55 protein-coding genes and 1 pseudogene (1 of these 56 only partly in view) are annotated in these 56404 nt (G+C 61.4%); 23 read left to right on the top strand and 33 right to left on the bottom strand.

Annotation, left to right across the window (positions count from 1 at the left end; genetic code table 11):
• Together NUH87_RS17490 and NUH87_RS17485 are read left to right on the top strand one after the other, a co-directional pair.
• On the top strand, window positions 1-1525 hold the 3' portion of the coding sequence (locus NUH87_RS17490; RefSeq protein ID WP_338522030.1) for an RHS repeat-associated core domain-containing protein. It extends 1223 nt beyond the left edge of the window; 1525 of the gene's 2748 nt are visible here — the last part of the coding sequence; the start codon falls outside the window, past its left edge; the stop codon is at window positions 1523-1525.
• Between the two features lie 18 nt (window positions 1526-1543).
• Window positions 1544-1990: a hypothetical protein gene (locus tag NUH87_RS17485; RefSeq protein ID WP_338522029.1), complete on the top strand. Its 447-nt coding sequence runs from the start codon at window positions 1544-1546 to the stop codon at window positions 1988-1990.
• Between the two features lie 61 nt (window positions 1991-2051).
• On the opposite strand, the gene NUH87_RS17480 is transcribed toward NUH87_RS17485, so the two are convergent.
• Window positions 2052-4919: a putative bifunctional diguanylate cyclase/phosphodiesterase gene (locus tag NUH87_RS17480; RefSeq protein WP_338522028.1), complete on the bottom strand. Its 2868-nt coding sequence runs from the start codon at window positions 4917-4919 to the stop codon at window positions 2052-2054.
• A gap of 262 nt (window positions 4920-5181) precedes the next feature.
• Here NUH87_RS17480 and uvrD point away from each other — a divergent pair, with 262 nt between their 5' ends.
• The 4 genes from uvrD to NUH87_RS17460 all read left to right on the top strand — a co-directional run bounded on the left by uvrD (window position 5182) and on the right by NUH87_RS17460 (window position 9520).
• A complete protein-coding gene (uvrD, locus tag NUH87_RS17475) occupies window positions 5182-7365 on the top strand; it encodes a DNA helicase II (RefSeq protein ID WP_338522027.1) in 2184 nt (727 codons plus the stop codon).
• 100 nt (window positions 7366-7465) lie between these two features.
• Window positions 7466-7906, top strand: coding sequence for an EamA family transporter (locus tag NUH87_RS17470; RefSeq protein ID WP_040071812.1), 441 nt, complete (start codon window positions 7466-7468; stop codon window positions 7904-7906).
• Between the two features lie 191 nt (window positions 7907-8097).
• Window positions 8098-8976, top strand: a complete 879-nt coding sequence (locus NUH87_RS17465; protein WP_338522026.1) for a Tim44 domain-containing protein — start codon at window positions 8098-8100, stop codon at window positions 8974-8976.
• Window positions 8977-9112: 136 nt separating this feature from the next.
• On the top strand, window positions 9113-9520 hold the full coding sequence (locus tag NUH87_RS17460; RefSeq protein WP_040071814.1) for an SMI1/KNR4 family protein: 408 nt from the start codon (window positions 9113-9115) through the stop codon (window positions 9518-9520).
• 50 nt (window positions 9521-9570) lie between these two features.
• On the opposite strand, the gene NUH87_RS17455 is transcribed toward NUH87_RS17460, so the two are convergent.
• Entirely contained in the window at window positions 9571-11334 is a 1764-nt protein-coding gene (locus NUH87_RS17455) for a cation:proton antiporter (RefSeq protein WP_338522025.1), read from the bottom strand.
• A 278-nt stretch (window positions 11335-11612) separates the two neighbouring features.
• Between NUH87_RS17455 and NUH87_RS17450 the strand changes: the two genes are divergently transcribed.
• Entirely contained in the window at window positions 11613-12098 is a 486-nt protein-coding gene (locus tag NUH87_RS17450) for an acyl-CoA thioesterase (protein ID WP_040071816.1), read from the top strand.
• 36 nt (window positions 12099-12134) lie between these two features.
• Here NUH87_RS17450 and pdxY read toward each other — a convergent pair whose 3' ends face one another.
• A complete protein-coding gene (gene pdxY, locus NUH87_RS17445; protein WP_338522024.1) occupies window positions 12135-13007 on the bottom strand; it encodes a pyridoxal kinase PdxY in 873 nt (290 codons plus the stop codon).
• A 114-nt stretch (window positions 13008-13121) separates the two neighbouring features.
• Between pdxY and NUH87_RS17440 the strand changes: the two genes are divergently transcribed.
• The gene (locus NUH87_RS17440) at window positions 13122-13526 is read left to right on the top strand and encodes a DUF3301 domain-containing protein (RefSeq protein WP_338522022.1); all 405 of its coding nucleotides are present in this window, start codon (window positions 13122-13124) and stop codon (window positions 13524-13526) included.
• 26 nt (window positions 13527-13552) lie between these two features.
• Here the strand turns inward: NUH87_RS17440 and NUH87_RS17435 are convergent, their stop codons facing one another.
• Window positions 13553-14533: a CobW-like GTP-binding protein gene (locus tag NUH87_RS17435; RefSeq protein ID WP_338522020.1), complete on the bottom strand. Its 981-nt coding sequence runs from the start codon at window positions 14531-14533 to the stop codon at window positions 13553-13555.
• Window positions 14534-14567: 34 nt separating this feature from the next.
• On the opposite strand from NUH87_RS17435, the gene NUH87_RS17430 reads away from it, so the two are divergent.
• The gene (locus tag NUH87_RS17430) at window positions 14568-14918 is read left to right on the top strand and encodes an NADH:ubiquinone oxidoreductase (RefSeq protein ID WP_338526846.1); all 351 of its coding nucleotides are present in this window, start codon (window positions 14568-14570) and stop codon (window positions 14916-14918) included.
• Here the strand turns inward: NUH87_RS17430 and NUH87_RS17425 are convergent, their stop codons facing one another.
• Together NUH87_RS17425 and zigA are read right to left on the bottom strand one after the other, a co-directional pair.
• Window positions 14919-15569, bottom strand: coding sequence for a DUF1826 domain-containing protein (locus NUH87_RS17425; protein ID WP_338522018.1), 651 nt, complete (start codon window positions 15567-15569; stop codon window positions 14919-14921).
• Window positions 15569-16777 carry a zinc metallochaperone GTPase ZigA gene (gene zigA / locus NUH87_RS17420; RefSeq protein WP_338522016.1) on the bottom strand — a complete coding sequence of 403 codons (1209 nt, stop codon included), beginning with the start codon at window positions 16775-16777 and terminating at the stop codon, window positions 15569-15571. The genes NUH87_RS17425 and zigA overlap by 1 nt, the downstream gene beginning before the upstream one ends.
• 168 nt (window positions 16778-16945) lie before the next feature.
• Here zigA and NUH87_RS17415 point away from each other — a divergent pair, with 168 nt between their 5' ends.
• The gene (locus tag NUH87_RS17415) at window positions 16946-17326 is read left to right on the top strand and encodes a glutamine synthetase (protein ID WP_338522014.1); all 381 of its coding nucleotides are present in this window, start codon (window positions 16946-16948) and stop codon (window positions 17324-17326) included.
• On the opposite strand, the gene NUH87_RS17410 is transcribed toward NUH87_RS17415, so the two are convergent.
• On the bottom strand, window positions 17323-18561 hold the full coding sequence (locus tag NUH87_RS17410) for an N-acetylmuramoyl-L-alanine amidase (RefSeq protein ID WP_338522012.1): 1239 nt from the start codon (window positions 18559-18561) through the stop codon (window positions 17323-17325). The two genes, NUH87_RS17415 and NUH87_RS17410, sit on opposite strands and share 4 nt — an antisense overlap.
• 125 nt (window positions 18562-18686) lie before the next feature.
• Between NUH87_RS17410 and folE2 the strand changes: the two genes are divergently transcribed.
• From folE2 to NUH87_RS17375, 7 genes and pseudogenes are all read left to right on the top strand, one after another.
• A complete protein-coding gene (gene folE2 / locus NUH87_RS17405; RefSeq protein ID WP_338522010.1) occupies window positions 18687-19580 on the top strand; it encodes a GTP cyclohydrolase FolE2 in 894 nt (297 codons plus the stop codon).
• Window positions 19577-20245, top strand: coding sequence for a metal ABC transporter ATP-binding protein (locus NUH87_RS17400; protein ID WP_338522008.1), 669 nt, complete (start codon window positions 19577-19579; stop codon window positions 20243-20245). Before folE2 ends, NUH87_RS17400 begins: the two co-directional genes overlap by 4 nt.
• Window positions 20246-20247: 2 nt before the next feature.
• Window positions 20248-21114, top strand: a complete 867-nt coding sequence (locus NUH87_RS17395) for a metal ABC transporter permease (RefSeq protein ID WP_338526844.1) — start codon at window positions 20248-20250, stop codon at window positions 21112-21114.
• An 11-nt stretch (window positions 21115-21125) separates the two neighbouring features.
• A complete protein-coding gene (locus tag NUH87_RS17390) occupies window positions 21126-22013 on the top strand; it encodes a metal ABC transporter substrate-binding protein (protein WP_040071825.1) in 888 nt (295 codons plus the stop codon).
• Between the two features lie 20 nt (window positions 22014-22033).
• A pseudogene (locus tag NUH87_RS17385) lies at window positions 22034-22171 on the top strand (phosphoribosyl-AMP cyclohydrolase); the annotation flags it as partial.
• A 20-nt stretch (window positions 22172-22191) separates the two neighbouring features.
• Window positions 22192-22752: a carbonate dehydratase gene (locus NUH87_RS17380; RefSeq protein WP_338522005.1), complete on the top strand. Its 561-nt coding sequence runs from the start codon at window positions 22192-22194 to the stop codon at window positions 22750-22752.
• A 2-nt stretch (window positions 22753-22754) separates the two neighbouring features.
• Window positions 22755-24092: a dihydroorotase gene (locus tag NUH87_RS17375; RefSeq protein ID WP_338522003.1), complete on the top strand. Its 1338-nt coding sequence runs from the start codon at window positions 22755-22757 to the stop codon at window positions 24090-24092.
• Window positions 24093-24151: 59 nt separating this feature from the next.
• Here NUH87_RS17375 and NUH87_RS17370 read toward each other — a convergent pair whose 3' ends face one another.
• On the bottom strand, window positions 24152-24667 hold the full coding sequence (locus NUH87_RS17370) for a DUF3617 domain-containing protein (protein WP_338522001.1): 516 nt from the start codon (window positions 24665-24667) through the stop codon (window positions 24152-24154).
• Window positions 24668-24798: 131 nt separating this feature from the next.
• Here NUH87_RS17370 and cls point away from each other — a divergent pair, with 131 nt between their 5' ends.
• Together cls and NUH87_RS17360 are read left to right on the top strand one after the other, a co-directional pair.
• On the top strand, window positions 24799-26238 hold the full coding sequence (gene cls / locus NUH87_RS17365) for a cardiolipin synthase (RefSeq protein ID WP_338521999.1): 1440 nt from the start codon (window positions 24799-24801) through the stop codon (window positions 26236-26238).
• Window positions 26239-26358: 120 nt separating this feature from the next.
• Window positions 26359-26820, top strand: coding sequence for a hypothetical protein (locus NUH87_RS17360; RefSeq protein ID WP_338521997.1), 462 nt, complete (start codon window positions 26359-26361; stop codon window positions 26818-26820).
• Here the strand turns inward: NUH87_RS17360 and cfaB are convergent.
• The 4 genes from cfaB to NUH87_RS17340 all read right to left on the bottom strand — a co-directional run bounded on the left by cfaB (window position 26811) and on the right by NUH87_RS17340 (window position 30071).
• Window positions 26811-27995 carry a C17 cyclopropane fatty acid synthase CfaB gene (cfaB, locus tag NUH87_RS17355; RefSeq protein ID WP_338521995.1) on the bottom strand — a complete coding sequence of 395 codons (1185 nt, stop codon included), beginning with the start codon at window positions 27993-27995 and terminating at the stop codon, window positions 26811-26813. The genes NUH87_RS17360 and cfaB overlap by 10 nt on opposite strands.
• A gap of 126 nt (window positions 27996-28121) precedes the next feature.
• On the bottom strand, window positions 28122-28913 hold the full coding sequence (locus NUH87_RS17350) for a DNA-binding domain-containing protein (RefSeq protein WP_338521993.1): 792 nt from the start codon (window positions 28911-28913) through the stop codon (window positions 28122-28124).
• Window positions 28904-29749, bottom strand: coding sequence for a DUF692 domain-containing protein (locus tag NUH87_RS17345; protein ID WP_338521991.1), 846 nt, complete (start codon window positions 29747-29749; stop codon window positions 28904-28906). Before NUH87_RS17345 ends, NUH87_RS17350 begins: the two co-directional genes overlap by 10 nt.
• A gap of 70 nt (window positions 29750-29819) precedes the next feature.
• Complete coding sequence (locus NUH87_RS17340) at window positions 29820-30071, bottom strand: membrane protein (protein ID WP_040071832.1); 252 nt, start codon at window positions 30069-30071, stop codon at window positions 29820-29822.
• 703 nt (window positions 30072-30774) lie between these two features.
• On the opposite strand from NUH87_RS17340, the gene NUH87_RS17335 reads away from it, so the two are divergent.
• Window positions 30775-31113, top strand: a complete 339-nt coding sequence (locus NUH87_RS17335) for a hypothetical protein (RefSeq protein WP_338521988.1) — start codon at window positions 30775-30777, stop codon at window positions 31111-31113.
• A 137-nt stretch (window positions 31114-31250) separates the two neighbouring features.
• The gene (gene lpdA / locus NUH87_RS17330) at window positions 31251-32651 is read left to right on the top strand and encodes a dihydrolipoyl dehydrogenase (protein ID WP_338521986.1); all 1401 of its coding nucleotides are present in this window, start codon (window positions 31251-31253) and stop codon (window positions 32649-32651) included.
• Window position 32652: 1 nt separating this feature from the next.
• Here lpdA and NUH87_RS17325 read toward each other — a convergent pair whose 3' ends face one another.
• Window positions 32653-33126, bottom strand: coding sequence for an Lrp/AsnC family transcriptional regulator (locus NUH87_RS17325; RefSeq protein WP_040071892.1), 474 nt, complete (start codon window positions 33124-33126; stop codon window positions 32653-32655).
• Window positions 33127-33269: 143 nt separating this feature from the next.
• Here NUH87_RS17325 and NUH87_RS17320 point away from each other — a divergent pair, with 143 nt between their 5' ends.
• A complete protein-coding gene (locus NUH87_RS17320) occupies window positions 33270-33893 on the top strand; it encodes a LysE family translocator (protein WP_338521984.1) in 624 nt (207 codons plus the stop codon).
• A 94-nt stretch (window positions 33894-33987) separates the two neighbouring features.
• Window positions 33988-35490, top strand: coding sequence for an aldehyde dehydrogenase family protein (locus NUH87_RS17315; protein WP_338521982.1), 1503 nt, complete (start codon window positions 33988-33990; stop codon window positions 35488-35490).
• An 18-nt stretch (window positions 35491-35508) separates the two neighbouring features.
• Here the strand turns inward: NUH87_RS17315 and NUH87_RS17310 are convergent, their stop codons facing one another.
• The 20 genes from NUH87_RS17310 to mnmG all read right to left on the bottom strand — a co-directional run bounded on the left by NUH87_RS17310 (window position 35509) and on the right by mnmG (window position 56058).
• Window positions 35509-37563: a pyridoxamine 5'-phosphate oxidase family protein gene (locus tag NUH87_RS17310; RefSeq protein ID WP_338521980.1), complete on the bottom strand. Its 2055-nt coding sequence runs from the start codon at window positions 37561-37563 to the stop codon at window positions 35509-35511.
• A gap of 55 nt (window positions 37564-37618) precedes the next feature.
• Window positions 37619-38248, bottom strand: coding sequence for a glutathione S-transferase (locus tag NUH87_RS17305; protein WP_338521978.1), 630 nt, complete (start codon window positions 38246-38248; stop codon window positions 37619-37621).
• A gap of 126 nt (window positions 38249-38374) precedes the next feature.
• Complete coding sequence (locus tag NUH87_RS17300) at window positions 38375-39277, bottom strand: LysR family transcriptional regulator (RefSeq protein WP_338521976.1); 903 nt, start codon at window positions 39275-39277, stop codon at window positions 38375-38377.
• A 37-nt stretch (window positions 39278-39314) separates the two neighbouring features.
• A complete protein-coding gene (locus NUH87_RS17295; RefSeq protein WP_338521974.1) occupies window positions 39315-40130 on the bottom strand; it encodes an alpha/beta fold hydrolase in 816 nt (271 codons plus the stop codon).
• A gap of 218 nt (window positions 40131-40348) precedes the next feature.
• On the bottom strand, window positions 40349-42184 hold the full coding sequence (gene glmS, locus NUH87_RS17290) for a glutamine--fructose-6-phosphate transaminase (isomerizing) (protein WP_040071846.1): 1836 nt from the start codon (window positions 42182-42184) through the stop codon (window positions 40349-40351).
• A gap of 3 nt (window positions 42185-42187) precedes the next feature.
• Window positions 42188-42964, bottom strand: a complete 777-nt coding sequence (locus NUH87_RS17285) for a DeoR/GlpR family DNA-binding transcription regulator (RefSeq protein ID WP_040071894.1) — start codon at window positions 42962-42964, stop codon at window positions 42188-42190.
• Between the two features lie 119 nt (window positions 42965-43083).
• Complete coding sequence (glmU, locus tag NUH87_RS17280; RefSeq protein ID WP_338521971.1) at window positions 43084-44451, bottom strand: bifunctional UDP-N-acetylglucosamine diphosphorylase/glucosamine-1-phosphate N-acetyltransferase GlmU; 1368 nt, start codon at window positions 44449-44451, stop codon at window positions 43084-43086.
• A 112-nt stretch (window positions 44452-44563) separates the two neighbouring features.
• Window positions 44564-44989 (bottom strand): F0F1 ATP synthase subunit epsilon, encoded by a 426-nt coding sequence (locus NUH87_RS17275; RefSeq protein ID WP_040071848.1) that lies wholly within the window; start codon window positions 44987-44989, stop codon window positions 44564-44566.
• A 45-nt stretch (window positions 44990-45034) separates the two neighbouring features.
• Window positions 45035-46411 (bottom strand): F0F1 ATP synthase subunit beta, encoded by a 1377-nt coding sequence (gene atpD / locus NUH87_RS17270; RefSeq protein ID WP_040071849.1) that lies wholly within the window; start codon window positions 46409-46411, stop codon window positions 45035-45037.
• Between the two features lie 27 nt (window positions 46412-46438).
• Window positions 46439-47299, bottom strand: a complete 861-nt coding sequence (gene atpG, locus NUH87_RS17265) for a F0F1 ATP synthase subunit gamma (RefSeq protein WP_040071850.1) — start codon at window positions 47297-47299, stop codon at window positions 46439-46441.
• Window positions 47300-47349: 50 nt separating this feature from the next.
• The gene (gene atpA / locus NUH87_RS17260) at window positions 47350-48894 is read right to left on the bottom strand and encodes a F0F1 ATP synthase subunit alpha (RefSeq protein WP_040071851.1); all 1545 of its coding nucleotides are present in this window, start codon (window positions 48892-48894) and stop codon (window positions 47350-47352) included.
• Window positions 48895-48915: 21 nt separating this feature from the next.
• Window positions 48916-49452: a F0F1 ATP synthase subunit delta gene (locus NUH87_RS17255; RefSeq protein ID WP_040071852.1), complete on the bottom strand. Its 537-nt coding sequence runs from the start codon at window positions 49450-49452 to the stop codon at window positions 48916-48918.
• 12 nt (window positions 49453-49464) lie between these two features.
• Window positions 49465-49935, bottom strand: coding sequence for a F0F1 ATP synthase subunit B (locus NUH87_RS17250; protein WP_040071853.1), 471 nt, complete (start codon window positions 49933-49935; stop codon window positions 49465-49467).
• A 58-nt stretch (window positions 49936-49993) separates the two neighbouring features.
• A complete protein-coding gene (gene atpE / locus NUH87_RS17245) occupies window positions 49994-50251 on the bottom strand; it encodes a F0F1 ATP synthase subunit C (RefSeq protein ID WP_019694395.1) in 258 nt (85 codons plus the stop codon).
• A 133-nt stretch (window positions 50252-50384) separates the two neighbouring features.
• Window positions 50385-51257, bottom strand: a complete 873-nt coding sequence (gene atpB / locus NUH87_RS17240) for a F0F1 ATP synthase subunit A (RefSeq protein WP_040071855.1) — start codon at window positions 51255-51257, stop codon at window positions 50385-50387.
• 16 nt (window positions 51258-51273) lie between these two features.
• Entirely contained in the window at window positions 51274-51681 is a 408-nt protein-coding gene (locus tag NUH87_RS17235) for a F0F1 ATP synthase subunit I (protein WP_040071856.1), read from the bottom strand.
• 148 nt (window positions 51682-51829) lie between these two features.
• Window positions 51830-52702 carry a ParB/RepB/Spo0J family partition protein gene (locus NUH87_RS17230; protein ID WP_040071857.1) on the bottom strand — a complete coding sequence of 291 codons (873 nt, stop codon included), beginning with the start codon at window positions 52700-52702 and terminating at the stop codon, window positions 51830-51832.
• Between the two features lie 9 nt (window positions 52703-52711).
• A complete protein-coding gene (locus NUH87_RS17225; protein ID WP_040071858.1) occupies window positions 52712-53506 on the bottom strand; it encodes a ParA family protein in 795 nt (264 codons plus the stop codon).
• 18 nt (window positions 53507-53524) lie between these two features.
• Window positions 53525-54169 (bottom strand): 16S rRNA (guanine(527)-N(7))-methyltransferase RsmG, encoded by a 645-nt coding sequence (gene rsmG, locus NUH87_RS17220; protein WP_040071859.1) that lies wholly within the window; start codon window positions 54167-54169, stop codon window positions 53525-53527.
• Window positions 54166-56058: a tRNA uridine-5-carboxymethylaminomethyl(34) synthesis enzyme MnmG gene (gene mnmG, locus NUH87_RS17215; protein WP_338521957.1), complete on the bottom strand. Its 1893-nt coding sequence runs from the start codon at window positions 56056-56058 to the stop codon at window positions 54166-54168. The genes rsmG and mnmG overlap by 4 nt, the downstream gene beginning before the upstream one ends.
• Window positions 56059-56404 lie beyond the last annotated feature (346 nt).

The raw sequence follows: 56404 nt of genomic DNA, 5'->3' as shown, positions 1-56404 counted from the left end.
TCTTAGCTTGCACTATCAGCGAGACGTCATCGGACGAGTCAATAATGTACAGATCCAACAAGTCAACACGCCTCCTGACGACTTTGCCAGCCATATTAGTTATCTACCCTTCGGCCCGCTGACAAGCGTGAACTGGAAAAATGGAACACTCCTTAATCGTGATTACGATCAAGACTATCGACTGGTGAAACAAACCGTATCGAACTGGGAAAGCACCTATCACTACGACGCTAATGGCAACATTACCCGCCTCCAAAGCGATATCTTTGGTGACTTGAATTATCAATATGACGCCTTGGACCGTTTGACCGAAGAAAAAGTCGACAACCATCAAAATAAATACGTCTATGACGCTGGGGACAATAGAATCGAGAAAGCTCACATCTCGCCAGCCAACGGACAAACTCAAGATAGCTCGGTCACTGAATATCAGTATGAAACCGCTAGCAACCGACTGACACATATCGCGGATCAGCCAGTCACGACAGACATCGTGGGTAACTTGACCGAAGATCGCGCAGACCGCCAAATGTTTTATGACGCACAAAATCGGCTAAGTCGCGTGAAAAACGGTGAGCTTGACCTCGCTGAATTCCGCTATAACGCCCTGGGTCAGCGAACACAAAAAATCACACCTCAAGGCGTTACCACTTTTCTCTATAGCCCAACAGGACAATTGCTAGGTGAAACGCAATTCGACAGCCAGGGTAAAAAAGCAAAAACCCAATTCTATATCTGGCTCGATAGTCTGCCGCTAGGTGGCGTAACAATGGATTACGACGCCCAAGGCGCCGTCATCGAAAGCACGCCGTTCTACCTGCACAGCGACCATCTTAATACACCGCGCCTCGCGACCAACACGAGCCAACAAAGGGTGTGGCAATGGAAGTCGGATGCTTTCGGAATAGGAGAAGCCAACGGTGCTCTCAGCTTGAATCTTCGCTTCCCCGGACAATATTTCGATACTGAAACACGCCTGCACTATAACTATTTCCGTGATTACGACCCGAAATCCGGACGGTATATGCAGAGTGACCCGATCGGTTTATGGGGAGGGATAAACACCTACAACTACGCCAACAGTAACCCGCTACACACGTATGACAAATATGGACTAGAAACCACAGTCATACATGTCGAAGGTAAAATTCCGCACTCTGCCCTTCATGTCTCCAACGCTAACGGAGGCCAGTTTCTATACGACCCAGCCGGAAGTTATGTACCTCCAAGCCAACTCCCTCGTGGATCTGGAGATTTCTTTGAAGGCCCTGACGCAAATTTGGACAGTTATAGAAATTACTGGGGAGAGGCCGGCAATAAAGTTAACATCTACCCATTAGGTACAACAGAAGAACAAGATAATATCATTATCGAACGTGCGATTGAGCAAGGTGGAGGAATGAATTTTTTCTGTGCAGCATCAGTCTCAGCGGTTTTGAACGGTGTATGCGGAGTCAATTTCTCATTCTGGCCAAATACGCTGGGCGAAAATGCCAGCAAATCCAATTGCAAAGCCTCCAACTGAAATCCTAAAGGCTCGATCATGACAAATAAACTCTGCTACTGGACATTTTGTGCATTATTATCCCTAACCTTGGTGCTGTTCCATTTATCAATCAAAGACACTCTAAAAAAAACCATACACTACCATTGGGGCCAGGAAATTTACGCGATCACTTTTCCACTGATGATTTTGTTTTTTTTAATATTTCGACAAAAATCCATATCTGAATCAAGCCCAATCCGAGCATTATTGTCCGGAATAGCTATCGGATATTTTTGCGGTGTGTTGAGTGGCTTCATAGAATACATAGCGACAACACCTTATGCTGTTGAAAGAATGGCCAACACTCTATCTAAGTTTGGTCTATTCCCCCCTATATTTTTAGCCTCTTTCTTGATCCCTCCCCTCTTTACCGGAGGCTGGCTAACAGGTGGCATTATGTTTTTCATAGCACATAAATACCTCACCCTATCCACCAAAAAATAAAACTCACCCCATTCACTAAGCGCTCATCAGACGCCCTCAACGGAGCTGGCCATTTAGAAATCTAGGGAAAACCTTCGCGCAGGCGCCGCATCAATTCCTGCGCCGCCACCGGCCGGCTGATCAGGTAGCCCTGCACCTCATCGCAGCCCTGCGCCTTGAGGAAGTCCAGTTGTTCCTGGTTTTCCACCCCCTCGGCCACCACCTTCAGTTCCAAGCTGTGGGCCATGGCGATGATCGCCCGGGTGATCGCCGCGTCTTCGCTGCCCTCGCCCAGGCCGCGGATAAAACTCTGGTCGATCTTCACGTAGTCCACCGGGAAGCGCTTGAGGTAACTCAGGGACGAATAGCCGGTACCGAAGTCATCGATGGCCAGCTTCACCCCCAAGTCGCGCAGTTGCTGGAAGGTGGCGATGATGTGCTCGACACTGTCGAGCAACTGGCTTTCCGTCAGTTCGAGCTCCAGCAACTCCGGAGCCAGGCCGGTTTCCTCCAACACCTGGCGCACCAGGCTGACCAGCTTGCCCTGACGCAGCTGATGCACCGACAGGTTCACCGACACCCGGATCGCCGCCAGCCCCTCGCGCTGCCACTCGCACGCCTGCCAGCAGGCCTGGCGCAACACGAACTCACCGATCGGTCCGATCAGCCCGGTTTCCTCGGCCAGGCCGATGAAGTCGCCCGGCGGCACCTGGCCCAGGACCGGATGCTCCCAGCGCACCAGCGCCTCGGCGGCGTTCATCCGCCCGCTGGCCAGGCACAGCTTGGGCTGGTAGAAGACACTCAGTTGCTGCTCTTCGATGGCCTTGCGCAGCTGGTTCTCAAGCTGCAAGCGCTCCAGGGTGCTGGCTTGCAGGCTCTCGGTGTAGAACTGGAAGTTGTTCCCGCCCAAGTGCTTGGCATGCTGCATGGCGATGTTCGACTGGCTGAGCAGCAGCGGTATTTCCCGCGCATTGTCCGGCAACAGGCTGATGCCCATGGACGCGCTGACCACCAGTTCGTGCTCCTCGATGGTCACCGGCACCCGCAGCTTGCCGAGCAGGCGGGTCGCCACCCGGGCCAGGCTCGAGAGATTGCCGTAGGCATCGAACAACACGGCGAACTCGTCCCCGGACAGGCGGGCGATGGTGTTGGCTTCCGGCAGGGCGTTGACCAGGCGCCGGGCCATCTGCTGCAACAACTGGTCGGCCACTTCATGGCCGAGGCTGTCGTTGAGCAGTTTGAAACGGTCCAGGTTGATGTGCAGCAACGCCAGGCTGCGGCCCCCCTGGCGAACGCGCTGATGGACCTCGTACAGGCGCTCGCGGAACAACGAACGGTTCGCCAACCCGGTCAGTTCGTCGTAGTGGGTCAGGTAGCGCATGCGCTCCTCGGATTCGCGCCTGGCCGACAGATCGGCGAAGAAGCCCACGATATGACTGACATTTCCCCGCGTATCGCGCACTACATTCAGTTGCAGCCATTGCGGGTACAGTTCGCCGTTCTTGCGCGCCTCGACCAGTTCACCCTGCCAACTGCCGTGCTGCTCCAGGGCCTGGTGGATGATCGAATAGTGGCGCCGGGCATCGCGACTGCACGGCAGGTCGACCACATTGCGCCCGAGCATGTCCTCGGGCAGGTAACCGGTCACCCGGCTGAAGGCCTGGTTGATCGCCAGCAGGACGTAATGCGGGTCGAAAATCACGATGCCTTCGCTGGCCGCCTCGAACACCGTGGCGGCCAGTTGGCGCTGGGCCTCCTGCTCCTTGTGCGCGCTGATATCGCGACGGGTGCCGACCATGCGCGACACACGACCGCTGGCGGTGCGTTCGACCGCCCTGCCCCGGTCCTCGATCCAGACCCAGTGACCATCGCCATGCCGCACCCGGTACTCGATCACGTAATCCTCGGTACGGCCCTTCAGATGCTCCACCAGCGCACGCTTGAGCGCCGGCACATCTTCGGGATGCAGGCGCGGCTTGAGGTGGCCGAGCACGGCGGTCACGTATTCCGGGTCCAGGCCGAACAGCTCCTTGAGCTGGGTGTGATGCACTTCGTCGGTCTGCAGGTTCCAGTCCCACAGCCCCAGCTCACTGGCTTGCAATGCCAGGGCCAGGCGCGTTTCGCTTTTGCTCAGGGCCTGGTTCGCCGCGTCCAGTTCCAGGCTACGCTGGGCGACCCGGCTTTCCAGGCCGACCTGGGCCTCGCGCAGTTCCTGTTCGGCCCGGCGACGCTGCTCGATTTCCCGCGCCAGCTCGTGGTTGAGCTGTTCGCTGCGGGTGTGCGCCTGTTGCAGGCTCTCGATCAGCGCCTGGTTCTGGAAGCGCCGCAACAGGCCGCGCTGGATCAGGCGATTGACCTGCAAGGCCACCACGCTCAGCGACACCAGCAGGATCAGCCCGAGCCAGCCCCAGCCTTGCTGTTGCTCGCCGCCGCCCCAGAACAAGTAGCCGATGGCCGGTAGCAGGCAGGGCAAGGTAAAGGTCAGGAACGCCGGAATGCTCACGGCATAGGCCACGCTGGCGGAGAGGGTCGCGGCGCCGATCAGGCCAAAAACCCAGGCCTGTTGGAGGAAACTGTCGGTGGGCACCAGGGCGATGCCGGCGCAGGCCAGGGTCAGGCCACTGACCGCCGAGCCCAGCAGGAACATCCGACGCCAGATCGGCTGGGCCTGCCGGCTGGGCATCGCCGAGTCGAACGCCGCCACCTGGATGACGCGCAAGGCCACCAGCGCCATCAACCACACCAGCCAGATGCTGACCAGCAGGTAGCGCTGCGGGCTCCAGAGCAACCAGGCGCAGACCAGACCGTTCAACAGCATGAATAAAGTCGGCAGCAACGAACCCTGGTACAGCAGGCGCGTGCGCTCGACCATCAGCTCTGTGGCGAATTGCTTGCGGATAACCCGCCCAGCCTCCATCGAGGGGCTCAGCGCGTCAAAGCTCTGGGTCATGGGCAGTATTCTTATAATGGTTGAGCCATAAACGTGGCTGGAGCATACACAAGCATCCGGCAGGACCAAACTGCCCTGGGTCATAAAATGTAATGAATTGGTTTGTACCCAGAACCCTTGGATAGAGCCGGAGCGAGACACGACGCCGCCTGTAGCCGATGACTGACCGGTCATCACAGGTCATCTTTTTATCGGAGGGCACACGTCGCCTTGGGCAGCATTAGGGTTTGCCCGGCCACGCCCCGCACCCTAGAATGCGTCGATGCGCGATGATCTCTCCCTTTTGCTGAATTCCCTCAACGACGCCCAACGCCAGGCCGTGGCCGCTCCCGTTGGCCGTCAGTTGGTCCTGGCCGGTGCCGGCTCGGGTAAGACCCGGGTGCTGGTGCACCGTATCGCCTGGTTGATCCAGGTCGAAAACGCCTCACCCCATTCGATCCTGTCGGTGACCTTCACCAACAAGGCCGCTGCCGAGATGCGCCATCGCATCGAGCAGTTGCTGGGCATCAGCCCGGCCGGCATGTGGGTCGGCACCTTCCACGGCCTGGCGCACCGTCTGCTGCGAGCGCACTGGCAGGAGGCCGGCCTGAGCCAGACCTTCCAGATCCTCGACAGCGACGACCAGCAACGGCTGGTCAAGCGAGTGATCCGCGACCTTGGCCTGGACGAACAGCGCTGGCCCGCCCGCCAGGCCCAGTGGTTCATCAACGGCCAGAAGGACGAGGGCCTGCGCCCGCAGCATATCCAGGCCAGCGGCGACCTGTTCCTGGCGACCATGCGCGGCATCTATGAAGCCTACGAGGCCGCCTGCGCCCGCGCCGGGGTCATCGACTTCTCCGAGCTGCTGCTGCGTGCCCTGGACCTGTGGCGCGACCATCCGGGCCTGCTGGCGCACTACCAGAAGCGCTTCCGGCACATCCTGGTGGACGAATTCCAGGACACCAACGCCGTGCAGTACGCCTGGCTGCGCCTGCTGGCCAAGGGCGGCGACAGCCTGATGGTGGTGGGCGACGACGACCAGTCGATCTACGGCTGGCGCGGCGCGAAAATCGAGAACATCCACCAGTATTCCGCCGACTTCCCGGACGCCGAGACCATCCGCCTGGAGCAGAACTACCGCTCCACGGCCGGCATCCTCAAGGCCGCCAACGCCCTGATCGCCCACAACACCGGGCGCCTGGGCAAGGAATTGTGGACCGACGGCGGCGACGGCGAGGCGATCAACCTCTACGCCGCCTTCAACGAACACGATGAAGCGCGCTACGTGGTGGAAACCATCGAAAGCGCCCTGAAAACCGGCCTGGCCCGCAGCGATATCGCCATCCTGTACCGCTCCAACGCCCAGTCCCGGGTGCTCGAAGAAGCCTTGCTGCGCGAACGTATCCCGTACCGCATCTACGGCGGCCAGCGCTTCTTCGAACGGGCTGAAATCAAGAACGCCATGGCCTACCTGCGCCTGCTGGAAGGCCGAGGCAACGATGCGGCGCTGGAGCGGGTGATCAACGTCCCGGCCCGAGGGATCGGCGAGAAAACCGTCGAGGCCATTCGCGAGCACGCCCGCCACAGCGAGCTGTCGATGTGGGAGGCCATGCGCCAGCTGGTCGCCAACAAGGGCCTGGCGGGTCGTGCCGCCGGGGCGCTGGGGGCGTTTATCGAGCTGATCGAGGACCTGGCGGCAAAAACCCGGGAAATGCCACTGCACCTGATGACCCAGGTGGTGATCGAGCAGTCCGGGTTGATTGCCTACCACGAAGCGGAAAAAGGCGAAAAAGGCCAGGCCCGGGTGGAAAACCTTGAGGAACTGGTCAGCGCCGCCCGCAACTTCGAGGCGGCCGAAGAGGACGCCGAGCTCTCGCCGCTGGCCGCCTTCCTCGGCCACGCCTCACTGGAGGCCGGCGACACCCAGGCCGACGAGCACGAAGACAGCATTCAACTGATGACCCTGCACAGCGCCAAGGGCCTGGAATTCCCCTACGTGTTCCTGGTGGGCATGGAAGAAGGCCTGTTCCCCCACAAGATGAGCCTGGAAGAACCCGGCCGCCTCGAGGAAGAACGCCGGCTGGCCTACGTAGGCATCACCCGGGCGATGCAGAACCTGGTGCTGACCTACGCCGAGACCCGACGCCTGTACGGCAGCGAGACCTACAACAAGGTGTCGCGCTTCGTCCGCGAAGTGCCGAAAGGGCTGATCCAGGAAGTGCGCCTGTCCAACAGCGTCAGCCGACCGTTCGGCGGCGCCCAGGCGCAGGTGAGCAGCAGTCTGTTCGGCGGCAGCGACATCCCGGACACCGGCTTCAGCCTCGGCCAGACCGTGCGCCACAGCATCTTTGGCGACGGCGTGATCCTCAACTTCGAAGGCGCCGGTGCCCAGGCACGGGTCCAGGTGAACTTCAGCGAAGGCAGCAAGTGGCTGATGCTCGGCTACGCCAAGCTGGAAGCGGTCTGAGTCACCCCGCCAGGCGTTGCCGCGCCTGGCGGGGCAACGTCGCCGGCGCTGCCCGGCGTCACGCCGGTTCCCCATCATTCAATCGAGGTCGCGACACACCATGGGCTCAAGCTTCTTTTCCACGTGGACATTCTGGGCCCTGCTCTCGGCGACGTTCGCCGCCCTGACGGCGATCTTCGCCAAGATCGGCATCGACAACGTCAACTCGGACTTCGCCACCCTGCTGCGCACCATCGTGGTATTGGTCAGCCTGGCCTTGATTTTGTACGCAACGGGCCAATATCAGTCATTGAGTTCGATTTCCGCCAAGAGCTATCTGTTCCTGCTGTTGTCGGGCCTGGCCACCGGTGCGTCGTGGTTGTGCTACTTCCGCGCACTGAAGGTCGGCCCCGCCTCGCTGGTGGCCCCGGTGGACAAGCTCAGCGTGGTGTTCGTCGCCATCATCGGCGTGCTGTTGCTGGGCGAGAAGCTCGACCTGCGCCAATGGGGCGGTATCGGCCTGATTACCGCCGGCGTGGTCATGCTGGCCCTCCGACGTTAATCGGGGACATTTCACACAGAGTTTATCGACTCGACTTACGAAACAAACGGCATCGGCGCATTGGCCTTTCATGAAACCTTCAGGTGGGGCATGGGAGGATCAGGCAAAAGCCGGAAACACTCTCGCGCTAGCCAGTAACATTTCACCTGTGCAGTATGGCGCGCGTGCACTCCACAAACGGGAATACCCTTATGCAACGTTTTCTCAGTATCGCCTTGGCACTCGTCATCGGTCTGACGATGAGCCTCGACGCGAACGCCAAACGCTTCGGCGGTGGCAAGAGCATGGGTTCGGCACCCAGCCATCAAACCAGCCAGATGGCGCCTTCCTCCGGTGCGGCCGGTGTCGGCGGTGCAGCCGCGACCGCCGGTGCGGCCGGTGCCGCGGGCGCTGCGGCCAAGGCCGGCGGGGCTTCGCGCTGGTTGGGCCCGCTGGCCGGCATCGCCGCCGGTGGCCTGCTCGCTTCCCTGTTCATGGGTGGCGGCTTCCACGGCATGCAGTTCTTCGACATCCTGATCATGGCGATCATCGCCTTCGTGATCTTCCGTTTCATTGCCGCCCGTCGACGCAAGCAGCAGGAGCACATGGCTCCGGCCGGCGCGCCGTACCAGCGTGAAGCGTTCGAGCAACCGGCGCAGCCGCAGAACGCGATCTTCGGTGGTTCCGCCCCCGTCGCCCCGCGCCGCGAGATCAACGCACCGGCCTGGTTCAACGAGGAGCGTTTCCTGGAGGCGGCCCGCAGCCACTTCATGGCCCTGCAACAGCACTGGGACGCCAACGAGATGGACAAGATCGCCGAGTTCGTGACCCCGCAGATGCTGCAATTCCTGAGACAGGAACGCGCGAGCGAGGGCGACGGCTTCCAGTCCACCTACATCGACAACCTGCACGTGCAACTGGACGGCCTGGACGATCGCGCCGACAAGACCATCGCCACCCTGACCTTCAGCGGCGTGGCGAAGAACTCGCGTTTCGACCAGGGCGAAGCCTTCAGCGAAAGCTGGAACATGGAGCGTCCACAAGGCGAGAACCAGCCTTGGCTGGTGGCCGGTATTCGCCAGAACGGCTGATCCACGGCGCCCGCTGAAAAAAGCTACAAAAACCCCGGACCTGTCCGGGGTTTTGCATTTCACAATTGTACTTTTTGCAAGCTACTGTATAAGACCCGGGATACGAACCGCGCCATGAAGCAAGAGGATTGAGGCCGTGGAAGAAGTCATTGAACAATTGCGTGAAGCCAACGAACCCGTACCGGTGCCCCTGGAGTTGCCCGACGAGGATCAGTTGGTAGAAATCGAAGAGGAGCTGTTCATCAACATCCCCTTCGTTTTCAAGGAATTCCTGCTGACCGTCAGTGACGTGGTCTATGGCAGCCTGGAACCGGTGACCGTCACCGATCCGCAGTCGCACACCTACCTGCCCGAGGTAGCGGCCAACGCCTGGGACTCCGGGGTGCCGCGGGACCTGATCCCGATCTGCCAGGACGGTAACGACTACTACTGCGTCGAGGAAGACGGCACCGTGGTGCTGTGGTCCGGCGAGGAAGAGCTGATCACCGAAGAGTCCTGGGAATCGGTGTGGCACTGGGCGCGGGATGTCTGGCTGGAAAGCTGATCCGCTCACGACCGCCATCGCCCCCCTGTAGGAGCATCGGCGCCTGGGCCTCAGTGCCCCGCCGAATCGCTCTTGTGCTCCAGCGTCTCCAGCAAGGCGACCTGCATCCGCGTATGCACGCGGACAAACCAGCGCCACAGCACGGCCGCCACCGCCGCCGCGACCACCGCGATCAACACCAGCAGCTCGCTGGTCGGCAAGATGCTCGCCGACAGCGCCGACAGCAGCAGGAAAATCACCAGCAGCGACACGATTGGAATGACCTCGGCGATCACCCTTCTGACTCGCTGGGTGTGCCGCCCCGCCACCTCGGCCTTGACCCCCATCTCCGCCAACAGCATCGACAAGGCCTTGAGCTTGCGGTACGCCGCGATCAGGAATGGCAATGACACCAGCAACGCCCCGCCCCAGATCAGGGCCTTATGCCAGCCCGGCTCATTGACCCAACTGCCCAGATAGTCGGCAATCGGCGCCGCGAAGAAAGCACCGCCCAGGAAAATCGCCACCACCAGCGCCAGGTTGACCCCCACCTGCAACAGAATCCGCCGGATCATCGACGCCAGCAACGCACCCTCGCCCCGGGGCTGGATACTGCGCAGCCACTCGCCGTAGAGGCCGAACACCCGCGCCAGACGCCGGGGCATAACCGCCGCCAGCTTGAGCGACAGCGGATCCGCCGCGCGGATCAGATAGGGTGTGAGCAGCGTGGTCATCACCGAGACCGCCACCGCGACCGGATACAGGAAGTCACTGGTGACCTTTAAGGTCATCCCCAGCGCCGCGATAATGAAAGAGAACTCGCCGATCTGCGACAGCCCCATTCCCACCCGCAACGAAGTACGCCCATCGTTGCCGGCAATAAACGCCCCCAACCCGCAGGACATCATCTTGCCCAGCACCACCGCCACGGTGATCACGGCAATCGGCCAGGCATAATCCAGCAGGATCGCCGGGTCGATCATCAAGCCAATGGCGACGAAGAAAATCGCGCTGAACAGATCGCGAACAGGCTCGATCAAGCGCTCGATTTTCAGTAATTGCCGGGACTCAGCCATGATCGCGCCAATCAGGAAAGCGCCCAGCACCGTGCTGTATTCCAGCTTGACCACCAGCAGGCAGAAGCCGAAGCACAGACCCAGCACGGTGATCAGCAGCATTTCGTTGCTCTCGAAGCGAGCGACGTAGGCCAACAGCCGTGGCACCAGCAGGATGCCGACCACCAGGGCGACGATCATGAACAGCGACAGCTTGCCCACGGTGGAGAACACCTCGCCCGAGCTCACGCTACCGCTGAGCGCGATGCTCGATAGCAAGGCGATGATGCCGATACCGAGGATGTCCTCGACGATCAGCACCCCGAAAATCAGCTGGGCGAAGCGCTGGTTCTTCATCTTCAGGTCGTTGAGCGCCTTGACGATGATGGTGGTCGAGGAAATGGCCAGGATCGCGCCGAGGAACAGCGAGTCCATGGTGTTCCAGTCAAACCAGCGGCCGATTTCGTAGCCGATCCAGATCATCAGCACGATTTCCAGGAACGCCGCGATAAACGCCGTGGCACCGACCTTGAACAGCTTGCCCAGGCTGAACTCCAAGCCCAGGCAGAACATCAGGAAAATCACCCCCAGCTCGGCCAGGGTCTTGATGGTGTCTTCGTCGTGGATCAGGCCGAAGGGCGGCGTGTGGGGCCCGATGATGAAGCCGGCGACGATGTAGCCGAGCACCACCGGTTGCTTGAAGCGATGGAAGAGAATGGTCACCACGCAGGCCACCAGCATGATCACGGCCAGGTCCTGGATAAAACTGATGGCATGCATGACGTGGCGCTCCTTGCTGTTCGGAAAGCGGCCCTGCAACAGCTTTTTGAGCTGTCGGTAATCACCGTTCCTGGTGTGAGAGTCTTCTATGGCATGGCTTTCTGAAGGTTAACACCGCGACTTCCGACAAAAAGCCGGTGCAATATGTAGAAACAGATCCCTTGAAGCGTGACGATGGCCCGATCGCCGGCGTCCCGTTATCGAGTGTCTGTGAAAATGAAGGAAGCGCCCGTAGAGGTGCTTGAGCCAATCCCTGCCTACCCTACCGTGAGCGTGCTATGGAACCCGGAAACGCCCAGCTGTCGATGACTGTTTTGATGACCCCGGACATGGCCAACTTTTCTGGCAATGTCCACGGCGGCACCCTGCTCAAGTACCTGGATGAAGTGGCCTATGCCTGTGCGGCCCGTTATGCCGGTCGTTATGTGGTGACCCTGTCGGTGGACCAGGTGATTTTCCGCGAGCCGATCCATGTCGGCGAGCTGGTGACCTTCCTGGCCTCGGTCAACTACACCGGCAACACCTCCATGGAGGTTGGCATCAAGGTGGTGACGGAGAATATTCGCGAGCGTTCGGTGCGCCACACCAATAGCTGTTTCTTCACCATGGTCGCGGTCGACGACCAGCGCAAGCCGGCCTCAGTGCCGCCGTTGCAGCCGCAGAACAGCGAAGACAAGCGTCGCTATGCGCAGGCGCAACAGCGTCGGCAGATTCGCCAGGAGCTGGAGAAGCGCTACCAGGAAATCAAGGCCGACGCGCCCTGAGGGTTTGTGTGGGAGCACCGCTCCCACACACGCTGATCAGAGGCTGATCGACTCCGCCTCGAAACGCACCCGCGGATGCGCAATGCGATCCTGGGCCCGCACCAGCTCCAGTTCGTAGCTGCCACAGGCCTGGGTTTCCAGCAGCACCTCATGCACCGCCGAGGCGGTGAACTCGAATGCCGCCACCAGGCTGTCGCCCAGCAGCACCCGCGCCAGGAACAACCCCGAGGTCAGGTCGCCCACGCCCACCGGCTGCTTCGGGAACGCCAGCAAGGGTCGGCGCAGGTGCCAACTGCCCTCGGCGGTGACCAGCAGCATCTCGAAGCTCTCGTCAGGCTTGCCCGGATAGGCCAGGTGCTTGACCAGCACCGCCTTCGGCCCCCGTGCCAGCAGGCTGCGGGCCATGGCCAGGCAATCGAACAGGGAATGCGGCGTGCGCCCGCAGAAGCTGTCGAGCTCGAGCTGGTTGGGGCAGAGAAAATCGGCCATGGTCGCCGCTTCTTCCAGCAGGAAATCACTGACCTCGGCCGGCACGCTGCAACCTTTCTCCGGATGCCCCATCACCGGGTCGCACAGGTACAGGACATTCGGATTGACCGCCTTGATCCGCGCCACCGCGCCGAGTATCGCCCGCCCCTGGGACGCGCTGCCGAGGTACCCGGACAGCACCGCATCGCAGTGGCCCAGTTCACCGATGGCGGCGATCCCCTCGACCAGTTCGGGAATCCGCTGCGGCGCCAGCACCTCGCCCGCCCACTGCCCGTATTGGGTATGGTTGGAGAACTGCACGGTGTTCAGCGGCCAGACATTGACCCCGAGCCGCTGCATGGGAAACACCGCGGCACTGTTGCCGGCATGACCGAAAACCACGTGGGATTGAATGGCGAGCAGATGGGGAGTGCGTTTCATTCCGTATTCCAGAAGGGCCAGTGGATTCAAGCCACTCAGTATGCGACTAAACGGAGCCTGTACGACAGGCCGGGGAGCCAGTTAAGCTGAGCTGACTTTGTTGGAGTGGCGTTCATGCTGACCCTGGGAAATATGTTCGTGCTGATGTTGCTGGCGACCGGTGCTGCCTGGCTCTGGCACAACCATGGCCTGCGCGAGCGGGCGCTGGAGCGGGTCAAGCAGCATTGCGCCAAGCTCGACATCGAGCTGCTCGATGGCAACGTCGCCCTCAAGCGCATCGGCTTTGTCCGTGACGCCCATGGCCGGCGGCGCCTGGCGCGGATCTACAATTTCGAGTTCACCGTCACCGGCGAGCAGCGTCACGCCGGGACCATTACCCAGTTCGGCCCCCACAGTGCCCATATCGAGCTGGCACCCTACCCGTTCGAGGCCAAGCCGGAGCTGCATAGCGCCGAAGTGATCGAGTTGAGTCAATGGCGCCAGGATCATGGCAAGGACCACAATAATTCGCGGCGCTGAACGGCGACGATAGAGCCTGTCGGTTCCTATAAACGACAATGCTCCATTCCGGCCTTTAGCAGCTCGATAGCCTGCTTTTCAGCGAAGATCAGCTCAACACGGGAATCCCGCCGCCATTCGCTGGGCTGCCACTGCGCCGTGGAGTTATCCACAGCGTTGGCGGAAACCCAGCCGTCCGGGCTGTGGATAACCAGTTTGGCGCGAAGCCAGTCCAGGTCGGACAGCCAGCGCTGGAGTTTTTCCGTATCGAACCGTTGGCTCGGGTGCCAGCGCCAGCCGATGCTCCAGTTGCCGTCTTGTGTCTGATCCAGGCAGATCGGTTGTGCCGGGTCGGTCCAGATGGCTGGCAAGGGTGCATTGACCGGCGCGCCGACAGGGGGCGTGATATCAACGTAGGTGTGAACCTGCTCGGGATGGCCGCTATCCAGGGCGAGCAGCTCGGCCAACCCCAACACCCCCTGCTCCGTCCAGTGCACCGGCCCTGCGGGTAGCCGCGCCAGCACCCGTTGCCGTTCAACCGGGTCCAACCCTTCAGACTTGTTCAACACCCGTAGCCCCGCCAATCCCAGCGCCTCCTGTTGCGAGTCCGGCAACGGCTTGCCCGCCGCCAGCGCCCGCGCGTCCAGCACCAGCACGCACGGCTGCAAGGCCAGCACGCCCAACCAGGGCGCCTCGGCCAGTTGCTTGAGAATCTGCACCGGATGCCCCAACCCGGAGGGCTCGATAAACAGCCGGTCCGGCCGCGCTTTGCGCAACAGCCGCGTCAGTCCCACCTGGAACGGCGCACCGTTGACGCAGCAGACACAACCGCCTGCCACTTCGCCCAGTGCGATACCCTGCTCGTCCCGGGTCAGCAGCGCGGCATCCAGGCCGATCTGGCCGAATTCGTTGATCAGCACCGCCCAGCGCTCGCCTTGCGGCTTTTGCGCCAGCAAGTGCCGAATCAGACTGGTCTTGCCCGCGCCCAGGGGGCCGGCGATGACATGGGTGGGAATGTTCTGCAACATAGAGGGCCGTGGGTCTTAAAGAGATGAAAGCATGATGCGCCTGATCTGCCTGGCGTTGCTGTTCGGTTCAAGCCAGGTGCTGGCGCAGGCCTGTGTGGTGCACAGCCATGCGCAGCGGCTGGACGTCAAAGTCTGCCAGGAAAACATCAATATCCCGGCCAAGCTGTTCAGCGACGGCTTCTGCCAACCGAACCTGCCGGGGCAGAAGGTCGAGGTCGAGTACCTCGAGCAATGCCCGGGCGGTTCGTTCGGCGTGTGCAGCAACGCGCAGGTGGCCAATATGCCTTACCGGCAGAATATCCACTATTACGGCGTGGCGGGCGATGCGGCCTACCTCAAGCCATTCTGTGAGACGCAAAGCCAGGGCCAGTGGCAAATCCCCTGATCAGGCCAACCAGTCCAGCGTCAGGATCAACCGCCGCTCACCCTCCGGCACCGGCGGCGAACGATGCACCAGGCCAAAGCCTTCATTCCCGTGCCAGCGCTCGCCCTTGAGCAGCGCCACCGCGCCACTGCCCACCTGGCGGATCAACGCGGGATCGCCGGGCTCCGCCGCCGGATTGCCCAGTTGCCGACGGTCGATCGCCCCTTCCGCCAGCCACTGGCTCCCCACCCCCGCGTAGGTGGTGATCAACCGCACCGGTACATGGTCGACGTGAAAGCGCGGGCACATCGCCTTGTCCAGCACCCGCAGGCGCAGGCCGATCCGCCGCGCGCCGAGCAGACAGGCATAGGCACTGACCAGCCAGGACACGTCACTCAAGAACCCCTCATACCCCTCCAGGTCACGAAACCCCGAGGCCAGGCCGTACAGGTTCGGCTGTGCTTCGTCGTCCGGCATCTCCAGGCTCAGGGATTCGGCCAGCGGCTCGCCCAACGACAACAGCAAGGTCGCGAAATCGGCAATATGCCCCGGCAACCGGCGCTGCCAGACCGCCAGGTTGACCCCCTCGTCGAGAATCTCGCCCAGCACCGTAGGGGCTTCGCCCTGTACCTGCCGAATCGTCGGCAAGGCCTTCCAGCGTGGCGCCAGCATCAGGCCGCCTCCTCGTCATGCCAGGCACCAAACGGATCGGGCATTGCGCCCCAACCCTCGACCCCCAGGGCCATTTCTTCATCGCTCAACAAGCAGCTGTCCAACCGCTCGGTAAGCTGCGCGAAGTCGATGTTCTGCCCGATAAACACCAGTTCCTGCCGGCAATCACCGGTCTCGGGAGTCCAGTGCTGCATGATCGCCGCGCTGCTCTCCTGATCCTGCGGCCAATGCTGTTTCGGCACGAAACGCCACCAGCGCCCGGCAAAGCCATGGCGCATCAAGCCGCCGGCTTGGGACCAGCTGCCGGCCTCCTGATACTTGCTGGCCAGCCAGAAGAAGCCCTTGGAGCGCAGCAGCTTGCCGTTCACCCAGGGCTGGTTGATAAAGTCGAAAAACCGCTCGGGATGAAACGGCCGCCTTGCCCGGTACGCCGTGGAGGCAATGCCGTACTCCTCGGTTTCCGGCACATGCTCGCCGCGCAGCTCCTGCAACCAACCCGGCGCCTGGGCCGCGCGCTCGAAGTCGAAACGGCCGGTGTCGAGGATCTTCGCCAGCGGGATCTCGCCCATCACCATAGGCAGGATTTCCGCCTGTGCGTTCAGACGCTGCAGAATCGCCATCAACTCCTCGCGTTCGCGGCTGCTGATCAGGTCGATCTTGCTGATCAGGATCACATCGGCAAACTCGACCTGCTCGATCAGCAGGTCGGTGATGGAGCGCTCATCCTCTTCGCCCAGGGTTTCGCCACGGGAGGCGAGGCTTTCGGCCGCCTGGTAGTCGAGCAGGAAGTTCATGCCGTCGACCACCGTGACCATGGTGTCGAGCCGGGCGATATCCGCCAGGCTCTGGCCGTCTTCATCACGGAAGGTAAAGGTCTCGGCCACCGGCAGCGGCTCGGAAATGCCGGTGGATTCGATCAGCAGGTAATCGAAACGACCGTCGCGGGCCAGCTTGCCGACCTCTTCCAGCAAGTCTTCACGCAAGGTGCAGCAGATGCAGCCGTTGCTCATCTCGACGAGCTTTTCCTCGGCGTGGTTGAGGCTGACGTCGCGCTGGACCTCACTGCCGTCGATATTGATCTCGCTCATGTCGTTGACGATCACCGCCACCCGCAGGTTTTCGCGATTGCGCAGCACGTAATTGAGCAGGGTGCTTTTACCGGCGCCGAGAAAGCCGGACAGCACGGTCACGGGTAGACGTTGGGTCATGGGGGTTTCCTCATCAGGTCGGCCGGGTCAAAGCGCCCGTTCATGGCAGGGTCGGGGCCTGGAATTTATTTAATGTTATATTATAACAATGCAAATAATCCAATCCTCCGCTTGCTCGCCACGACGAAGAACGTAATGCTGGCGTCGATCCCGTTGACGAGAATGCCGATGCGCCCTGTCCTGAACCATCTGCTGTCGGCCCTGTTGCTGCTGGCGGCGAACGCCCAGGCCCAGGTGCCTGCCGCCCCCCAGACCAACTGCACCCGCAGCGCCAACCTGCTGTCGTGCAAGGATGGGCTGGGCAACGCCTATGGCGTCGCCACCCAGGGCAATACGATTTACCTGCAAGGTTTTGAAGTGATCGGCAAGCGCTACTGGGCGCAGACCAGCAGCCGCTATGGGCAGTTGACGTTCTTCACCGGGATTGCCTCGGACGGTGAGGCCTGGGTCGGTTACAGCCGGCGGGTGGGCTGGACCACCCAGAACCGCTTTTCCAGTTCAGGCGGGTTGAGCAAGAAGTTCGTCTGCGACCGGATGGTGGGGTGCTAGACCAGCCCCTCCTGCATCTGCTGCTGCCAGGCGATATAGCTGTCCGCTGGCGGGTTCTTCTCGAAGTAGCGCTTCAAGCCCTCGAACAAACCATCGGCAATCGCCTGCTGATGCCGCGCCGTCACCAGCCGCTGGCTGTCGCGGGCATTGGAGATGAAACCGGTCTCGACCAGGATCGACGGCACGTCCGGCGACTTCAACACCGCGAAACCGGCCTGTTCTACGCGCTTCTGGTGCAAGGTGGTGATGCCTTCCAGGCTGCCCAGCACACTGTGTCCCAGTTGCAGGCTGGAGGCGATGGTGGCGTTCATCGACATGTCGAGAATCACCCCGGCCAGCATCGGGTCCTTGTCCTTGAGATTGAGCAGGCTCTGCGCGCCCAACAGGTCGGCACCGTTTTCGCGCTGGGCCATGAACCGCGCCGTGGTGGATGTCGCGCCGCCTTCGGACAGGGCGAACACCGAAGCTCCCGAGGCGGTGATACGTGGCGCGGCGTCGGCGTGCACCGAGATGAACATGTCGGCCTTGTTCTTGCGGGAGAACTCCACCCGTTTGCGCAGGGGTACGAAGAAGTCGTCGTTGCGCACCAGGCGCACATCGAAGCCTTTCTCGCGCTTGAGGCGCTTGGCCAACAGTCGGCCAATCGACAGCACCACGTCTTTCTCACGCTCGCCCTTCGAACCCACCGCCCCCGGGTCCTTGCCGCCATGGCCGGGATCGACCACCACCATGATGTCGCGCTTGGGGTGGGCCTTGCCGCTGGCCGCTTCATGCCGCACGGGCGGCGGCGCTGCAACCGCCGGAGCCGCCGCCAGGGTGGCCGGGGCCACGGCGGCGCCGCCATTGCTGGTCAGGTCGAGTACCAGGCGATGACCCTGCGCGCCCTCGGGCGGCAACAGGAAGCTGTTGAGCTGAACCGGGCTGGCCAGGTCGAGGACGATCCGCGTATCGCCCTGGCCGAAATGCCCGGAACGGATCGAGCGGATCACCGTGTTGCCCAGAGCCAATTGTCGGAAATCGCCCGTGAGCTTGGCGCCGCTCAGGTCGATGATCAGCCGCTCGGGCGCGGTCAGGGAAAAGGTCTTGTATTGAATCGGACCGCTGAGATCCAGCACCAGCCGCAGCTTGTTGCCATCGCGCCACAGCCGCGCATTCTGGATCTGCGCCGCCGACAAGCCGAACGGCAGAACCGCCGCACTGGCCAATAAAAAGTTGAGCAACTGACGTCTATGCATGACAGGTACCGCAAATAAGGGAGTGTTCGTACGCGTTGTCGCTGTGTAAACCCAGCAAAAAAAGCATCGTCGATTTAAAAGTTATAATATAACATGTCATTCTATTTCCGACGATGGACCTGCTCATGAATGCGTTGACGCTGCCGGATATCGCCGCGCAGTCATCCCGGCAAGCCTTGCCCCTCGAGTGGGTGGGCATGTGCGGCATTGCTCTCCCGGTCTCGATTGACAGCCAGCGTCTCAGCGCCAAGGCTGATGCAGGCGTGAGCCTCGACGATGGCGAAGCGCGAGGCATTCATATGTCACGTCTGTACCTGGCCCTGGAACGACTGGAGCAGGAAGATCTGACGCCCGATCTGATCCGAGAAACGTTACAACAGTTTCTCGGCAGCCACGACGGACTCTCCAGCAACGCTTACCTACGCATCCATACCGACCTGCTGCTCAAACGCCCGGCATTGGTCAGTCCGCTGGCCGGCTGGAAAACCTATCCAGTCAGTGTGTTAGCCGAACTGAAAAACGGAGTGTTCCACGTGGAACTAAAAATTGACGTGGCCTACTCCTCCACCTGCCCGTGCTCGGCAGCCCTCGCCCGGCAATTGATCCAACAGCAATTCATCGATGACTTCGCCGACAAGCCCCTGGAGCACAGTGACATCCTGGGCTGGCTTGGCGGTCAGGGCGTCGTCGCCACACCTCACAGCCAGCGCAGCATTGCACAATTGCAGATTCGTTTAGATGAAAAAATCGGTCGGTTTCCTCTCGAGGCGCTGATCAACGAAGCCGAGGCCGCCCTCGGTACCGCCGTGCAGACCGCCGTGAAACGCGCCGACGAACAAGCCTTCGCCCTCGCCAACGGCCAGAACCTGATGTTCTGCGAAGACGCGGCACGCCGCCTCAACCTGGCGCTCAAGCGTTCGGACGCAGTCAGCGCTTTCCACCTGCGGGTGGTCCACGCCGAAAGCCTGCACGCCCATGACGCCGTGGCCGAAAGCCGCTGGAACTGGAGGCAGGCATGATCCGCTGCCAGGGCCTGCGCTGGGGCGCCCCGGGCCAGCCCCTGACTCCCGCCGTGGATTTCGAACTGGCCGCCGGCAGCCTGACCGCCGTGATCGGCGCCAATGGCACCGGTAAAAGCAGCCTGTTGAAAGTCATCGCCGGGCTGCAAAAGCCCCTGGCCGGTAAAGTGACGCTGGATGTTCCACGGCGCGGCAGTCTGTCGTTCCTGCCACAACAACAGCACCTCGACCGCCAGTTTCCCATCAGCCTGCAAGAGCTGGTGGCCGCCGGGTTCTGGGGCATCAAGCAAACCCCACAGCAGCGTAGTGAACGCCTGCAAGCCGTGCTCGAAGACTGGCACCTCGGCGGACTGGAACAGCGCCCGCTGATGGCCCTGTCCGGCGGCGAGTTGCAACGTGCCCTGCTCGCACGACTGAGCCTGGCTTCGGCACCGATCCTGTTGCTCGACGAACCCCATGCCGCCCTCGATGAGGAGGGTCAGGCCCTGCTGTGGAAACACATCCATGCCTGGCACGCCGAAGGTCGCACCCTGGTGGTGGTCTGCCACGACCTCGCCGCCGTGCGCCAGCACATCCCCAACGCCCTGTTGATCAAAAACAGCGGCTGCACCCTGGCCCCCAGCACCCAGCTGATCCAGCAACAACCCAATACGCAGGTAGCCTGATGCTGATGTTCGCCAGCCACCTGTGGCAACCGTTCCAGGATTTCGTCTTCATGCGCCGGGCCTTGCTCGGCGGGCTGGTGCTGGCCTGCAGCACCGCGCCGCTGGGGGTGTTCCTGATCCTGCGGCGCATGAGCCTGATTGGCGATGCGGTGGCCCACGGCATTCTGCCGGGCGCCGCGGTGGGTTTCTGGATCGCCGGCCTGAGCCTGCCGGCCCTGACCCTCGGCGGCCTCGGCGCGGGCATGGGCATGGCCGGGCTCTCGGCCTGGATCACCCGCCGAACCGGACTACGGGAGGATGCCAGCCTCGCGGCGATCTACCCGATTTCCCTGGCCAGCGGCGTGCTGCTCCTCGGCATCGCCGGCAAGCGCCTGGACCTGCTGCACCTGCTATTCGGCTCGGCCCTGGCGGTTGACGGCCCGACCCTCACCGGCATGCTCTGGGTCTGCGGCATCAGCTTGGTGCTGATGGCGATCATCTACCGCCCGCTGCTGCTGGACACCCTCGACCCGCTGTTCCTGCAAACCGTCAGCCGCCTTGGCCCCCTGGCCCACGGCGTGTTCCTGACCCTGGTGGTGTTGAACCTGGTGATCGGCTTCCAGGCCATCGGCGCCCTGATGGTGGTCGGCCTGATGATGCTGCCGGCGATCGCCTCGCGCTTCTGGAGCCGCAACCTGCCGGTGTTGATGGCGATCGCCGCACTGATCGGCTGCGTCTCGGTCAGCCTCGGATTATTGCTGTCGTTCTACTACTCGCTGCCCAGCGGGCCCTCCATCGTGCTGGTCGCGGGCGGCTTTTACCTGCTGTCCGTGATCTTCGGCCCGGTGCACGGCCTGCTGCGCCGCCCGCCTTCGCTAACGTCCCAATGAGGTGTCATCCGATGCGCGCTCTACTCGTGCTGTTCAGCTCCGTGCTGGCCTTGTCCCTGAACCTGTCCACCGCCCAGGCGGCGGACAAGCTCCCGGTGGTCGCCAGCTTCAGCATTCTGCGAGACATCACCCAACAGATCGGCGGCGATCATATCGAGGTCATCGGCATGGTCGGCCCGGATGCCGACGCCCACACCTACGAGCCGACGCCGGATGACGCCAAGGCCCTGCTCAACGCCAAGCTGATCGTCAAGAACGGCCTGGGCTTCGAACCCTGGCTCGACCGCCTGGTGACCAGCACCGAGACCAAGGCACCGGTGGTCACCGCCAGCAAGGGCGTGATCTCCCACACCATGGAAGAAGACGGCGAAACCATTCCCGACCCCCACGCCTGGCACAACCTGGCCAACGCCGAGCTGTATGTGAACAACATCACCAAGGCGCTGATCAAAGTCGACCCGGCGAACAAGGACGACTACACCCGTAACAGCCAGACCTACCTGAAAGAGATCTACCGCCTGCTGGCCGAAGCCAAGGTCAAGCTCGGCAACCTGCCGGCCGGCAATCGTCGCATCGTCACCTCCCATGACGCCTTCGGCTACCTGGGCCAGGCCTACGGCATCCAGTTCATGGCGCCACAGGGCCTATCTACCGAACGTGAGCCGTCCGCCGCCGAAGTCGCCACGCTGATCACCCAGATCCGCAAGGACAAGGTCAAGGCCGTGTTCATGGAAAACATCAAGGACGCCCGTCTGCTCAAGCAGATCGCCGACGAAAGCGGCGCGCAGATCGGCGGCACCCTGTATTCCGACGCCCTGGCCGCCGAAGGCCCGGCCAGCACCTTTACCGGCCTGTTCGAATACAACATGAACACCCTGCATGCGGCGCTGAGCAAATAACCCTGCGGCCACCCTTGTCGATGCTCGATCTGGAGAGCGCCGCCCTGGGTAGCCGCCGGCCCCTTGCGGCAGTGCTCGATGCACTGCCGTGGCACTACGCCGGGCTGATCGCCGTCATCCCCCAGCAACACAACAGCGGCGAAGTGCATGTCATCAGCGCACCTGAGGAGAACGCTTCATGATCCGCAAGAATCCTTCCGGCGACCTGCCGCTGATCGCCGAGTCCGCCTACGTGGACAAGACCGCGATCATCTGCGGCAAGGTGGTCATCGGTGAAAACGTCTTCGTCGGCCCCTACGCGGTCATCCGCGCCGACGAGGTCAATGCCCAGGGCGAGATGGACCCCATCGTCATCGGTGCCAACTCCAATATCCAGGACGGCGTGGTGATCCACTCCAAATCCGGTGCGGCGGTGACCATCGGCGAGTTCACCTCCATCGCCCACCGTTCCATCGTCCATGGCCCCTGCACCGTGGGTGACCGAGTGTTCATCGGCTTCAACAGCGTGCTGTTCAACTGCGCGGTGGGTAACGGCAGCGTGGTGCGACACAACTCGGTGGTGGACGGTCGCGACCTGCCGGCGGACTTCTACGTGCCCTCCACCACCCGCATCGGCCCGGGCACCGACCTGGCGCAGTTCCCGCCAGTGAGTGTCAGCGCCTCGGAGTTTTCCGAAGACGTGGCGCGAACCAACGTTGACCTGGTACGCGGCTACAAGGCCCTGCAAAACGAGTTCTGAGCATGAGCAGCCTGCTGATCCGCAACGCCCGCGTGGTGAACGAGGGGCGTGAATTCGACGCCGATATCCGGGTCATCAATGGCCGTATCGACACCCTGGCCACACAGATCCACAGCGCCAGCGCCGACCTGGAAATCGATGCGGAAGGCCAATGGCTTTTGCCCGGCATGATCGACGACCAGGTGCATTTCCGCGATCCCGGCGCGCCGGCCAAGGGCAGTTTCTACCGCGAGTCCCGAGCGGCGGTGGCCGGTGGTATCACCAGCTACATGGACATGCCCAACACCCAGCCGGCGACCCTGACCCTCGACGCCCTGGTCGACAAGCAGCGCCGAGCGGCCCGGAGCTCGGTGGCCAACTACGGCTTCCACTTCGGTGTAAGCAACGACAACCTCGACACCATCGCCGCCCTCGATCCGACGAGCGTGGCCGGGGTCAAGGTGTTCATGGGCGCGTCCACCGGCAATATGCTGGTGGACGATCCACGGGTGCTGGAACGGCTGTTCGCCGAAGTGCCGACGATTCTCCTCGCGCACTGCGAGCACACGCCTACCATCAAGGCCCGGGAGGAGAACCTGCGGGAGTTGTTCGGCGGTGTCATCCCCCCCGCCGCCCACCCGTTGATCCGCAATGCCGAGGCCTGCTATCGCTCCTCGTCATTGGCCGTGGACCTGGCCAGGCGCCATGGCACGCGCCTGCACGTCCTGCACCTGACCACCGAACGGGAACTGGCGCTGTTCGAGAACAAGCCGCTCAGCGAGAAACACATCAGCGCCGAGGTCTGCCTGCATCATTTGTTGTTCGACGACCGCGACTACCCGCGCCTGGGCAACCTGATCAAATGCAACCCGGCCATCAAGCACCAGTCGGATCGCGATGCCCTGCGCGACGCCTTGCTGAGCAACCGCCTGGACGTGATCGGCAGCGATCACGCACCGCATACCTGGGAAGAAAAACAGCGCCCTTATGGCGAAGCCCCTTCCGGCCTGCCGCTGGTCCAGCATGCACTGCCGGCGCTGATGGAGCTGGTGGCCGGACGGGTCCTGCCGCTGACCACCCTGGTGGAAAAGACCAGCCACCGGGTCGCCGACCTGTTCGCAATTCCCGACCGCGGCTACCTGCGTGAAGGCTACTGGGCCGACCTGGTGCTGATGAATCGCGAACCGCTGTCGCGACCGGTGAGCGCCGAGCCGCTCCTCTCGCAATGCGGCTGGACGCCCTTCGTCGAGCGGCGCTTTCGCCATTGGGTCAGCACCACAGTGGTGTCCGGCCAGGTGGCCTGGCATGCCGGACGCATCCACGACAGCTGCCAGGGCCTGCCGCTGAAATTTCTCCGCTAATGCTCCACTCCCTGAACTGCGTTTCAGCGACCGACCTCATGACCCCCTGTCCTTTTTGATCAGGTCCGGGGCTTCACCGTCCCGCAATCCTGCCCCATCCACACCGCCCGGGTTTCCATGCTGCCGTTCTGCTGAATGCCGGTGGCATTGAAGGTCCCGCTGACCTTGGTGGTGAACTCACGGTCATTGACGAAATGCGCCACACCGGCACCCTGGGCCTTCGGACAACTGAAACGGAATTTCCAATCCGGCCCGTTGCGCTCGGTGATCTGCTGGTTGCAACCCGATTGCGGATCGGTCAGGGGAATCGACTCGGATGCCACCTGCTGCGGCGTCAGGCACACCCGTACGCCCTCACCCCCGAGGTTGATCCCCTGCTTCTCCAGCGCCGCGCGCTGCTCCGGGGTGGTGTTCTGTTTCAGCACGCCCATGAGCATGCCCACATCCAGCTGCTGGTTCTCGACCTGCACATTACTGGACGTCAGCTCCCACAAACCCGGTTGCAGCACCTGCGCCTGGGCAACGGGAATCATTGAGCCGAGGACAAGGGCCAGGCTCGGCAGACGAAGGTTCATCGAATAGCTCCTAGAGAATGGTTCGCCTTAGACGTCAGAATCATGCTGAGGTTGCGTCAATAATTAAATAGCGACAATAACGGCGGAACATGGTCTGTTAGACATTGAGAAACACTTGAGCAGGATCGCCCATGGATTATTTTGGCCCACATATTTTCGGCTACCTGATTGCCCTGATTCATTCCCTTGGCCTTATCGCCGCCCTCCACGCCGTGTTGACCGTACGCACCGCCCAAGGCGCCATCGCCTGGGCCCTGTCGCTGATGTTCATCCCTTACCTGACAATGATTCCCTACCTGGTCTTCGGCCGCAGTACCTTCGACGCCTATATCAAGGCCCGGCGCCAGGCCAACGTGGAAATGCGCAAGGCCATCGCCGACCTGAACTGGCGCCCCTGGGTCGAGGAAGCCCTGGCGGCGCGCAGTTCCCAGGCCTATACCTCGCTGCGGGCGATGCCGAAACTGGGACGCATGCCCTGCCTGGCCAATAACCAGGTGCAGTTGCTGGTCAATGGCGACACGACCTTCGACGCGATTTTCCAGGCCATCGAGCAGGCCAGGGAAGCGGTGCTCGTGCAGTTTTTCATTATCCATGACGACCAGCTCGGGCGACTGCTGCAGAAACGGCTGCTGGAAAAGGCCGCCGAAGGCGTGGCGGTCTACGTGTTGTACGACCGCATCGGCAGCCATGCCCTGCCCCACGAATACGTCGAGACCTTGCGCGAGGGCGGCGTGCAGATCCGCGCGTTCGCCACCCGCAGCGGCTGGCTGAACCGGTTCCAGGTGAATTTCCGCAATCATCGCAAGGTGGTGGTGGTCGACGGCCTGGTGGGATTCGTCGGCGGGCATAACGTCGGCGACGAGTACCTCGGGGCCATGCCGCCGCTGTCGCCCTGGCGCGACACCCATGTGCAGGTGAGCGGCCCGGTGGTTGCCTGCCTGCAGGAATCGTTCGCCGAAGACTGGTTCTGGGCCTCGCGCAAATTGCCGCCGCTGATCCTGCCGGAGTCCTACCCGGACGACGGCGTGCTCTGCCAATTGCTCGCCAGCGGCCCGGCCGACCCGGTGGAAACCTGTTCGCTGTTCTTCGTCGAAGCCATTCACTCGGCCCGGGAGCGGATCTGGATCACCAGCCCCTACTTCATCCCCGATGAAGCGGTGTTCGCCGCCCTGCGCCTGGCGGTGCTGCGCGGCGTGGATGTGCGCCTGCTCCTGCCGTCACGCCCCGACCACCGCATCGTCTACGCCGCCTCCAGCCTGTACGCCTTCGAAGCGGTGCGCGCCGGCGTCCGGGTGTTCCGCTACGGTCCCGGTTTCCTGCATCAGAAAGTGGTGTTGGTGGACAACGAAATCAGCGCCATCGGCAGTGCGAACCTGGACAACCGCTCGTTCCGGCTGAATTTCGAGCTGATGTTGCTGACCGTGGACGAGGCCTTTGCCCAGGAAGTGGAACGCATGCTGGAGCAGGACTTTGCCCTGGCCCATGAGGTGGCCAAGGAGGAAAGCCGGCAGACCCATCGCCTGCAACAGCTCGGCATGCGGGTCGCGCGGTTGATCTCGCCGATTTTGTAGCCGGCATGAAGGATAGATTCTCGAGGCTGGCAGGAATGGTCTGAAATCATCGTAATGCGCTACGAAGGGCGGGAAGTTCTTCTAAGCTGGACGTTTCTCAAACCAACGGAAGGTATAACGATGAAATCCACCTTAATGGGACTGCTCTTGAGCCTCGGCGTTGCCCAAGCGAGCGCGGCACCGTCGCTCAACGTCGAGTTCGGCAAGCCCAGCTACATTCACCACCTGACCTACGAGGTGCTGTACAAGGACAAGCCCTTCAAGGAGGCGACGCTGTATTACTACGACAACGGCCTCTACAAGATCGTCTCGCCGGGGGAAGAACACTACGGCGTCTACGTCGTCAAAGGCCAGTTCAGCGACAGCCAGTACGCCATCAGCTACATCTCGCTGCCATCCAGCGACTGGTATGGCAATGTCGCCCTTCATGATCTGGCCTTCGACAAGAATACCGGTGTGTTCCAGCAACAGGCACACCTGCCTTCGGACCAGAACATTGCTCCCCAGCACGGCAGCTTCCGCCTGGAGCGCAATGAACTGGCCGACCCGTTGCCCATCCGCTGGCAGACGCCTCAGCGATAAATATCGGCGCGGGTCCAGGGCAGGTTGTGACTGCCGTCGGCGAAGGGTTTCACCGCCAGGATCTGGTGCAGGTTGATCCAGCCTTTTTCGAAGGCGTAGGCGCAACCGGCCAGGTACAGCCGCCAGATCCGCAGGGCCCGTTCCGGCACCTCGTGGCTCGCCGCCTCGAGGTTGTTTTCCAGGCGCTGGCTCCACTGCCCCAGGGTGCGCGCGTAGTGCAGGCGCAGGCTCTCCACGTCGACCACTTCCAGATCAGCCTCGCTGATGTGCGCGGTAATCATCGACACATGCGGCAACTCGCCATTGGGGAACACATAACGATCGATGAAGTCGCCGGCACCGCGTCCCACCGGACGCCCGTCGGTATGCTTGGCGGTAATGCCATGGTTCATCACCAGGCCGCCTTCGCGCACGGCTCCGAACAGGATCTTGCAGTACTGCTTGAGGTTGGCATGGCCGACATGTTCGAACATGCCGACGCTGACCACCTTGTCGAAGCGACCGTCCTGGGGCAGGTCGCGATAATCCAGCAGTTGCAGGTCGACCTTGTCCTGCAGGCCCTCGGCGGCGACCCGCTCCTTCGCCAGCGCCAGCTGTTCCTTGCTCAGGGTGATACCGAACACCTTGACCCCGAACTCCCGCGCCGCATAGCGGGCCAGCCCGCCCCAACCGCAGCCGACATCCAGCAGGTACTCGCCCGGCTGCAGGCGCAGCTTGCGGCACAGGTGACGGAACTTGGCTTGCTGGGCTTCTTCGAGGGTGGCGTCATCGCGTTCGAAGTAGGCGCAGGAATAGACCATCTCGCGGTCCAGCCAGAGCTGGTAGAAGGCGTTGGAGAGGTCGTAATGGTAGGAAATGGAGGCGGCGTCGGTTTCCTTGTCGTGGGCCTGGCGCACCGGAAGATTGTCCCCTTCATCCTCCAGCAATGCCTGGCTCAACTCGTCGCAGACCCGCACGACTTCGCTGATCGACCCTTCGAGTTCCAACTTGCCTTCAACGAAGGCACTGCCCAGCAGGTCCAGCGTGGGGCGGGTGAATTGCGCGACCAGTTGCGGGTCCTTCACAACGATCGTGACACTGGGCGTCGGCCCAAGATTGAATTCGTGGCCGTCCCAGAGTCTCAGGCGAAGCGGTAGCTGAAGATTCTGTAAGGCCGGTGGAAGTTGCGCGAGCATCAGTAATCCCCCTTGTTTCAGACGTCTGAATTAAGGGTAGCGCATTCGCGGGAACTGTCAGCCTATGGAGAGAATAGACTCGAACTATGGGTTTGCCCGCCACCGCCCGGCGGGGAAATGATCGCGTCAAAGCGCGTGGCATTGGCAAACCAGGCCGTCATTCACCCATTGCTTGAGCCAACTGACCGCTTGCAAGGGTGCACCCTCCCCCAGACTGCCCGCCAGCTCGGCGCACAGTTCGGCGAAACTCCAACCCGCCTGCAGCATGCCGTTCAAGGCGTGGGCTTCGGCCGGCTCAAGGCTGCGATACTGGCACACCAGGCCGGCACGCCAGACCAGGCAAACCTGCGGCTGTTCCAGTTCGAGACTATCGGGAAATGCCGTTTCGGCCTTCACCGCCCGCCACATCGCCAGGCTGTTGAAGCGGCCATCGAGCCACTGGACACTGGGCACTTGCTCAAGCCGCAGCATCGGCCAGGCCTCGGCCGGCAGGCTGGCCATGGCCTCCAGGGTCAGGGGCTCGCCCGGCAAGGCATCGAAGGCCAGGGTAAAGGCCCATTCCAGGCGAATCAGTTCCGCCAGGGGCGCGCCCTGCTCCGGCACCAGGTGGCGCAGGACGAACGCTTCGAACCCGGCTCCCAGCCAGCGCAGGCTGTAATGGGACGATGGACATTCCCGCAGGTAGATCGCGGTCAGTGCATCGAACTCATCGTCACCCAGCCAGTGCCGGACCGTGGGAAAGTCGCTGCGCAGGGTTTCCTGCAAGCGGGCACGATAGGCGTTGTGGTAGATGGCAAGACCGGTCTCGACACCCAGGCTCGGCCCGCCGATCAGGCTGGCGCCCAATGCTGCGTCGGCCGTGGCGTCTTCTCCCAGCAGGTAGTCTTCGAACGCCAGTTGCCAGTCATTCAGGCGCATAACGACCTCCGCGCCAAGGCAATACCGCCCAACTCACGGGCCTTGTCCAGTTCGTCCACCAACTCGGCCAACGGCGGGAAGTGATCGTCACGCTCCAGCAAGGTCGCCACCGGCCCCAGGTGTTCGAGGGTCCGCTGATAGAGCGCCCAGACCGGATCACAGACCGGGTGATCATGGGTGTCGATCACGTAGTCGCCATAATCGGCATGCCCGGCCAGGTGCAATTGACGGATCTTGTGCGCCGGCAGGCTGTGGATAAAGCTCCAGGGATCGAAACCGTGATTGCGTGCGCTGACATAGACATTGTTCACATCCAGCAGCAGCTCGCAGTCGCTCAGGCGACTCAGGGCTTCAAGAAACTCCCACTCGGAAAACTCATCGGCCGCGGCACGCACGTAACTGGAGACATTCTCCAGCACCAGCGGCTGTTGCAGCACGTCCTGCACCTGGCGGACGCGGGCCGCGACGTAGTACAGGCTTTCTTCGGTGTAAGGCAGCGGCAGCAGGTCATGCAACTGATGAGCATTGCCGCGGCTCCAGCACAGGTGGTCGGAAATCCACGCGGGATTGACCCGCCCGGCCAACTGCTTGAGTTGTTTGAGGTACTCCCCATCGAGGGCATGGGGCCCGCCGATGGACAGCGACACGCCATGCATCACCAGCGGATAACGCTCGGCGATGGCATCCAGGTAATACAGCGCTTTGCCGCCCTGGACCAGGTAATTCTCGGAAACGATCTCGAACCAGTCCACCGCGGGCGACTGTTCGAGGATTTCCTGGTGATAGTGACTGCGCAAACCCAGGCCATAACCCAGGCAGGGACGGGAAACGGACATGCTGGACTCCTTGCGAAAGTGTCCGCAGCGGCATGGGGGGCCGACCGCTGCGGGAGCACTCGGTCGTCGCTTATTCGCCGACTTTGCCGCCGGCTTTGTCGCAAGCCGACTTGGTCATGACCTTGAAGCCCTGGCCTTTGCAGGAGCCCATGCCTTTACAGGCGTGATCCTTGGTCTTGCAGTCGTTCTGGCCTTTGCAGGCGTTGACGCCATAGCAGTGAACCTGGGCGTCGGCAGCCGATGCCTGGGTCACGACACCGGCAAACAGGGTGGCGGCGGCGAGAGCGAGTGCGGCACCGGCAGCGGCGGTTTTGATCGACATGGTTCTTATCCTCGAAGTGCGTTAGGGGATCGGTCCGAACGGAATGTTCAGTCTCGACATGCCACTAGAGAGCGGTCGATGCCGGCCGTTACAGGTCCTTGCAAATTTTTTCGAAAATAAGCCCTCGTCGGCGCCTCTCCCCCTCATCTGCTGGAGCGTCACCCGGCGGCCCGGCAAGGGAAGTGGCCTATTGAAGCATTACGTTACGACATAACAAAAATATCCAAACAGCGAATAATGAAAGCGCCGCCTGAACGGTTTAATTCCGTCTATAAATTAATCTGACAACACGGAAAACACTGACACTGTTTTATCTGTCGTCCCACTACTCGAAACAACCCGAAAAGTTATCACTCACTAACCGGGTACTCATGTAACAAAATTCAACATCTGCGTGACTTGATTGGCGTCCTGGCAATGACTAACATCCCACTGACTTTGAATAGTCCATGCCCATTCATTAAAAACCTTCGTAACTCCCAGTATTGAAAAGCGTCTGGCAACGGTTCCGCAGCGCGCCCAACCCGTTGAATAGACGGCTCAAAACCCTGAAATCTTATTTATCCTCGTGCGCCTTAAAACGTCACGAGGCCAGATAACTTATAACTATATGCCTCACCCTTAACACACTTGACCCCTGTGCTCGCTGCCGACTAATAACATACCCAACACTCAGCGCGCACACTTGAGCGACGGAGCCGCCATGAGCCATACCGTGAGTGAGTACCATTATTTTCAGCAGCCACTGGGGACTGCCGCTGCCGCAGATACTTCCAGTTGCCTGACCATCAATCAACCGGGCTCTCCCTTGGGCCTGAGCAATCTGCTGGACTTGATCAGTCATGAAATCAGCCGGGAAAACAATCAACAGATTCACCGACTCACCTTCAAAAGCGGTCAGACACTTTGCATAAAGGCCGACCCGCAATGGATCACCGTCCGAGGGCGGCGGATCAATTTCCACGCCGACTCGACGTATCCCTACACAACCTTTCTGGAAGATCCGGCTCGAACAGGCAGCAGCAAAAATCCCTCCAGGTGACGTGGTGCTTTCAGGATGCCATTGACGCCTGACGCCTTGACCAAGGTTGTGCGCAGGGACAATATTATTATCATAATATTTTATGACACCGACCTTTGTCCTTCTTCCTCAACCTGGTGTCTCGCAGGAGAACAGTCATGAGCAGCTACGACGTCGTCATCATCGGGGGCGGACCCGGGGGCTACAACGCCGCCATTCGCGCCGGCCAGTTGGGCTTGAAGGTCGCCTGCGTGGAGGGCCGCGCCACCCTCGGCGGGACCTGCCTGAACGTCGGCTGCATGCCGTCCAAGGCCCTGCTCCACGCTTCCGAGCTCTATGAGGCGGCCATGGGCAATGAATTCGCCAATCTCGGGATCGAGGTCAAGCCCGCTCTCAACCTCACGCAGATGATGAAACAGAAAGACGAGAGCGTGGCCGGGCTGACCAAGGGCATCGAATACCTGTTTCGCAAGAACAAGGTCGAGTGGATCAAGGGCTGGGGGCGGATCGCCGGCCCTGGCAAGGTGCTGGTACGCGCCGCCGACGGCAGCGAGATCGCCTTGCAGGCCAAGGACATCGTGATCGCCACCGGCTCCGAGCCGACACCGCTACCGGGCGTCGAGATCGACAACCGGCGCATCCTCGACTCCACCGGCGCGCTGTCGCTGCCTGAGGTGCCCAAGCATCTGGTGGTGATCGGGGCCGGGGTCATCGGCCTGGAATTGGGTTCGGTATGGCGCCGGCTGGGTAGCCAGGTCACCGTGGTGGAATACCTGGACCGTATCTGCCCTGGCGTGGACGTGGAAGCCGGCAAGATCCTGCAACGCTCCTTGAGCAAACAAGGCATCAGCTTCCTGTTGGGGTCCAAGGTCACCCGCGCCAGCAGCTCCGCGACCGCTGTCCAATTGCGTTTGGAACCGGCAGCCGGTGGCGAAGCGCAGTTGATCGACGCCGACTACGTGCTGGTGGCCATCGGTCGTCGCCCCTTCACCCACGGACTTGGACTGGAAACCGTGGGACTTTCCACCGACCAGCGCGGCCTGCTGGCGAACCAGGGCCATCGCACCGAAGCGGCGGGGATCTGGGTAATCGGCGATGTCACCAGCGGCCCGATGCTCGCCCACAAGGCCGAAGACGAGGCCATGGCCTGCATCGAGCAGATCGCCGGCAAGGCCGGTGAAGTCAACTACGCGCTGATCCCCAGCGTGATCTACACCCGACCGGAGCTGGCCAGTGTCGGCAGGACCGAAGAACAGCTCAAGGCCGAAGGCCGCGCCTACAAGGTGGGAAAATTCCCTTTCAGCGCCAACAGCCGGGCCAAGATCAATCACGAGACCGAGGGTTTCGCCAAGGTCCTGGCCGACGCGCAGACCGACGAAGTCCTTGGTGTCCATCTGGTGGGCCCGAGTGTCAGCGAGATGATCGGCGAGTACTGCGTGGCCATGGAGTTTTCCGCCTCGGCCGAAGACATCGCCCTCACCTGCCACCCGCACCCGACCCGCTCCGAAGCGTTGCGCCAGGCGGCGATGAACGTCGAAGGCCTGGCCACGCAGATCTGAGTCAGTCGGGCAGGTGATTCAACGGCAGCGGTCCGGGCGCCTTCACCGCCTGGATCGCGAAGTTGCTGCGGATGTCACGCACACCGGGCAGGCGCAGCAGTTCACCATTGAGGAAACGCTCATAAGCCCGCAGGTCGGGCACCACCACTTGCAGCAGAAAGTCCGACTCGCCGGACACCAGGAATGCCGAGATCACCTGCGGCAAGGCCAGGACCGCCAGGCGAAACGCTTCGGCCTCGGCCTCATGGTGCCGCTCGACCTTGACCCCGACGAACACCGTCAGCCCCAGTCCGACTTCATCGCGGTCCAGGTTCACCTGATAGCCGCGAATCACCCCCGCCTCCTCGAGCATGCGCACCCGACGCAGGCACGGCGACGCCGAGAGGCCGATCTGTGCGGCCAGTTCGACGTTGCTCAGGCGTCCGTCCTGTTGCAGGGCCGCGAGGATTTTACGGTCGTAGGCATCGAGTTTTATTTTTGGCATATCCGACTATTCACTTCGACGATATTGGCAGGAAGTGCCAAGTCTAAGCTTTTCACGAGTTGAATACGCAAGCACCTGCCCTAGCCTTCCGACATAGAATTTTCTCCGGTTATCCCCCTTGGAGAAACAGCACGATGCTCCTCTACCTGTTCGCACTGGCGATGGTCTATCTGCTTCCCGGCCCCGACATGATCCTGCTGCTGCAAACCGGCGCTCGCCACGGCCGCAGCCAGGCCCTGACCACCGCCCTGGGCCTGGGTATCGCCCGCGCCTGCCATGTGGGGCTTGCGGCCCTGGGCCTGGCGGCGCTGTTCAAGGCCGCGCCGTGGACCTTCGATGTGGTGCGCCTGGCAGGCGCCGCCTATCTGCTGTGGATCGGCGTGCGCATGCTGCGGCCCGGGTCGTTGGCCTCGTTGAGCGCCGGTGGCGAGGGAAGCGAACGCGCCTTGAACTGGCGCGCCGCCCTGCAACAAGGCCTGCTCACCAACCTGCTGAACCCCAAGGCGCTACTGTTCTGCTCCGTACTGCTACCGCAATTCATCGATGCCCACGCCGGCCCCGTGGCCGCGCAGTTCCTTGTCCTCGGTGCGACCCTGGTGGCGGTCGGGCTGCTGTTCGACAGTGGCTACGCCCTGGCCGGTGCGTGGATCGGCCAGTGGCTGGACAAGAGCCCGCGAGCGCAACGCCTGCAACAATGGCTGTTCGGCAGCCTGTTGATCGGCTTTGCCGTCAGATTGGCGTTTATCCAGCAAGCCTGAAGGCTGTCCTGTAAAAGAAACGCCGTTAGCAGGTGAGCCGACGGCGTTTTTCTTATACATTTTGCCTTCTATTCCACAGACAAGTTTTCCCACCATGACCAGCACGCTTGATCGTCTTATCGCCGGCACTCCGATTCTCTACGCGGGTAACCGGGTTTCCCCGGTACCGCCGGAGTTGGCCGAGCGTTTCCAGCCGGGCGATCATCTGCTGGTGGACCAGGCCAGCGGCGAACTGTTGCTGATCCCCCACGCCGTGCAACAGATCGCGACCCAGGCCATCGACACCGCACAGGAAGCGTTCAGCGCCCTGGCCCTGGTGTCGGACGAAGCCATCAGCCAGTTCTTCGACCTGTTCGCCCAGCACCTGGAAGCGCCGGCTTCCTGGGCCCTGATCGAGGCCGCGAACCAGGCCGATATCGCACAGGCCAAGGCCCGTGGCCGTTCCACCACCCGTCTGCTGGCGAGCGAGGCCATGCGCTGCGACATGATCGCCGGGCTGCGGGCCTGGCGCGACGCGCCGCTGATTCGCGGTCGGGTCCGCGAGTCGGTGGAACATCAGGGCTGGAAAGTCGAGCAGGTCGTTGCGCCCTTGGGCGTGGTGGCGTTCGTCTTTGAAGGTCGGCCGAATGTGTTTGCCGATGCCGCCGGCGTCCTGCGCACCGGCAACACCGCGGTGCTGCGGATCGGCAGCGATGCCCTCGGCACAGCCCAGGCGATTGTTCGCCACGCCCTCGATCCGGCGCTACGCGAAGCGGGCTTGCCGGCGGGCGCGGTGTCGCTGGTGGAAAGCAGCGACCGGGCGGCGGGCTGGGCCATGTTCGCCGACCGCCGCCTGTCCCTGGCGGTGGCCCGGGGCTCGGGCCATGCAGTGCAGCAGCTCGGCGGGATCGCCCAGCAGGCCGGCACCGTGGTCAGTCTGCACGGCACCGGCGGTGCCTGGCTGGTGGCCCATCAGGACGCCGACGCCGGACGCTTTGCCGAAGTGGTGCGCAACTCCCTGGATCGCAAGGTCTGCAACACCCTCAATGTCTGCGTGATTCATCGCCAACGGGCGGCCGAACTGGTGCCGTTGTTCCTCAATGCATTGAAGGCCGCCGGCGAAGCACGCGGCCAGAACTGCAAACTGCATATCGTCAGTGGTGACGAAAGCGTGCTGCCCGCTGAGTGGTTGCAGGCGCGGGTGCAGGTCCAGCGTGCCGAAGGCTATCAGGAAGAAGCGCAAACCGAGTCGTTGCCCGAGGACCAGCTTGGCTGTGAGTGGGAGTGGGAAGAGACACCGGAAGTCAGCCTGAAAATCGTCGATGACCTGGATCAGGCGATTACCCTGTTCAATCGTTACAGCCCGCAGTTCACTGTATCGCTGATCAGCGCCGACCGTGGCGCCCATGACTACTTCTACAACAGTATCAACGCGCCCTTTGTCGGCGATGGTTTCACCCGCTGGGTCGATGGACAGTACGCGCTGAACAAGCCGGAACTGGGGCTTTCGAACTGGGAGAACGGGCGGTTGTTTGCCCGTGGCGCGATCCTGGCCGGAGACGGGGTATTCACCCTGCGCAGCCGGATGAGCCAGATTGACCCAAGCCTGCGGCGCTGAACATCACGCGATCCATCGCTATAGATCCAGCACCAGCGGTTCCGTGCTTTTGGCCGGAATCGCACAGCAGATCAGCACCTGCCCCTCGCCCGGCAACTCCGCGGGCGGCAGTGGGTAATGCACCTGTCCACTGATCAGGCGGGTGCTGCAAGTTCCACAAGAGCCGCCCCGGCAACTGAACTCCGGCTGCAAACCCCGGCTCTCGGCCAATGCCAGCAGGCTTTCGCCCTCCGGCAGCCAGCGCGCTTCCTTGCCCGAACGATGGAACACCACCGGCACCGACTGCGTCGCCGCCGGCGGCTGCTCGATCCGAGGGACACCCGGATCCTGGCGGCGGCGTAACGTCGAGGGTCCGAAAGTCTCCGCATGAATACGCTCGTCGCGAATATCCATATCGCGCAATTGATCGTACAGACCCTGGGTAAAACCACCCGGGCCGCACAGGACAAAATCCACCGAATCATAGTCATCGACCGTCAGCACGGCCTTCAGTACTTCGACATCGAGTCGACCTTGCAGGTGGTAATCCTCGCCCGGAACCGCATCAGGCTCCGGTTGGCTCAGCAGTCGGACCACCTGGACCGTATCGTCGGCACGGGCCAACAATTCATCCAGCTCGGTCCTGAACGGCAACTCCGCCAACGACCGGGCACTCTGGAACAATACCGTGGGTCGCATCCGCCGGGTGCGTTTGCCCTGGTACACCACCTCCCGCAACATCGACAGCAAGGGCGTAATCCCCACACCCGCGGCCAGCAATACCAGCGGGCGCTGCTCATGGGCCGCCAGCGTGAAATGCCCCTGCGGCGCACGCGCCTCCAGCACATCACCGACCTTGAGCTGCTCATGTATATGGGACGACACTCGGCCGTCGCGCTTGACACTGATCCGGCAGAACTCATCCGACGGTGCCCCCGACAGGCTGTAGGTGCGAATCTGCGTCTGCCCGTCCAGATTGAAACGCAGCGGCAAATGCTGCCCGGCCTGAAACACCGGCAACCCCACCCCGTCTGTCGGTTCCAGGTACAGCGAGCGAATGCTGCGACTTTCCTCAATAATCCGACTGATCCGCAAAGGCCGCCAAACGTTGCCCAAAGCCTCGGCCTGCAGACGCGCGGCGGCCTTCTCCCAGCTGCCGGTCATCAGGCTGTTTGGTGAAAAACCCTCGAACTTCCAGCGCAAGGTCGAAGCCGCCGGGCGCCGCACACAATGTTCCACGTGGAACGTCCACAAACGCTCGGCGCCCTGAAAGGCCTTCACCAACGGCCCGTCCAGGATGATCTCGGTCCGCCCGCTGAGCTGCAGCAGGTCACCGCTATTGAAATCGATAAACAGCAGGCCGGCGCGGGGATTGACCAGCAGATTGCCCAGGGTATTGAAATGCAGGTTGCCGGCGAAATCCGGGATGGTCAGGCGATCACCTTCCACCCGGACAAAGCCGCTTTGCCCGCCACGATGGGAGACATCCACGGAACGGGTGCCGTCGATATCCACATAACTGGCGACGAAGAAGGTATCGGCGGCGCGGACCATGGCCGTCGCCGCGGCGTCCAGACCGTGCGAGCGGTGAACCACTTGTGTCGTCGGGTCCGGCGCGGGCACCCGTTCGAACTGGCGCAACTGAATGTACTGCGGACAGTTGCCGAACGCATGTTCCACGGCAACGCTCAAACCTTGCCCAGAGCGCGCCGTGACACGCCCATTGATGCGATTGCGCCGCCGGGTGTGCAGTTCGATCCCCAGCAGGCCGATGGCCGCGCCGGTTTGCAGGGCTGAATACATGGGATCCCCCACCTGTGGAAAACTCTCCACTTGCAGAAGCCTCGGCTCGGGAGAAAAGGCAAAGCCGGGCTCACCTTCAAACAGGCTCGCCCATGGGTTGCCTTCATCGTCCACACTGCCGAACAGCAGGAACGGCAACTGCCGATAAAAATCACGATGCTGGTCCGGCATATAGTCGCGAATCACCTTGGGACCGAACTCCGCCATCCGTTCGGCGACCCCGACGTGGGTCTGCATCCGCAGCTCGCCGGCATGCCAGGGTGAGGTTCTGGAGGGGCTGTGTGGGTTCATCACGACGTCTCCACGGAAAACGTTCCCGGCCAGAGACCGGGAGGCTTCATTGACTTCAGGCTGTCTGCAAACCGACCACGGTGCGCGGCATCGGTACAAAGCCTGGCAGCGCTTCGATGCGCGCCAGCCAGGCCCGGACATTAGGGTAGTCGGCCAGCGAGACATTGCCTTCCGGCGCATGGGCGATATAGCTGTAGCCGGCGACGTCGGCGATGGTCGGCGTATCACCCACCAGATAGGACGAGTGGCTCAGTTCCTGCTCGATGACCTTGAGCAAGGCATGGGAACGGCTGATCGCTTCCTCTGCGTCATAGGGTGCGCCGAAGGCCGTGATCAGGCGGGCCCGGGCCGGACCGAAGGCAATCGGGCCCGCCGCCACCGACAGCCAGCGTTGCACATGGGCGGCGCCAACCGGATCGGTGGGCAGCCAATGGCCTTGTCCGTACTTGAGCGCCAGGTACACCAGAATGGCCGTGGAGTCGGCGAGGATAACGCCTTGATCATCGATGACCGGCACCTGGCCGAAGGCATTCAGGGCCAGGTATTCCGGCTTTTTATGGGCACCGCTGGGCAGATCCACATGAATCAGTTCCACCGGCAGGCCGAGCAGGGACAACATCAGTTCGACACGGTGAGCGTGGCCGGAACGAGGAAAGTTGTAGAGCTTGATGGCGTTCTGAGGCATGACCGACTCCGAGGGCAGAAGCGCGACCCGGGATGGTTCGCGCTGATGGAGTGATCTTCCCCCTTCAGCGAAAACAACAGAATCACCAGAAACGGCAATCCATTCTTTCAGAAATTGAAAGGGTGATCAGCCCCTCAGATTCGGATCCTCGCGCAGCGCCGCGACCACGAAGTCGACAAAGCTGCGCACCCGCACGGACGTCGTGCGACCACCTTGATACACCACATGGATCGGCAGCGGCGGCAACTCGAAATCCTCCAGCACGATCTCCAGCTCACCGCTCGCCAACTTGTCCGCCACCTGATAGGACAGCAGCCGAGTCAGGCCAAAGCCCATGCAGGCAGCGCGGATGGCAGCCCGATTCGCAGTCAGTGCCAATCGCGGCTCCAGGCGGACGCTCAAGGGTTTGTCGCCGTCGAGAAACTGCCAGTTCCTGACCTGTGAAGCTGACGCGGCCATGACGATCTGCGCCTGGCGCAATTCGTCCGGATGCTTCGGTCGGCCCTGCTTGTCGAGATAAGTCGGCGAAGCGCAGACCACCCGGCGTACCTGCCCTACCCTGACGGCGCGATAACCGCTGTCGGGCAACTCACCGATCCGTACCGCGACGTCGATCCCGTCCTCGGCCATGGGCACCACGCGGTCCACCAGCAGCGCGTTGATGTCCACCGCCGGATACTGCGCCAGGTACTGCACCATCACGGGGGTGACATACAGCTCGCCGAACAGCACCGGCGCGGTCATGGTCAGTTGGCCGCTGGGGCGGGCGTGACTGTCGGCGGCCGAGGCCTCGGCTTCCTCCATCGCGGCGAGGATACGCCGGCAGTCGTCCAGGTAACGTTGCCCGGATTCGGTCAGGTGTACATTGCGCGTGGTACGAACCAGTAACTGGGCGCCGATACGTTGTTCCAGCGCCGCCACCGCCCGGGTCACGCTCGGCGCCGAGAGGGCGAGACGCCGTGCCGCCGCCGCAAAGCCCTGCTCCTGGGCCACGGCGACGAACACCTGCATTTCCTGGAATCTGTCCATGGATTGACCGACTCGCTCCTACCGAGGATTGCGGTGGTTAGACAGGCAGCTCTGACAGGAAGGTCAGCAGCGCATCGTTCACGAACGCCGGGTTTTCGATACTGGAAATATGCCCGGCATCCGGTATCCCGATATAATCGCAGCCGATCAACTCGGCCATCTCCCGGGCTTCGCTCGGCGGCCGGGGCTTGTCCTGCTCACCGCCCATCACCAGGGTGCTCCTGGCATCCAACGCCGCCAGCGCGGCCAGACGATCGTCACGCCCGAAGATCAGTCGTCCCAGCGGTACGACGCTGTCACGCAGGCGCTCGCTCGACCAGCTCGCCAGGGATGCGCGAAACGCCTGGTAGAACGGCAGCTGCGGATCGATACCCGGTTTGAAGAAAATCGGCACGATCGCGTCGAGCAGCGGCGGCGGAACGCTGCCGGCGTCCTCGATCATTTTCAGCATCGAGAAATAATACTGTCGGGTCGGCGCCGGCTCTTCACCGGCATAGGTATCCATCAGCACCAGGCCACGAACGCGCTCGGGTGCCGCCAGGGCCAGACGGGCGCCCCACATGCCACCAACCGACAGGCCGACCAGGCTGAAACGCTGAATCTCCAGGTGATCCAGCAAAGCCAGCACCTGGTTCGCAAGATCGTCGAGGCCATGGGTAGTGTCCGGCAACGGCCCTGACTGCCCGTGGCCCCAGAGCTCCGGCACGATCACCCGATAGTGCTGCGAAAGCGCCGCGATCTGCGGCGCCCACATGCCGCTGTCCCACAGGTAGCTGGAACCCAGTACCACCACCTCGCCCACGCCCTGGTCGAGAAAATGGAGCGGTTGCCCATCGATCGTCACAAACGGCATTGAATTCCCCCTTCACAAATGGATGAAACAGCGAGTGCCTTGCCCCTTGCACCCGGAATCAAGAGATCGGACAGCGTTGCCTGCGAGCGTTCAAATGTCCAGAGGCATCTCTCATGCCAGCGGTTTGGTCCGGTAGAGAAAGGTAAGTCGATAAATCACAGACGAAAAAAAGCCGCCTTGAACGGCGGCTTTTTTACCGAACAGATGAATCCGCAGCCTTACTCCACCGTCACCGACTTCGCCAGGTTACGCGGCTGGTCGACATCGGTGCCCTTGAGCACTGCCACGTAGTACGACAGCAGTTGCAGCGGGATCGTATAGAGGATCGGCGCCAGGGTGTCGTGGATATGCGGCATGGTGATGACGTGCGTCCCTTCGGCGTTGGCCATCCCTGCGTTTTCGTCGGCGAAAACGATCAGCTCACCACCGCGGGCCCGCACTTCCTGCAGGTTGGATTTGAGCTTCTCCAGCAATTCGTTGTTCGGCGCAACGGTGACGATCGGCATGTCGTTGTCCACCAGGGCCAACGGACCATGCTTGAGCTCGCCCGCCGGATAGGCTTCGGCGTGGATGTAGGAAATTTCCTTGAGCTTGAGCGAACCTTCCATCGCCACCGGGTACTGAGCGCCACGGCCGAGGAACAGAGTGTGATGCTTGTCGGCGAACAGCTCGGCGATTTTCTCGACCTTGGCGTCCATGGCCAGGGTCTCGCCCAGGCGGGTCGGCAGGCGACGCAGTTCTTCCACCAGCTCCGCTTCGACACTCGGTGCCAGGGTGCCACGGACCTGGCCCAGGGCCAGGGTCAGCAGCAACAGGCTCACCAGCTGGGTGGTGAAGGCCTTGGTCGAAGCCACGCCGATTTCGCGACCGGCCTGGGTCAACAGGGTCAGGTCCGACTCACGCACCAGCGAACTGATGCTGACGTTGCAGATCGCCAGGCTGCCGAGGAAGCCCAATTCCTTGGCATTGCGCAGGGCCGCCAGGGTGTCGGCGGTTTCGCCGGACTGGGAGATGGAGACGAACAGGGTGTCCGGCTGCACCACCACCTTGCGGTAGCGGAATTCACTGGCGACCTCGACCTGGCACGGAATACCCGCCAGGCCTTCGAGCCAGTACCGCGCAACCATGCCGGCGTGATAGCTGGTGCCGCAGGCGACGATCTGTACGTTGCGCACCTTGGCGAACAACTCGGCCGCCTGGGGACCGAACGCCTGAACCAGGACCTGGTTCGGGCCGAGGCGGTTTTCCAGGGTGCGCTGGACCACGGTCGGTTGTTCGTGGATTTCCTTGAGCATGAAGTGACGGAACGCACCCTTCTCGGCCGCCTCCGCGCCGTCGCGATACTGCACGGCTTCACGCTCGACCTGACGGCCCTCGATATCCCAGATCTGCACGCTGTCGCGGTGGATCTCGGCGATATCGCCCTCTTCCAGGTACATGAAGCGGTCAGTGACCTGACGCAACGCCAACTGGTCGGAGGCGAGGAAGTTCTCCCCCAGGCCCAGGCCGATCACCAGCGGGCTGCCGCTGCGGGCGGCCAGCAGGCGATCCGGTTGCTGCGCGTTGATCACCGCCAGGCCGTAGGCACCATGGAGCTCCTTGACGGTGGCCTTCAAGGCCTTGGTCAGGTCGCCCAGGTCCTTGAACTTGTGGTGCAGCAAGTGGGCGATGACTTCGGTGTCGGTGTCCGAAGTAAAGACGTAGCCCATTCCCTTGAGCTGTTCGCGCAACACTTCGTGGTTCTCGATGATGCCGTTGTGCACCACGGCAATATCGGAGCCGGAGAAATGCGGGTGGGCATTGCGTTCGCACGGGGCACCATGGGTTGCCCAACGGGTGTGGGCGATACCCAGTCGACCCGGCATCGGCTCACCCGCCAGCGCCTGCTCCAGCTCGCTGACCTTGCCCGTGCGACGGGTGCGCTCCAGCGTGCCGTTATGGCTGAAAACGGCGACACCGGCGCTGTCGTAGCCGCGGTATTCCAGACGCTTCAGGCCCTCGACCAGAATGGCCGTGATATTACGTTCAGCAACTGCACCGACAATTCCACACATGCTCTATTTCTCCTGGCTGGCAACCGCGCAAACGACAGTGATGCCGCGGGCCTGAATCTGTTCGCGTACCTCTTTGGGTAAACGATCATCGGTAATAAGGGTATGGATACTGCTCCAGGGCAGCTCCAGGTTGGGAATCTTGCGGCCGATCTTGTCGGACTCGACCATGACCACCACTTCGCGGGCGACCTCCGCCATCACTCGGCTCAGTCCCAGCAATTCGTGGAAGGTGGTAGTGCCACGTTCCAGATCGATGCCGTCGGCGCCGATGAACAACTGGTCGAAGTCGTAGGAACGCAGGACACGCTCGGCGACCTGCCCCTGGAAAGACTCGGAATGCGGGTCCCAGGTTCCGCCGGTCATCAGCAGCACCGGCTCGTGTTCCAGCTCGCTCAGGGCTCGGGCGACATGCAGGGAATTGGTCATCACCACCAGGCCGGGTTGCTGACCCAGCTGCGGGATCATCGCGGCGGTGGTACTGCCACTGTCGATAATGATACGCGCATGCTCGCGGATACGTCCTACAGCAGTTCGGGCAATTGCCTGCTTGTAGCGGGAAACCGTCTGGGCCGGGTCGCCGAACATCTCGTGGGGAATGGTGATCGCGCCGCCGTAGCGCCGCATCAGCAGACCGTGGCTTTCCAGGGCCGCAAGATCCTTGCGAATCGTCACCTCGGAGGTTTCGAAGCGCCTGGCCAGTTCATCCACACTGACTTCACCCTGATCATTGAGCATGGCCAGGATGTTGTGCCGACGTTGAGGGGTATTGCGTTTCGATATAGTCACTTAAGTTTCGATTCGAAAGATAATTGCGGCAATGAAACCTTCGAATCGAAACTTAGTCAAGTGAAATGAGTGGACTGTGGATAAATATCCTCCGCAGCGCCGCTGTGGATAACTCAGGGCTTGCTGATCTTCACCGGCCGTTTCCAGCCATCGATATTCCGCTGGCGGGCACGGGCCACCCCCAACTGCGCTTCACCGATGTTCTGATGGATGGTCGAGCCCGCCGCCGTGCTGGCTCCGGACGCGATATCCACAGGCGCCACCAGCGAGTTGTTGGAACCGATGAAGACGTCTTCACCCAGCACCGTCCTGTGCTTGTTCGCCCCGTCGTAGTTACAGGTGATGGTACCGGCACCGATATTGGTCCGCGCGCCGATTTCGGCATCGCCGAGGTAAGTCAGGTGCCCACACTTGGCGTCTTCACCCAGGTGCGCATTCTTCAGTTCGACAAAGTTACCCACATGGGCACGGGCGTCGAGCACGCTCCCCGGGCGCAGGCGAGCGAACGGACCGGCATCGCTGCCCTCGCCCATGACCGCACCATCGATATGGCTGTTGGCCTTGATGGTCACGCCCTTGCGCAGGGTGCTGTTGCGAATCACACAGTTCGGACCGATCACCACGTCGTCCTCGATCACCACCTGGCCTTCGAGAATCACGTTGATGTCGATCAGCACATCACGACCGACACTCACCTCACCGCGTACATCGAAGCGGGCCGGGTCACGTAGGGTCACGCCTTGTGCCATCAGCCGACGGGCCGCGCGCAACTGGTAATGACGCTCCAGCTCGGCCAACTGCCGGCGGTCGTTGGCCCCCTGCACTTCCATGGCGTCCTGAGGTTGCTCGGTGGCGACCACCAAGCCATCAGCCACCGCCATGGCAATGACGTCGGTCAGGTAGTACTCGCCCTGGGCATTGTTGTTCGACAGGCGACTCATCCACTCACCCAGGCGCTTGGCCGGCAGTGCGAGAATCCCGGTGTTGCCTTCGGTGATCGCACGTTCGGCGGCGTTGGCGTCCTTCTGCTCGACGATCGCGGTTACCTTGCCTGCGGCATCGCGCACGATCCGGCCATAACCGGTGGGGTCATCCAGCTCGACCGTCAACAGCCCCAGCTGCTCCGGACCTGCCTGCTCCAGCAGACGCCGCAAGGTCTCGACTTCGATCAAGGGCACGTCGCCGTAGAGGATCAGCACGGTGTCGGCGGTAATGAAAGGCACCGCCTGGGCCACGGCATGGCCGGTGCCAAGCTGCTGGTCCTGCAGGACAAAGTTCAGGTCATCGGCGGCCAGGCGCTCACGTACCTGATCGGCACCATGGCCGATCACCACATGGATACGCTGTGGATCAAGTTGTCGGGCGCTGTGGATAACATGTCCCAACATCGAATTGCCCGCGACCGGGTGCAACACTTTAGGCAGCGAAGAGCGCATACGGGTGCCCTGACCCGCCGCGAGGATAACGATTTCGAGAGACATGACTGGTTACCAATCCTGGGTGGTCAGTGGCTGTGACCACGTGATAAACGCGAAAAAGAAAAAAGGGTAGCCGAGGCTACCCTTTTTAATCAATCACACAACAAGTGTCGGCTTAGCCGCCGAACTTCTTGCGGATCTGCTGGACGGTGCGCAGCTGAGCTGACGCCTCGGCCAGACGTGCGGCAGCGGAACCGTAATCGAACTCCGCGCCACGTTCATGCAGGGCCTTCTCGGCAGCCTTGACGGCTTCCTGAGCGGAGGCTTCATCCAGGTCGGCAGCACGTTGCACGGTGTCGGCAAGAACCTTGACCATGTTCGGCTGAACCTCGAGGAAACCACCGGAGATGTAGAACACCTCGGCTTCCCCGCCCTGCTTGATCAGGCGGATCGGACCCGGTTTCAGATTAGTGATCAGCGGCGCGTGACCCAGGGCGATACCAAGATCACCCAGTGCACCGTGCGCAATCACCATCTCGACCAGGCCGGAGAAGATTTCCCCTTCCGCACTGACGATGTCGCAATGGACTGTCATAGCCATCTGATTGCCTCAACCTAAATTAGCGCCCGTTGCCGGGCGCCGGGATTACAGTTTCTTGGCTTTCTCGATCGCTTCTTCGATGCCGCCAACCATGTAGAACGCTTGTTCTGGCAGGTGGTCGTAGTCACCGTTGAGGATGCCTTTGAAGCCAGCAATGGTGTCTTTCAGGGAAACGTATTTACCCGAGGCACCGGTGAAGACTTCAGCCACGAAGAACGGCTGCGACAGGAAGCGCTGGATCTTACGAGCACGGGATACCAACTGCTTGTCGGCTTCCGACAGCTCGTCCATACCCAGGATCGCGATGATGTCCTTCAGCTCTTTGTAGCGCTGCAGCACGTACTGAACGCCGCGAGCGGTTTCGTAGTGCTCGTTGCCGATCACGTTCGGGTCCAGCTGGCGCGAAGTCGAGTCCAGTGGATCGACCGCTGGGTAGATACCCAGGGAGGCGATGTCACGGGACAGTACGACGGTGGCGTCCAAGTGGGCGAAGGTGGTCGCCGGCGACGGGTCGGTCAAGTCGTCCGCAGGTACGTAAACGGCCTGGATCGAAGTAATCGAACCTTGCTTGGTCGAAGTGATGCGCTCTTGCAGCACGCCCATCTCTTCAGCCAGGGTCGGCTGGTAACCTACTGCCGAAGGCATACGGCCCAGCAGTGCGGATACTTCGGTACCGGCCAGGGTGTAACGGTAGATGTTGTCGACGAACAGCAGAACGTCGTTACCTTCGTCACGGAACTTCTCGGCCATGGTCAGGCCGGTCAGGGCTACGCGCAGACGGTTTCCCGGCGGCTCGTTCATCTGACCGTAAACCAGTGCCACTTTGTCCAGAACGTTGGAGTCCTTCATCTCGTGGTAGAAGTCGTTACCCTCACGAGTACGCTCACCCACACCGGCGAACACGGAATAACCGCTGTGCTCGATGGCGATGTTACGGATCAGTTCCATCATGTTTACGGTCTTGCCGACACCGGCACCACCGAACAGACCGACTTTACCGCCCTTGGCGAACGGGCAGACCAGGTCGATAACCTTGATGCCGGTTTCCAGCAGGTCGTTGCCGCCTGCTTGCTCGGCGAACGACGGCGCCGGGCGGTGGATGCCCCAACGCTCGTCGGTGTCAATCGGACCGGCTTCGTCGATCGGGTTGCCGAGGACGTCCATGATCCGGCCCAGGGTCGCTTTACCGACCGGTACGGAGATCGCGGCGTTGGTGTCGACGACGTCCAGACCGCGCTTCAGGCCTTCGGTGGAACCCATCGCAATGGTACGAACCACGCCGTCGCCCAGCTGCTGCTGAACTTCCAGAGTGGTTTCCGCGCCTTGTACTTTCAGCGCGTTGTAGATGCTCGGTACGCTGTCGCGTGGAAATTCCACGTCGATAACGGCGCCGATGATTTGAACGATACGTCCGCTACTCATAGCTGGATCCTCTGAATATTTGAACCGTTAAACCGCGGCAGCGCCGCCGACGATTTCCGAGATCTCTTGGGTGATCGCAGCCTGACGCGCCTTGTTGTAGATCAGCTGCAAATCGCTGATCAAATCACCGGCGTTGTCGGTAGCGTTCTTCATCGCGATCATCCGCGCAGCTTGTTCAGCTGCGTTGTTCTCGACCACCGCCTGGTACACCTGCGACTCCACGTAACGCACCATCAGGCCGTCAAGCAGCTCTTTGGCGTCCGGTTCGTAGAGATAGTCCCAGTGGTGCTTGAGTTCTTGATCCGGGGTCGCCACCAGAGGAATCAACTGCTCCACTGTAGGCTGCTGGGTCATGGTGTTGATGAACTTGTTGGACACCACGGACAGGCGGTCAATACGGCCGTCCAAGTAGGCATCCAGCATCACCTTGACGCTGCCGATCAGATCGTTGATCGACGGCTCTTCACCCAGGTGGCTGATAGCGGCTACGACGTTACCGCCGAAGTTGCGGAAGAATGCCGCACCCTTGCTACCGACCACGCACAGATCAATCTCGACGCCGTTTTCGCGGTTTACCGCCATGTCCTTGACCAGGGCCTTGAACAGGTTGGTGTTCAAGCCACCGCACAGACCACGGTCACTGCTCACCACGACATAGCCGACGCGCTTGACGGCGCGGTCGATCATGAACGGGTGGCGGTATTCCGGGTTGGCGTTGGCCAGATGCCCAATTACCTGGCGGATACGCTCCGCATAAGGACGGCTAGCAGCCATGCGCATTTGTGCCTTGCGCATTTTGCTGACCGCCACTTTTTCCATGGCGCTGGTAATTTTTTGCGTGCTTTTGATGCTCGCAATCTTACTGCGAATCTCTTTTGCGCCTGCCATGTAACACCTATCAGGTTAGCAAGCGGGAGCCTTGCGGCTCCCGCTGCGGCTTACCAGGTTTGGGTGGCCTTGAACTTCTCGATACCGGCTTTCATGCCAGCGTCGATTTCGTCATTGAAGTCACCCTTCACGTTGATCTTGGCCAACAAGTCGGCATGATCGCGGTTGAAGTAAGCAATCAGCGCTTGTTCGAAGCTGCCGATCTTGGCGATTTCGACGTCAGTCAGGAACCCACGCTCAGCGGCATACAGCGACAGCGCCATGTCGGCGATCGACATCGGTGCGTATTGCTTCTGCTTCATCAGCTCGGTAACGCGCTGACCGTGCTCAAGTTGCTTACGGGTCGCTTCGTCCAGGTCAGAAGCGAACTGGGCGAATGCCGCCAGTTCACGGTACTGGGCCAGGGCGGTACGGATACCACCGGACAGCTTCTTGATGATCTTGGTCTGAGCGGCACCACCTACGCGGGATACCGAAACACCGGCGTTCACAGCAGGACGGATCCCGGAGTTGAACATGGCCGACTCCAGGAAGATCTGACCGTCGGTGATGGAAATCACGTTGGTCGGAACGAACGCGGAAACGTCGCCAGCCTGGGTTTCGATGATCGGCAGCGCGGTCAGGGAACCGGTCTTGCCAGTCACTGCGCCGTTGGTGAACTTCTCGACGTACTCTTCCGAAACGCGGGATGCGCGCTCCAGCAGACGGGAGTGGAGATAGAACACGTCACCTGGGTAGGCTTCACGGCCTGGCGGACGGCGCAGCAGCAGGGAGATCTGGCGGTAAGCCACTGCTTGCTTGGACAGATCGTCATAAACGATCAGCGCGTCTTCGCCGCGGTCGCGGAAGAACTCGCCCATGGTGCAACCGGAGTACGGTGCCAGGAACTGCAGCGCAGGAGATTCGGAAGCACTGGCAGCCACGATGATGGTGTTGGCCAGGGCGCCGTTTTCTTCCAGCTTGCGAACCACGTTGGCGATGGTCGATTGCTTCTGACCGATAGCCACGTAGACGCAGAAGATGCCGCTGTCTTTCTGGTTGATGATCGCGTCGATCGCCAGAGCGGTCTTACCGATCTGACGGTCACCGATGATCAGCTCACGCTGGCCACGGCCGACCGGGATCATGGCATCGACAGCCTTGTAGCCAGTCTGTACAGGCTGGTCTACCGACTTACGCCAGATCACGCCTGGAGCCACTTTCTCGACCGCGTCGGTCAAGGTGTTGTTCAGCGGACCTTTGCCGTCAACCGGGTTACCCAGTGCGTCGACAACGCGACCCAGCAGTTCCTTACCGACCGGAACTTCGAGGATGCGGCCGGTGCACTTGGCGCTCATGCCTTCAGCCAGAGTCGTGTAGGCGCCCAGTACCACGGCACCTACGGAGTCTTGCTCGAGGTTGAGGGCCATACCGTAGACGCCGCCCGGAAACTCGATCATCTCGCCGTACATGACGTCGGCCAGACCGTGAATCCGCACGATACCGTCAGACACGCTGACGACAGTGCCTTCGTTACGGGCTTGGGAGGTCACATCGAGCTTTTCGATGCGGCCCTTGATAATTTCACTTATTTCGGAAGGATTGAGTTGCTGCATTGCTCTGCTGCCCCTTCAAACTCAAGATTTCAATGCTTCGGCCAGGTTCGCGAGTTTGCCGCGAACCGAGCCATCGATAACCAGGTCGCCGGCGCGGATCACGACGCCACCAATCAGCGCGGCGTCCTCCGCAACTTGCAGGCGCACTTCCCGATTGAGTCGTGCACTGAGAACCTTGGCGAGTTTGTCTTGCTGTTCTTGGTTCAATGCAAAAGCACTGGTCACTTCCACGTCTACCGACTTCTCCCGCTCGGCCTTGTACAGGTCGAACAGAGCGGCAATCTCCGGCAACAGCAGGAGACGGTCGTTTTCAGCAACGACGTGGATGAAATTCTGTGCCTTGGCATCAAACTTGTCGCCACACACGTCAATGAACGTGGTGGCCTTTTCTGCGCTCGTCAGTCGCGGGGCCTTGAGCACGCGCTGCATGGTGTCGTCTTCCGACACCGCTGCTGCCAGGCCGAGCATGGCTGACCAATTGGCCAGTTGCTGGTGGGCCTGAGCGTGCTCGAAGGCCGCCTTAGCGTAAGGTCGGGCCAACGTGGTCAGTTCTGCCATGATCGCCCTCGCTTAGATTTCAGTAGCCAGTTTGTTAACCAGCTCTGCGTGCGCGTTTTGATCGATTGATTTGCCCAGGATCTTCCCGGCGCCGTCGACCACCAGGCTACCCAATTGGGCGCGCAGCGCGTCTTTGACACTGTTGAGTTCCTGTTCGATCTCGGCCTGAGCCTGAGCCTTCACACGGTCAGCTTCGACGCGAGCCTGTTCACGGGCTTCGTCGACGATCTGGTTACCGCGTTTCTTGGCTTGCTCGATGATTTCGGCTGCCTGAGCTTTAGCATCGCGCAGTTGATGACCCGCTTTCTCTTGGGCCAACTCCAGGTCGCGAGCTGCTCGGCTGGCAGCGTCCAGTCCATCCGCGATCTTCTTCTGACGTTCGTGCAGTGCCGCGATGACCGGAGGCCACACGAACTTCATGCAAAACAGTACAAAAATGAGGAACGCAACGGACTGGCCAATCAGGGTCGCATTAATGTTCACGCCAACACCTCGCTCGTTCGTTGTCCATCACACCCATCTACTCGAAATATCCGAGTGATTAGTGTGCGAGTTGACCGACGAAGGGGTTCGCGAAGGTGAAGAACAGAGCGATACCAACACCGATCATGGTTACGGCGTCGAGCAGACCGGCAACGATGAACATTTTGACTTGCAGCATTGGAACCATTTCTGGCTGACGCGCGGCGCCTTCCAGGAACTTGCCGCCCAGCAGGCCGAAACCAATTGCGGTACCCAGTGCGCCCAGGCCGATCAACAGTGCAACAGCGATAGCGGTTAGACCAACTACAGTTTCCATCTTTCCTCCCGACTTTTACGTCGTATGGTTTAGGTTTTTTTAATTTAAAGCGGTAAAACAAATCGTTTCGCGGCCCCTTGCAGGGCCACCCCGCACCGAGGCGCGAGGGACATCAGAACCGCCAAGGCGGCTCTTAATGGTTTTCTTCGTGTGCCATCGACAGGTAGACGATGGTCAGCATCATGAAGATGAACGCCTGCAGGGTGATGATCAGGATGTGGAACACAGCCCAAGCCCATTGCAGCACTACGCCCAGGCCGCTGAGCCAGAGCAGGCCGCTGCCGAACATCACGGCGATGAGGATGAACACCAGCTCGCCGGCATACATGTTGCCGAACAGTCGAAGAGCCAGCGAGATCGGCTTGGCGATCAGGGTGACGAATTCCAGCAGGAAGTTCACCGGGATCAGCAGGGCCTGAACGACGATGTTCTTGCTGCTGAACGGGTGCAGGGTCAGCTCGCCGACGAAACCGCCGAGGCCCTTGATCTTGATGCTGTAGAAAATGATCAGTGCGAAGACCGAGAAGGACATGCCCAGGGTCGCGTTCGGGTCGGTGGTCGACACGGCACGGAACGGGATGTGCTCATCACCAGTGAGCAGGATGGCCAGGTGAGGAATCCAGTCGACCGGGATCAGGTCGATGGCGTTCATCAGGAACACCCAGACGAAGATGGTCAGCGCCAACGGTGCAATCACCGGGCTACGACCGTGGAAGCTGTCCTTCACGCTGCCGTCGACGAACTCGACCAGGACTTCAACGAAGTTCTGCAGGGCACCGGGTTGGCCGGAGGTCGCTTTCTTCGCCGCCATGCGGAAAAGAAAGACGAAGATCAGGCCCAGTGCGACAGACCAACCCAGAGTATCCAGGTGGAATGCCCAGAAGCCCATGGCCTTGGCTTCTGCTGCGGAATGGGCAAAGCCCCAGCCGCCAGTAGGTAGCTGACCGAAGGTCAGGTTCTGCAGGTGGTGCTGGATATAGCCCGAAGCGGTTGTTTCTGCTGACATGGTTGCCTCAAACGCCCTAAGGTCTCGAAAGTCTTGTTCTCATTAGCACGGGTGCGAACCAGCTGACCAACTGGGTCAGCACGAAGACGCCGAAGACTGCTAGCGGCGCCAATGGCTTCACACCTGCGAACGTCAGTGCAAACAGCACTGCCGTCAAAATCAATTTCCCCGCCTCGCCGGCATAAAAAGACCGGACGATGGATTGGGCTGCCCGGGCGCCGGAAAACCGAAAGGCCCTGTGAGCAAAATACACATTGGGCAGCAAGGCTATCAGGCCTCCGCAGAGTCCTGAGTATCCGGCAACGACCCCATGCCATCGCCAAAGCGCCAAAGCTGCCACCAACAAAACGACAAACTGGGCCAATAAAATCGGAAATACCGCCAAGCGATGGAACGGCAACCTGTTTGGCGTGCGGGTTTCCATCACTAACGCTCCTCAAGGGTCGGCCGCCATGAATCAATAACTTGGCATAAATTGTGCCGACAAAATGCGCGCAGAGTATAGGGGCGGTTCAGCCCCTATTCAACTGTCGGGTAGTGATTTCCGACTGTTCGCTACATGAGGAAATGTTTCAGCGAATATGGGCGAGTACCCCTTGTAGTTCATCCAAGGAGTTATAGCGAATCACCAACTGACCTTTTCCCTTCTGGCCGTGGCGGATCTGCACCGCAGAGCCCAGCCGCTCTGCCAGGCGCTGCTCGAGGCGACTGATGTCCGGGTCGACCTTGGCAGGCTCGGCAGGCTCCTTTTTGCCGCTCAGCCACTGGCGGACCAGGGCCTCGGTCTGGCGTACGGTGAGGCCACGTGCGACAACGTGTCGCGCCCCTTCGACCTGTCGGTCATCCGGCAAACCGAGCAAGGCACGGGCATGACCCATTTCCAGGTCGCCATGGGACAACATGGTCTTGATGACTTCCGGCAATGCGATCAGGCGCAGCAGGTTGGCCACGGTCACGCGGGACTTGCCCACGGCTTCGGCGACCTGTTGCTGGGTCAGCTGGAACTCCTGCTGCAAGCGCTGCAGGGCCACGGCCTCCTCGATCGGATTGAGGTCTTCGCGCTGGATGTTCTCGATCAACGCCATGGCGATGGCGGTTTCGTCCGGCACATCGCGGACCATCGCCGGAATGCTGTCCTGCCCGGCCTGCTGGCTGGCGCGCCAGCGGCGTTCGCCGGCAATGATTTCAAAGCGACCGCTGCCGATGGGACGCACCACGATCGGCTGCATCACGCCCTGGGCCTTGATCGATTGCGCCAGTTCTTCCAGTGCCTGCGGGTCCATGTCCCGGCGCGGCTGGTACTTGCCGCGCTGGATCAGGTCCAGCGGCAGGTGTTGCAATTCCCGTTGATCGGCCTGGATGGCCTGCTCTTCCAACGCGCTGACAGTCGGACCACTCAGCAGTGCATCCAGTCCACGTCCGAGACCTCGTTTCTTGACGGCCATGGGGATTCCTTAAGTTGCCGGGGCTGCGGTGCGTGAAGTGCGGCGTTGACGGCGAACCATCTCGCCCGCCAGGGCCAGGTAGGCCACGGCGCCACGGGATTGTTTGTCGTAAGCCAGCGCGGGCATGCCGTAGCTCGGGGCTTCGGCCAGACGGATGTTGCGAGGGATCACGGTGTCGTACAGCTGCTCACCGAAATGTTCCTTGAGCTGTGCGGAAACGTCGTTCATCAAACTCAGACGCGGGTCGTACATGGTCCGCAACAGGCCTTCGACTTTCAGCTCCGGGTTGAGCAGTTCGGCGATGCGCTTGATGTTATCCACAAGGTCGCTGAGTCCTTCCAGGGCAAAGTACTCGCACTGCATGGGGATAATTACCCCATCGGCGGCCACCAGCGCATTGAGGGTCAGCATCGACAGCGACGGCGGGCAGTCGATGAGGATGTAGTCGTAATTCTCGCGAATCGGCGCCAGGGCGCTGCGCAGACGGCTTTCCTTCATCTGCATTTCCAGCAGCACCACCTCGGCCGCCGTCAGGTCACGGTTGGCCGGCAGCAGTTGATAACCGCCGTGCTCGGAGAAATGCATGGCCTGGGCCAGGTCGCATTCGCCGATCAGCACATCGTAGATGGAGTTTTCCAGGCCGTGTTTATCCACACCGCTACCCATGGTGGCGTTGCCCTGTGGATCGAGGTCGATCAGCAGCACCCGGCGCTTGGTCGCGACCAGGGATGCTGCGAGGTTGATGCAGGTGGTGGTTTTGCCCACGCCACCTTTCTGGTTCGCTATCGCGAATACCTTAGCCATTCTTGCTTGTGTTCCCAATCATGCCGTGCGGCGCAGTATCAGCAGATGGCGTTGGCCTTGGCAACCGGGTACGGCCAAGGCGTGTTCGCTATCGAGGTGGAAGTCTGCCGGCAATGCTACCAGCTCATCGGCGGGATGGACGCCCTTCATTGCCAACCAGCGTGTGTCGGCGTCGCCAAGGTGGCGAGTCCAGCCGGTGAAGTTCTCCATGCTGCTGAAGGCCCGGGAAATGATCCCGTTGAACGGCTGCGCGGGTTGGAAGGCTTCGACCCGGCTGTGGATAACTTGCAGGTTATCCAGTTTGAGTTCGAGTTTGACCTGGGTCAGGAAGCGGGTCTTCTTGCCGTTGCTGTCCAGGCAGGTCACCGCCGAATCGGGAAACAGGATCGCCAGGGGAATCCCCGGCATCCCGCCGCCGCTGCCGACATCGAGCCAGCGGCCGTTTTCGACGAAGGACATCACGCTCAGGCTGTCGAGCAGATGGCGCGAGACCATTTCGTCGGGATCGCGGACCGCGGTGAGGTTGTAGGCCTGGTTCCATTTGATCAACAGGGCCAGATACCCCAGCAGCAAGGCGTGCTGGGTTTCGCTCAGGTTGACGCCGAGCTGGCGGGCACCTGTGGATAACTCTTCTGCGTGTTGCGAAGTGACCAACGAACTCAAGCGCTTTGCTCCAACTGACGGCCGGCGCCGCGTTTTTTCAGGTGAATCATCAACAGGGAAATCGCCGCCGGCGTCACGCCCGGGATCCGCGAAGCCTGGCCCAACGTCTCGGGACGGGTGGCGCCGAGCTTGCTCTGGATCTCCTTGGACAGCCCGGAGATGCTGGTGTAGTCGATATCCACAGGCAGTTTGGTGTCTTCACTGGCCCGCAGGCGAGCGATCTCGTCCTGCTGGCGGTCGATATAACCGGCGTATTTGGTCTTGATCTCGACCTGTTCGGCGACTTGCGGATCCTCGGCGCCCTGCCCGGTCACTTCGACCAGACCAGCGTAGTCGATTTCCGGACGGCTCAGCAGATTCAGCAGGTTGTATTCGTGGGTCAGCGGTGTACCGAATTTTTCGGCAATGGCATCGCCCTGCTCGGTGCCCGGGCGGACCCAGGTGCTTTTCAGGCGCTGCTCTTCCAGCTCGATGCCTTCGCGTTTCTTGCAGAAAGCCGCCCAGCGCACGTCATCCACCAGCCCCAGTTCGCGGCCTTTCTCGGTCAAACGCAGGTCGGCGTTGTCTTCGCGCAGGATCAGCCGGTACTCGGCGCGGGATGTGAACATCCGGTACGGTTCCTGGGTTCCCAGGGTAATCAGGTCGTCGACCAGCACGCCGATGTACGCCTCGTCGCGACGCGGGCACCAGCTGTCCTTGCCTTGGGCACGCAACGCGGCATTGGCTCCGGCCAGCAGACCTTGCGCACCGGCTTCTTCGTAACCGGTGGTGCCGTTGATTTGCCCGGCGAAGAACAAACCGCCGATGACTTTGGTTTCCAGGCTGTATTTCAGGTCACGCGGATCGAAGTAGTCGTACTCGATGGCATAGCCCGGACGCACGATATGGGCGTTTTCCATGCCGCGGATCGATTGGACGATCTGCAACTGCACGTCGAACGGCAGGGATGTGGATATCCCGTTCGGATACAGCTCGTTGGTTGTCAGGCCTTCAGGTTCGATGAAGACCTGGTGGCTTTCCTTGTCGGCAAAGCGGTGGATCTTGTCTTCGATAGACGGGCAGTAGCGCGGGCCGATGCCTTCGATCACCCCGGAATACATCGGCGAACGATCGAGGTTCGCGGCAATGATTTCGTGGGTGCGGGCGTTGGTGTGGGTAATCCAGCAACTGACCTGCCGTGGATGCTGTTCTTTCGAGCCCATGAACGACATCACCGGAATCGGCGTATCGCCCGGTTGTTCGGACATCACCGAGAAATCCACGGAACGACCATCGATGCGTGGCGGCGTACCGGTTTTCAGGCGACCGACCCGCAGCGGCAGTTCCCGCAGGCGATGGGCCAGGGCAATCGACGGCGGATCACCGGCGCGACCGCCGGAATAGTTCTGCATCCCGATGTGGATAAGTCCACCGAGGAAGGTGCCGGTGGTCAGGACCACGGATTCGGCGAAGAAACGCAGGCCCATCTGGGTCACCACACCGCGAACCTGGTCCTGCTCGACGATCAGGTCGTCGGCGGCCTGCTGAAATATCCACAGGTTCGGCTGGTTTTCCAGGATCTCGCGCACCGCGGCCTTGTACAGCACACGGTCGGCCTGGGCACGGGTGGCGCGCACGGCAGGGCCTTTACGACTGTTCAGGACGCGGAACTGGATGCCGCCTTTATCGGTGGCGATGGCCATCGCGCCGCCAAGGGCATCGATTTCCTTGACCAGATGGCTTTTGCCGATCCCGCCGATCGCGGGGTTGCAACTCATGGCACCGAGGGTTTCCACGTTATGCGTCAACAGCAGGGTTTTTGCCCCCATGCGTGCGGACGCCAGTGCTGCCTCGGTACCGGCATGACCGCCGCCGATGACGATCACTTCAAAACGGGAAGGGAAATCCACCACGCACCTCGTGCCTGCTTCAGGTAGGTAATTAGGAATGGGTTCGGCCCAGGTTTTTGGGCCAGGTCGACAAGTATAGGGACTTCCCCCTTCCTAAAGAACCCTTTGCACAAAATTTAACCAGGCTGTGGATAGACCACGGACAAAAGAAATTAAAAAGAGAGAAATTTATTAAATCTTTGTTTTTATGTTTATTCTTAGGCAGCACCCTTTCTGTGGATAAGGTCATACAGGCCTTATTTATCAATGTGTACAGAGGTTCAAAAGTCTGTGGTCAGGTGCTCGGGAGGGCTTGGGATAACCGGTGTAAGCCTGTGGATTAAACCGATGCTTATCCACAAGGGGG

Source organism: Pseudomonas batumici (genome assembly GCF_036585405.1).
Taxonomy (GTDB): Bacteria; Pseudomonadota; Gammaproteobacteria; order Pseudomonadales; family Pseudomonadaceae; genus Aquipseudomonas; species Aquipseudomonas batumici.
The sequence above is the reverse complement of the archived record's forward strand: the minus strand, read 5'-3'. Positions and strand labels throughout refer to the sequence as shown.

Excerpts from the sequence above, each read along its gene's own strand:
- NUH87_RS17400 (WP_338522008.1), top strand. The coding sequence starts at position 19,577 with ATGATCCGCTGCCAGGGCCTGCGCTGGGGCGCCCCGGGCCAGCCCCTG.
- NUH87_RS17300 (WP_338521976.1), bottom strand. The coding sequence starts at position 39,277 with ATGGACAGATTCCAGGAAATGCAGGTGTTCGTCGCCGTGGCCCAGGAG.
- NUH87_RS17340 (WP_040071832.1), bottom strand. The coding sequence starts at position 30,071 with ATGTCGATCAAAACCGCCGCTGCCGGTGCCGCACTCGCTCTCGCCGCC.
- atpB (WP_040071855.1), bottom strand. The coding sequence starts at position 51,257 with ATGTCAGCAGAAACAACCGCTTCGGGCTATATCCAGCACCACCTGCAG.
- cls (WP_338521999.1), top strand. The coding sequence starts at position 24,799 with ATGGATTATTTTGGCCCACATATTTTCGGCTACCTGATTGCCCTGATT.
- NUH87_RS17410 (WP_338522012.1), bottom strand. The coding sequence starts at position 18,561 with ATGCATAGACGTCAGTTGCTCAACTTTTTATTGGCCAGTGCGGCGGTT.
- NUH87_RS17425 (WP_338522018.1), bottom strand. The coding sequence starts at position 15,569 with ATGCTGGCGCCACGCTGGAAGGCCTTGCCGACGATTCGGCAGGTACAG.
- NUH87_RS17450 (WP_040071816.1), top strand. The coding sequence starts at position 11,613 with ATGGAACCCGGAAACGCCCAGCTGTCGATGACTGTTTTGATGACCCCG.
- NUH87_RS17435 (WP_338522020.1), bottom strand. The coding sequence starts at position 14,533 with ATGTTGCAGAACATTCCCACCCATGTCATCGCCGGCCCCCTGGGCGCG.
- NUH87_RS17230 (WP_040071857.1), bottom strand. The coding sequence starts at position 52,702 with ATGGCCGTCAAGAAACGAGGTCTCGGACGTGGACTGGATGCACTGCTG.
- NUH87_RS17380 (WP_338522005.1), top strand. The coding sequence starts at position 22,192 with ATGATCCGCAAGAATCCTTCCGGCGACCTGCCGCTGATCGCCGAGTCC.
- zigA (WP_338522016.1), bottom strand. The coding sequence starts at position 16,777 with ATGACCCAACGTCTACCCGTGACCGTGCTGTCCGGCTTTCTCGGCGCC.
- NUH87_RS17295 (WP_338521974.1), bottom strand. The coding sequence starts at position 40,130 with ATGCCGTTTGTGACGATCGATGGGCAACCGCTCCATTTTCTCGACCAG.
- atpG (WP_040071850.1), bottom strand. The coding sequence starts at position 47,299 with ATGGCAGGCGCAAAAGAGATTCGCAGTAAGATTGCGAGCATCAAAAGC.
- NUH87_RS17350 (WP_338521993.1), bottom strand. The coding sequence starts at position 28,913 with ATGCGCCTGAATGACTGGCAACTGGCGTTCGAAGACTACCTGCTGGGA.
- folE2 (WP_338522010.1), top strand. The coding sequence starts at position 18,687 with ATGAATGCGTTGACGCTGCCGGATATCGCCGCGCAGTCATCCCGGCAA.
- uvrD (WP_338522027.1), top strand. The coding sequence starts at position 5,182 with ATGCGCGATGATCTCTCCCTTTTGCTGAATTCCCTCAACGACGCCCAA.
- NUH87_RS17360 (WP_338521997.1), top strand. The coding sequence starts at position 26,359 with ATGAAATCCACCTTAATGGGACTGCTCTTGAGCCTCGGCGTTGCCCAA.
- NUH87_RS17315 (WP_338521982.1), top strand. The coding sequence starts at position 33,988 with ATGACCAGCACGCTTGATCGTCTTATCGCCGGCACTCCGATTCTCTAC.
- NUH87_RS17320 (WP_338521984.1), top strand. The coding sequence starts at position 33,270 with ATGCTCCTCTACCTGTTCGCACTGGCGATGGTCTATCTGCTTCCCGGC.
- cfaB (WP_338521995.1), bottom strand. The coding sequence starts at position 27,995 with ATGCTCGCGCAACTTCCACCGGCCTTACAGAATCTTCAGCTACCGCTT.
- NUH87_RS17345 (WP_338521991.1), bottom strand. The coding sequence starts at position 29,749 with ATGTCCGTTTCCCGTCCCTGCCTGGGTTATGGCCTGGGTTTGCGCAGT.
- NUH87_RS17390 (WP_040071825.1), top strand. The coding sequence starts at position 21,126 with ATGCGCGCTCTACTCGTGCTGTTCAGCTCCGTGCTGGCCTTGTCCCTG.
- NUH87_RS17440 (WP_338522022.1), top strand. The coding sequence starts at position 13,122 with ATGCTGACCCTGGGAAATATGTTCGTGCTGATGTTGCTGGCGACCGGT.
- pdxY (WP_338522024.1), bottom strand. The coding sequence starts at position 13,007 with ATGAAACGCACTCCCCATCTGCTCGCCATTCAATCCCACGTGGTTTTC.
- NUH87_RS17415 (WP_338522014.1), top strand. The coding sequence starts at position 16,946 with ATGCGCCCTGTCCTGAACCATCTGCTGTCGGCCCTGTTGCTGCTGGCG.
- glmU (WP_338521971.1), bottom strand. The coding sequence starts at position 44,451 with ATGTCTCTCGAAATCGTTATCCTCGCGGCGGGTCAGGGCACCCGTATG.
- NUH87_RS17305 (WP_338521978.1), bottom strand. The coding sequence starts at position 38,248 with ATGCCTCAGAACGCCATCAAGCTCTACAACTTTCCTCGTTCCGGCCAC.
- NUH87_RS17480 (WP_338522028.1), bottom strand. The coding sequence starts at position 4,919 with ATGACCCAGAGCTTTGACGCGCTGAGCCCCTCGATGGAGGCTGGGCGG.
- glmS (WP_040071846.1), bottom strand. The coding sequence starts at position 42,184 with ATGTGTGGAATTGTCGGTGCAGTTGCTGAACGTAATATCACGGCCATT.
- NUH87_RS17470 (WP_040071812.1), top strand. The coding sequence starts at position 7,466 with ATGGGCTCAAGCTTCTTTTCCACGTGGACATTCTGGGCCCTGCTCTCG.
- NUH87_RS17370 (WP_338522001.1), bottom strand. The coding sequence starts at position 24,667 with ATGAACCTTCGTCTGCCGAGCCTGGCCCTTGTCCTCGGCTCAATGATT.
- NUH87_RS17275 (WP_040071848.1), bottom strand. The coding sequence starts at position 44,989 with ATGGCTATGACAGTCCATTGCGACATCGTCAGTGCGGAAGGGGAAATC.
- NUH87_RS17485 (WP_338522029.1), top strand. The coding sequence starts at position 1,544 with ATGACAAATAAACTCTGCTACTGGACATTTTGTGCATTATTATCCCTA.
- NUH87_RS17335 (WP_338521988.1), top strand. The coding sequence starts at position 30,775 with ATGAGCCATACCGTGAGTGAGTACCATTATTTTCAGCAGCCACTGGGG.
- NUH87_RS17465 (WP_338522026.1), top strand. The coding sequence starts at position 8,098 with ATGCAACGTTTTCTCAGTATCGCCTTGGCACTCGTCATCGGTCTGACG.
- NUH87_RS17255 (WP_040071852.1), bottom strand. The coding sequence starts at position 49,452 with ATGGCAGAACTGACCACGTTGGCCCGACCTTACGCTAAGGCGGCCTTC.
- atpA (WP_040071851.1), bottom strand. The coding sequence starts at position 48,894 with ATGCAGCAACTCAATCCTTCCGAAATAAGTGAAATTATCAAGGGCCGC.
- NUH87_RS17455 (WP_338522025.1), bottom strand. The coding sequence starts at position 11,334 with ATGCATGCCATCAGTTTTATCCAGGACCTGGCCGTGATCATGCTGGTG.
- lpdA (WP_338521986.1), top strand. The coding sequence starts at position 31,251 with ATGAGCAGCTACGACGTCGTCATCATCGGGGGCGGACCCGGGGGCTAC.
- atpE (WP_019694395.1), bottom strand. The coding sequence starts at position 50,251 with ATGGAAACTGTAGTTGGTCTAACCGCTATCGCTGTTGCACTGTTGATC.
- atpD (WP_040071849.1), bottom strand. The coding sequence starts at position 46,411 with ATGAGTAGCGGACGTATCGTTCAAATCATCGGCGCCGTTATCGACGTG.
- NUH87_RS17225 (WP_040071858.1), bottom strand. The coding sequence starts at position 53,506 with ATGGCTAAGGTATTCGCGATAGCGAACCAGAAAGGTGGCGTGGGCAAA.
- NUH87_RS17375 (WP_338522003.1), top strand. The coding sequence starts at position 22,755 with ATGAGCAGCCTGCTGATCCGCAACGCCCGCGTGGTGAACGAGGGGCGT.
- NUH87_RS17310 (WP_338521980.1), bottom strand. The coding sequence starts at position 37,563 with ATGAACCCACACAGCCCCTCCAGAACCTCACCCTGGCATGCCGGCGAG.
- NUH87_RS17235 (WP_040071856.1), bottom strand. The coding sequence starts at position 51,681 with ATGGAAACCCGCACGCCAAACAGGTTGCCGTTCCATCGCTTGGCGGTA.
- NUH87_RS17430 (WP_338526846.1), top strand. The coding sequence starts at position 14,568 with ATGCGCCTGATCTGCCTGGCGTTGCTGTTCGGTTCAAGCCAGGTGCTG.